A 57,671-nucleotide genomic window follows, 5' to 3' on the forward strand; every position below is an offset into this window, starting at 1 on the left:
GCGGCCGGTCGGTGGTGATTCCGTCCACCACGGCGGCCAGCGCCCCACGATCGGACACATCGCAGGCGACGACGCGCACATCGGCGCCCGCAGTGGTCAGCTCCGCCACGAGGTGCGAAGCGCCCGGGGCCTCCAGACCCCGGCGACTCGTCAGCGTCAGGTGCCGGATCCCGTGCTCGGCGACCAGGTAGCGGGCCACGACCGCGCCCAGGCCACCCGTACCACCGGTAATCAGCACTGCACCCTCGACATCGAGGGAGACTTCCGCTGCCTCAACCGCAGGGGTCATGCGCACCAAGCGCGGCACCAGCACCTCGCCACCGCGCACCGCCACCTCCGGCTCACCCGAGGCCAGCGCCACCATGGGCACTTCCTCAAGCCCGCCATCGGTGTCCACCAGGACGAACCGGCCCGGGTTCTCCGCCTGCGCCGAACGCACCAGACCCCACGCCGGAGCCTGCACCACGTCCAACGCCACACCATCAGCCACAGCCACCGCGTTGCGCGTGACCACGGCAAGACGCGACGTCGCATAGCGCTCGTCGGACAGCCACTCCTGCACGGCGTCCAACACGCGGCGCAGCACGGCCCGTACGTCGCCGGGCACATCGCCCTCCGACGGCACCGCACCACAGTCCAGCACCACCACATCCGGCACGGAACCGTCGAAGTCGGCGTCCGAGACCGTCTCCCACGGCGCCCACGACACCACCGCAGCACCATCCGCCACCGCCGCACCGGACCACTCGATCCCGTACAGCGACTCGCCCGTACGTCCGCCGGCGTCCAGTTGCCCGGCCGAGACCGGCCGGCCCGCCACGGAGCCCACCGTGAGCACCGGTCGGCCCGTCACGTCGGAGACCGTCAGGGAAAGCGCGCCGTCGCCCTTGCGGGCGAGGCGCACCCGGACCGCGGAGGCGCCCACAGCGTGGAGGGCCACATCGGTCCACGCGAAGGGGATCATCGTCCCGCCCTCGCCGTCACCGGCGAGGATCGCGGCGTGCATCGCCGCGTCCAGCAGCGCCGGGTGGAGACCGAACGCCCCACCATCGGTGCCTTCCGGCAGCGCCACCTCCGCGAACAGTTCGTCGCCGATGCGCCACGCGACCCGCAGGCCCTGGAACACCGGGCCGTACGCGTAGCCGTACTCGGCGAACGTCTCGTACGCGCCCTCGACCGGCAGCGGCTCGGCTCCCGGCGGGGGCCAGGCGGCATCCGAGGCGTCCGGGGTCTCGGCGCCCGAGGCGAGCACGCCGGTGGCGTGCTGGGTCCAGGGGTCGAGCGCCCGGCCCTCCGGACGGGAGTGGATGCCGAGACCGCGGCGCCCCGTCGCGTCCTCCGCTCCGACGCGCACCTGGATCTGGACCGCCCCGCCCTGCTCGGGCAGCAGCAGGGGCGCGGTGAGCGTGAGTTCCTCGACGAGGTCGCAGCCGACCTCGTCGCCGGCCCGGACGGCCAGTTCGAGCAGGCCGGTACCGGGGACGAGCACCGCGCCCTGGACGACGTGGTCCGCGAGCCACGGCTGCGCCTGCACGGACAGCCGGCCGGTGAGCAGGAAGCCGTCGGCGTCGGCGAGTTCGAGGGCGGCGCCCAGCATGGGGTGTCCCGCCGCTCCGAGGCCCGCGAAGCGCACGTCGCCGGCGCGGGCCGGCCCGCCCGTGGGCCAGAACCGCTCGCGCTGGAACGCGTACGTCGGCAGGTCGGCCCGGCGTGCCCCGGTACCGGCGAAGAGGGCGGACCAGTCGGCGTCCGCGCCGAGCACGTACAGACGGGCGACGGCGTCGAGGAGCGCCCGCTCCTCGTCCCGGCCCTTGCGCAGGGCGGGGACGAGAGCGCCCCCTTCGTCCGTCGACTCGGCCGCCAGGGCTGTGAGGGAGCCGTCCGGGCCGAGCTCCAGGAACGACCTGACGCCCGCCGTCCACAGCGTCCGCACGCCGTCGGCGAAGCGGACCGCCTCCCGGACGTGCCGCACCCAGTACTCCGGGGAGCGGAGCTCCTCGTCGGTGGCGGGTTCACCGGTCACGTTCGACACGAGGGGGATGGCGGGGGTGCCGTACGTCAGGCTCTCGGCGACGGCGCGGAAGTCCGCCAGCATCGGCTCCATGAGCGGCGAGTGGAAGGCGTGGGAGACCCGCAGCGGGGTGGTCTTGCGGCCCTGCTCCTCGAAGTGGGCACGGACCGCCTCGACGGCCTCGGCGGCTCCGGAGACCACCACCGACGACGGCCCGTTGACCGCCGCGATCGCGACCTCGTCCGTCAGCAGCGACCGGACCTCGTCCTCGCCGGCCCGTACGGCCAGCATCGCCCCGCCCGAGGGCAGGGCCTGCATCAGCCGCCCGCGAGCGGCGACGAGCCGGCAGGCGTCGTCCAGCGAGAAGACGCCGGCGACGTGCGCGGCCGCGATCTCACCGATGGAGTGACCGAGCAGCTGGTCCGGGCGCACGCCCCACGACTCCAGCAGCCGGAACAGCGCGACCTCGACGGCGAAGAGCCCCGTCTGGGTGTAGACGGTCTGGTTGATCAGGCCCTCGTCCTCGCCCCAGACGACCTCCCGCAGGGGGCGGTCCAGGTGCTCGTCCAGGCCCGCGCACACGGCGTCGAACGCGTCGGCGAAGACGGGGAAGCGGGCGTGCAACTCACGGCCCATACCGAGCCGCTGGGAGCCCTGGCCGGAAAAGAGGAAGGCGACCTTGCCGGGGCGCGCAGCGCCCTCCGGGTGCTCCTCCGACCGACCGGCCGCGAGCGCCGACAGGGAGCGCAGGACGTCGTCCCGGTCCGCGCTCAGCAGCACGGCCCGGTGGGGGAAGACGGCCCGGCTCGTCACCAGCGAGTACGCGACATCGGCGAGCCGCGGCTCCGGCCGGTCCTGGAGGTGAGCCAACAGGCGCGACGCCTGGGCCCGCAGGGCCGCCTCGGTCCTGCCGGACAGCACCACGGGCAGCAGCAACACGTCCGACGCGGGGGTGTCGTCGCCTTGCGGCTCCGGCTCCGGCTCCGGGTCGGCCTGCTCCAGGATCACGTGCGCGTTCGTCCCGCTGATGCCGAACGACGACACACCCGCCCTACGCGGCCCCTCACCCTCCGGCCAGACGGTCCGCTCCGTCAGCAGTTCCACAGCGCCGGCCGACCAGTCCACGTGAGAGGACGGCTGGTCGACGTGCAGCGTCCGCGGCAGGACGCCATGGCGCATCGCCATGACCATCTTGATGATCCCGGCCACACCAGCAGCCGCCTGCGTGTGCCCGAGGTTGGACTTCACCGAACCGAGCAGCAACGGCCGCTCCTCCGACCGCCCCTGACCATACGTCGCCAGCAGCGCCTGCGCCTCAATCGGGTCACCCAACGTCGTACCCGTACCATGCGCCTCGACGACATCCACATCACCGGCCGACAGCCCGCCACTCGCGAGCGCCTGACGGATCACCCGCTGCTGCGACGGACCATTCGGCGCCGTCAGACCATTCGACGCACCGTCCTGGTTGACCGCCGAACCCCGCACGGTCGCCAGGATCCGGTGGCCGTTACGACGGGCGTCCGACATCCGCTCCAGCACGAGGATGCCGGCGCCTTCACCCCAGCCGACGCCGTCGGCGCCGTCCGCGAAGGCCTTGCACCGGCCGTCGGCGGAGAGCCCGCCCTGGCGGGAGAACTCGACGAAGGTCAGCGGCGTCGACATGACCGTCACGCCACCGGCCAGCGCCAGCGAGCACTCCCCCGACCGCAGCGCCTGCGCCGCCAGATGCAGAGCGACGAGCGACGAAGAGCAGGCGGTGTCAACAGTGACCGCCGGACCCTCGAAGCCGAAGGTGTAGGACACCCGGCCCGACGCCACACTGCCCGCACTGCCACTGCCCTGATAGCCCTCGAACTCACGCCCGGAGAGGAGCTGGGCGTAGTCGTGGTACATGACGCCCGCGAAGACGCCCGTCTGGCTGCCGCGCAGCGTGGCCGGGTCCATGCCGGCCCGCTCCAGGGCCTCCCACGTCGTCTCCAGCAGCAGGCGCTGCTGGGCGTCGGTGGTCAGGGCCTCGCGGGGGCTCATGCCGAAGAACTCGGGGTCGAACTCGGCCGCGTCGTGGAGGAATCCACCGGACCGGGTGGCGATGGCGCTCTCACGGTCCGGGTCGTCGAGATCCCAGCCTCGGTCCGTCGGGAAGCCCGAGACCGCGTCCACACCGTCCGACACCAGCCGCCACAGGTCCTCGGGCGACGAGACCCCGCCCGGGAAGCGGCAGCTCATGCCCACGATCACCACCGGATCGTCGACGAGCGACGGCAGCGAGCCGACGGCCTGGAGCGCAGCCTCCGGCTCCGCGCCGAAGAGCTCGTCGTACAGATGGCCGACCAGGGCACGGGCGGTGGGGTAGTCGAACACCGCCGTCGCGGGCAGCCGCAGGCCCGTCGCCTTGCCGAGCCGGTTGCGGAGCTCGATGGCGGTCAGCGAGTCGAAGCCGAGGTCCTGGAAGGCCCGCGACGGGTCCACCGTGTCCGACCCCGCGTGGCCCAGCACGACGGCGATCTGCGTACGGACGAGGTCCAGCAGCGCGTCGCGCCGCTCGACCTCGGGGACCGCCGCCAGCCGCCGGACCAGCCCGGAGGCGGCAGCCACGCCCGCGCCGGCCGTCCGCCGGACGCGCGTGCGGACGAGGCCGCGCAGCAGCGCGGGCACCTCGCCCTGCGCGCGCAGGGCCGTGAGGTGCAGACGTACGGGCAGCAGCGCCGGCCGCGACGCGGCCACCGGGAGGGCGGCGTCGAACAGTGCGAGGCCCTGCTCCACGGACAGCACCGGCATACCGGAACGCGCGATCCGCTGGACGTCGGCGTCGGTCAGCGTGCCGGTCATGCCGCTGTCCTGGGCCCACGGGCCCCAGGCCAGCGACACACCCGGCAGCCCCTCGGCCCGGCGACGCACGACGAGCGCGTCGAGGAAGGCGTTACCCGCCGCGTAGTTCGCCTGCCCCGCGCTGCCGAAGGTACCGGCGACGGAAGAGAAGACGACGAACGCGTCGAGATCGAGGCCCTTGGTCGCCTCGTGGAGGTTCCAGACAGCGTCGACCTTCGGCCGCAGGACGGCGGAAACACGATCCGGGGTGAGGGAAGCGACGACTCCGTCGTCCAGCACACCGGCGGTGTGCACGACGGCCGTGATGCGACCGTGCCGGGAGAAGAGGTCGTCCACCGCCGCGCGGTCCGCGACGTCACACGCTTCCACCGCCACGTCGACACCCTCGGCCGCCAGCTCGGCCACCAGCGCCTCGGCGCCCTCGGCGGCCAGACCGCTACGGCTCACCAGGAGAAGGCTGCGCACGCCATACGCGCCCACCAAGTGCCGGGCGACGATACGGCCCAGGCCACCCGTACCACCCGTGATGAGGACCGTGCCGTCAGGACTCCACGAGACCTCCGCCGACGCCTGCTTCTCCACGCGCGCCAGCCGAGCGGCCAGCACCTCGCCATCCCGGATCAGCACCTGCGGCTCGTCCACGGCCAGCGCCCGGGACAGAACCGAGGCATCGGCATCACCATCGAGATCCACCAGACCGAACCGGCCCGGGCTCTCCAACTGCGCCGAGCGGACCAGACCCCACACGGCGGCACCCGCCAGGTCGTCGCCCGCAACGGCCCCATGAGTGGTGAACACCAGACGCGAGGAAGCGAATCGCTCCTCGCCCAGCCACGACTGGACGAGCTCGAGAGCTCGCGCGGTGGCGGCGTGGACCGAGCCCACCACGTCGTCCACATCGATCATCGGTACCGAGGCCACGACGACGGCCGGTACGGCATCGTCCTCGCTCAGCGACGCGAGGTCCGCGTACGCCACGCCTTCGGCGTCCGTGACCTGGGCCTGGACCGGGGTCCAGTCGAGGGCGAAGAGCGAGTCGCGGTCGGCGGTGCGGAGCTGGTCGGCCGCGATCGGACGGACCACCAGCGACTCCACGGACGCGACGGGCGCACCGGCCGTGTCCGTCACGGCGATGGACAGCCCGCCGTCGGCGGCGGTGCGGATCCGGGCCCGTACAGCGGAGGCACCCGTGGCGTGCAGCGAGACACCCGTCCACGAGAACGGGACGCCGCGGCGGTCGTCGGAGCCGGTGACCGCGGAGGCGTGCAGGACGGCGTCGAAGAGCGCCGGGTGCAGACCGTACGCGCCGCCGTCCACGTCCTCGGGCAGCGCGACCTCGGCGAACACGTCGTCGCCGAGCTTCCACGCCGCCCGCAGTCCCTGGAACACCGGGCCGTAGTCGAAGCCCGCCTCCGCGAACTCCTCGTAGCTGCTTGTGACGTCGACCGGCTCGGCACCCGCCGGCGGCCACGTCATGGCATCGAAAATCTGCGGTTCGGCGTCGTCAGAGGTGAGGAAACCGTCGGCATGCAGCGTCCACGGTTCGTCGGCCTCGCGCGAGTGGACGGTCACGGCGCGGCGGCCCGCCTCGTCGGGCTCGCCGACGCGCACCTGTACCTGCACCCCGCCCTGCTCGGGCAGGACGAGCGGCGCGGCCAGCGTCAGCTCTTCCAGCCCCGCGCAGCCGACCTCGTCGCCCGCTCGCAGCGCCAGCTCCACCAGCGCCGTTCCCGGCACCAGCACCGACCCCATGACAGCGTGATCCGCCAGCCAGGCGTGGGTCTGGAGCGACAGCCGCGCTGTGAAGAGGAAGCCGCCGGAGCCCGCCAGCTCCACCGTCGCACCCAGCAGCGGGTGATCGGCGGAGCCCAGACCCGCGAAGCGGACGTCTCCCGCACGGGCGATCGTGCCCGCCGGCCAGAACCGCTGGTGCTGGAACGCGTACGTCGGCAGGTCCACGCGCCGCGCGCCCGTCCCGGCGTACACAGCGGCCCAGTCCACGGTCGCACCGGAGACGTGCAGGTGTGCCAGGGCGGTGAGTGCCGTCAGCTCCTCGGGCCGGTCCTTGCGCAGGACGGGCACGAGCACGGCGGCCTCGTCGGTCACCGACTCGCGGGCCATGGCGGTCAGCACACCGTCCGGGCCCAGCTCCAGGAAGCGGGTCACGCCTGCGGCGTGAAGGGTGCGTATCCCGTCGGCGAAGCGCACGGCCTCACGGACGTGGCGGACCCAGTAGGCGGGAGAGGTCAGCTGTGCCTCGGTGGCGGTCTCGCCGGTGAGGTTGGAGACGACCGGGACGGCCGGGGTGCCGAAGGTCAGGCCCTCCACGACCTCGAGGAAGCGCGCGAGCATCGGTGCCATCAGGGGCGAGTGGAACGCGTGCGAGACGCGCAGACGGCTCGTCTTGCGCCCCTCCGCCTCGAAGCGGGAAGCGATCTCCAGGACGGCGTCTTCGCCGCCCGACACCACCACCGACGACGGGCCGTTGACCGCCGCGATGGTGACATCGTCCGTCAGCAGCGGCAGGACCTCGTCCTCCGTCGCCTGGACCGCCACCATCGCACCGCCAGCGGGCAACTCCTGCATCAGACGACCACGAGCCGCCACCAACGCACACGCGTCCGTCAGCGAGAAGACGCCAGCGACGTGTGCCGCCGCGACCTCGCCGATCGAGTGCCCGGCGACGAAGTCCGGACGCACGCCCCACGACTCCACCAGCCGGAACAGCGCCACCTCGACGGCGAACAGCCCGGCCTGGGTGTAGACGGTCTGGTTGATCAGCTCCTCGTCCTCACCCCAGACCACGTCCCGCAGGGGCCGGTCAAGATAAACATCCAACCCCGCGCACACGGCGTCGAACGCATCCGCGAACACCGGGAAGCGGGAGTACAACTCCCGGCCCATGCCCAGCCGCTGCGACCCCTGGCCCGAGAACAGCACCGCCGTCCTGCCCGAGCCGACCGAGCCCTCGACCACACCGGCAACGGGCAGCTCACCCGACGCCAGCGCCGCGAGCGCCCCTGTCAGCGACTCCGTGTCCGCGCCCAGCACCACCGCCCGGTGCGCGAAGCTCGAACGGCTCGACACCAGCGAGAAGCCCACGTCCACGGGACGCTGCCCGTCGATGTGCGTCAGCAGACGCGACGCCTGATCCCGCAGGGCCGCCTCCGCCTTGCCCGACAGCACCCAGGGCACGACGACCGCGCCCGGCTCCGGAGAGTCCATGGGATGAGCATCGGGCTCGGCCTGCTCCAGGATCACGTGCGCGTTCGTCCCGCTGACGCCGAACGACGACACGCCCGCCCGTCGTCGGCCGTCCTCCGCGGCCGTCCACTCGACGGGTGCGGTCAGAAGCTCCACCGCGCCCGCCGACCAGTCGACATGCGTGGACGGCTCGTCGATGTGCAGCGACTGCGGCAGGACGCCGTGCCGCATCGCCATGACCATTTTGATGATTCCGGCGACACCGGCGGCAGCCTGCGTGTGACCGATGTTCGACTTCACCGACCCCAGCCACAACGGACGCTCCGCGTCCCGCTCACGCCCGTACGTCGCCAGCAACGCCTGCGCCTCGATCGGGTCACCCAGAGTCGTACCCGTACCGTGCGCCTCCACCGCATCCACATCAGCGGCCGCCAGGCCCGCGCTCGCCAGCGCCTGACGGATCACCCGCTGCTGCGACGGGCCGTTCGGCGCCGTCAGGCCATTCGACGCACCATCCTGATTCACCGCCGAACCACGCACCACCGCCAACACCCGGTGGCCATTGCGCCGCGCGTCCGACAGCCGCTCCAGCACCAGCATGCCGACGCCTTCCGCCCAGCCGACGCCGTCGGCGGCGTCCGCGAAGGCCTTGGAGCGGCCGTCCGCCGCGAGGCCGCGCTGGCGGGAGAACTCCACGAACGTCGTCGGCGTCGACATGACGGTCACGCCGCCGGCCAGTGCCAGCGAGCACTCGCCCGAGCGCAGCGCCTGCGCCGCCCAGTGCAGGGCGACCAGCGAAGACGAGCATGCCGTGTCGACCGTGACGGCCGGGCCTTCCAGGCCGAAGGTGTACGACACCCGGCCGGAGGCGATGCTGGCGGCGCTGCCGTTGCCCCGGAAGCCCTCGAACTGGTCGCCGACCAGCATGTTCGCGTAGTCGTTGTACATGACGCCGGCGAAGACGCCGGTCCTGCTGCCGCGCAGTGACACCGGGTCGATGCCCGCGCGCTCGATCGCCTCCCACGTCGCCTCCAGCAGCAGCCGCTGCTGCGAGTCCGTGGCCAGGGCCTCACGCGGGCTCATCCCGAAGAATTCGGGGTCGAACTCGCCCGCGTCGTGGAGGAAGCCGCCGGAGCGGGTGTAGGAGGTGCCGGGGACGTCGGGGTCGGGGTTGTAGAGGGCCTCGACGTCCCAGCCGCGGTCGGCCGGGAAGCCGGAGACGGCGTCCACGCCGTCCGACACCAGCCGCCACAGGTCCTCGGGGCTGGTCACCCCGCCCGGGTAGCGGCAGCTCATGCCGACGATCACGATCGGGTCGTCGGCCACCGCCGGCAGCGTGCTCACAGCCAATGAGGGCGCGGCCTCCGGCTCCGTGCCGAACAGCTCGTCCAGCAGGAAGGCCACCAGGGCCTCCGTGGTCGGGTAGTCGAAGACCACCGTCGCCGAGAGGCGCAGGCCCGTGGCCGCGTTCAGGCGGTTGCGGAGTTCGACGGCCGTCAGGGAGTCGAAGCCGAGGTCCTGGAAGGCGCGTGACGGGTCCACGGTGTCCGCGTCCGCGTGGCCGAGGACGACGGCGATCTGGCCGCGGACCAGGTCCTGGAGCACCTCCCGGCGCTCGACCGGGCCCAGCCCGGTCAGGCGGCCCACGAGTCCGGCGGCCGCCGCCGAGGCCGCCGCCGAGCGGCGCGCGCGGCCCCGGACGAGGCCGCGCAGGAGCGCGGGGGCGTCGCCCTGGGCCCGCAGGGCGGGGAGGTCGAAGCGGACGGGCAGGACGACGGCGTCGTCCACCGTCAGCGCGGCGTCGAACAGGGCGACGCCTTCGGCGGGGGTGAGTTCGGGCATGCCCGAGCGGGCGATGCGCCGGATGTCGACGTCCGACAGGGTGCCGGTCATGCCGCCGTCCTGGGTCCAGGGACCCCACGGCATGGAGACGGCGGTGCGGCCGGTGGCGCGGCGGTGCTGGGCGAGCGCGTCGAGGAAGGCGTTGCCCGCCGCGTAGTTGGCCTGGCCCGGGCCGCCGAAGACCCCGGAGACGGAGGAGAAGGTGACGAAGGCGTCGAGGTCGAGGTCCCTGGTCGCCTCGTGGAGGTGCCAGGCGGCGTCGGCCTTCGGGCGGAGGACGGTGGCGAGCCGGTCGGGCGTCAGGGATTCCACCACGCCGTCGTCCAGCACTCCGGCCGTGTGGACGACGGCCGTGATGCGGCTGTGCCGGGAGACGAGGTCGTCCACCGCCGCCCGGTCCGTGACGTCGCACGCTTCGACCGTGACCTCGGCGCCCCGGTCGGTCAGTTCGCGGGCCAGTTCCTCGGCGCCTTCGGCGGCGGGGCCGCTGCGGCTGACGAGCAGCAGGCTCCGTACGCCGTGGGCGGTGACCAGGTGGCGGGCGACGGCGCGGCCGAGGCCGCCCGTGCCGCCGGTGACGAGGACGGTGCCGTCCGGGGTCCAGGGGGTGCCCGTGGTCTCCTGGGGCGTGGCCCGGGTCAGTCGCGCGGTGAGGAGCTCGCCGTCGCGGAGGAGCAGTTGCGGCTCGTCGGGGGTCAGGGCGAGGGCGTGCGGGAGTGCGGCGAGGCAGGCCGCCTCGTCGCCTTCCAGGTCCAGCAGGCCGAAGCGGTCCGGGTGCTCGGAGCGTGCCGAGCGCACCAGGCCCCACGCGGCCGCCGCGGCGAGGTCGTTCCCGCTCGTGGCGTCCCGGGTCACGAACACCAGCCGCGACCCGGCGAACCGCTCGTCCGCCAGCCATGCCTGTACGAGTTCCAGCACCCGGGCCGTCACCGTGTGGACGGAGTCCACCACGGCGTCCGGGTACCCGTCGCCCGCCACGGGGACGAGCACCGTGTCCGGTACGTCGCCGGCCTCGGCCAGCGCCGCCAGGTCCGCGCGGTGGACGAACCGCTCGGTGTCGGTGACAGCGAACGTCTCCGTGCCCACGACCGTGACGCTGCCAGGACGCGGCACACCCTGGGGCGCGGGTGCCCAGCGCAATTGGAACAAGGAATCCCGGCCAACCGTGCCCGCCGTACCCGCGCCCGTCAGCCGGTCGGCGCGGTCGGCGGAGACGGCCCGCAGGACGAGCGTCTCGACGGAGGCGACGGGCCCGCCCTCGGCGTCGGCGACGGTCACGGACACCGAGTCGTCGCCCGTGCGGACGACGCGGACGCGGATCGCCGAGGCGCCGGACGCGTGGAGGGTGACGCCCTCCCAGGAGAAGGGCAGGACGCCTCGCTCCATGCCGTTGAACGCGGTGACGTGGAGGGCCGCGTCCAGCAGCGCGGGGTGGATGCCGTAGGAGGCGGCGTCGCCCTCGCCGGTCTCGGGCAGGGAGACCTCGGCGTACATCTCGTCGCCGTGCCGCCAGGCGCGGCGCAGGCCCTGGAAGAGCGGGCCGTAGTCGAAGCCGCCGACGGCCATCCGGTCGTAGAGGCCGGTGAGTTCGACGGGCTCGGCGCCGGTGGGCGGCCACGCGATCATGTCGAGGGCGGCCGGGGGCCGCTCCTCCCCCGTGCCGCCGATCACGCCGGTGGCGTGGCGGGTCCAGGGGCGTTCGCCGTCGCCTTCGGGGCGGGAGCGGGCGGTGAGGGTGCGGCGGCCGGTGTCGTCGGCGGGGCCGATGTGGAGTTGCAGCTGGACGCCGGCGCCGTCCTCGGGGAGGACGAGGGGCGCGGCGAGGGTGAGGTCCTCGATGCGGTCGCAGCCGACCTCGTCGGCGGCGCGGATGGCGAGTTCGACGAAGGCGGTGCCGGGCAGGAGGACGGAGCCCAGGACCATGTGGTCGGCGAGCCAGGGGTGGGTGCGGACCGACAGGCGGGTGGTGAGCAGGAGGCCGTCGCCGCCATCGGGGAGCTCCACGGAGGCGGCGGCGCTCAGCAGCGGGTGGTCGGTCGCCTCGAGGCCGGCGGTGCCGACGTCGCCGGTGGCGGGGGCGGGTTCGGGCCAGTAGCGGCGGTGCTGGAAGGCGTACGTCGGGAGGTCTGTCTCGCGGGCCGCCGTGCCGGTGAAGAGGGCGTTCCAGTCGACGTCCGTGCCCTGGACCGACAGGTGGGCGAGGGCGGTGACGAGGGCGGTCTCCTCCGGCCGGTCCTTGCGGAGGGCGGGGACGGCGGGCGTCTCGTCGGGGAGGGTTTCCCGGGCCATGGCGGAGAGGGTGCCGTCGGGGCCGAGTTCCAGGAGGCGGGTGACGCCTTCGGCGTGGAGGGTGCGGATGCCGTCGGCGAAGCGGACGGCTTCGCGGACGTGGCGGACCCAGTAGTCCGGGGAGCGCAGTTGGTCGTCGGTGGCGAGGCCGCCGGTGACGTTGGAGACGACGGTCAGGTCCGGGCGGGCGAAGGTCAGCGCGGCGACGGTGGTGCGGAAGTCGTCCAGCATCGGTTCCATCAGCGGGGAGTGGAACGCGTGGGAGACCCGCAGCCGGCTGGTCTTGCGGCCGTCGTTCTCGAAGTGGGCGCGTACGCGTTCGACGGCGTCCTCGGCGCCGGAGATCACGACGGAGGACGGACCGTTGACGGCGGCGATGGCCACGTCGTCCGTCAGCAGTGGCAGGACTTCGTCCTCGGTGGCGCGGAGGGCGGCCATGGCGCCGCCCCGCGGCAGGGCCTGCATGAGCCGGCCCCGGGCGGCGACGAGGGCGCAGGCGTCGGCCAGGGAGAGGACACCCGCGACGTGGGCGGCCGTGATCTCGCCGAGCGAGTGCCCGGCGACGTACTCGGGGCGGACGCCCCAGGACTCCACGAGCCGGTACAGGGCGGCCTCGACGGCGAACAGCCCGGCCTGGGCGTACATCGTCTGGTTGAGGAGGTCCTGGTCCTCGCCCCAGACCACTTCCCGCAGGGGCCGGTCAAGATACGCGTCCAACCCGCGCACGCGGCGTCGAAGGCATCGGCGAACACGGGGAAGCGGGCGTGCAGTTCGCGGCCCATGCCCAGGCGCTGGGAGCCCTGGCCGGAGAAGAGGAAGGCCGTTCTGCCGGGGGTGGCCGCGCCCTGGACGAGGCCGGCGTCGGGTTCGCCGGAGGCGAGTGCCGTCAGGGCGCGGGTGAGGGTTTCGGTGCCGTCGCCGAGGACGACGGCGCGGTGCGGGAAGCCTGCCCGGGTCGTCGCCAGGGAGAAGCCGATGTCCAGGGGGTGCCCGCTGCCGATGTCCAGCAGGCGGGTGGCCTGGGCGCGCAGGGCGGCTTCCGTCTTGCCGGAGAGCACCCAGGGCACCACGCCCGGGGTCACGGCGGGTTCCCGCTCCTCGGCGGCGGGCTCGGGTTCGGGTTCGGCCTGCTCCAGGATCACGTGGGCGTTGGTGCCGCTGATGCCGAAGGCGGAGACGGCGGCGCGGCGCGGGCGGCCGGTGGCGGGCCAGTCGAGGCGCTCGGTGAGCAGTTCGACGGCGCCGGCCGTCCAGTCCACGTGCGAGGTGGGCTCGTCGACGTGGAGGGTGCGCGGCAGGACGCCGTTACGCATCGCCATGATCGTCTTGATCACGCCGGCGACGCCGGCCGCCGCCTGGGCGTGGCCGATGTTGGACTTGATGCCGCCGAGGCGCAGCGGCTGCCCGGCGGGCCGGTCCTGGCCGTAGGTGGCGAGGAGCGCCTGGGCCTCGATGGGGTCGCCCAGCGTCGTACCGGTGCCATGGGCCTCGACGGCGTCGACCTGGTCGGGGGTGAGCTGGGCGTTGGCGAGGGCGGCGCGGATGACGCGCTGCTGGGAGGGGCCGTTGGGGGCGGTGAGGCGGCTGCTGGCGCCGTCCTGGTTGACGGCGGTGCCTCGGACGACGGCGAGGACGCGGTGGCCGTTGCGGCGGGCGTCGGAAAGGCGTTCGACGAGGAGGACGCCGACGCCCTCGCTCCAGCCGGTGCCGTCGGCGGCTTCGGCGAAGGGCTTGCAGCGGCCGTCGGGGGCGAGGCCGCGCTGGCGGGAGAACTCGGTGAAGAGGCTGGTGGTGGGCATCACGGCGACGCCGCCCGCCAGGGCGAGGGAGCATTCGCCGGAGCGCAGGGCGCGGACGGCCAGGTGGAGGGCGACGAGGGAGGAGGAGCAGGCCGTGTCGACGGTGACGGCCGGGCCTTCGAGGCCGAGGGTGTAGGCGATGCGGCCGGACAGGACGCTGGTGGCGCCGCCGGTGAGCAGGTGGCCCTCGGTCTCGTCGGTGCGGGAGGCGAGCGAGCCGTAGTTGGTGTCGGCGCCGCCGACGAAGACGCCGGTGTCGCTGCCGCGCAGGGAGGCGGGGTTGACGCGGGCGCGTTCGACGGCCTCCCAGGCCGATTCGAGGAGCAGCCGCTGCTGCGGGTCCATGGCCAGCGCCTCGCGGGGGGCGATGCCGAAGAGTTCCGCGTCGAAGTCGGCCGCCCCGGTGAGGAAGCCGCCCTGGCGCACATAGCTCTTGCCGGGCTTGCCGGGCTCGGGGTCGTAGAGGGCGTCGAAGTCCCAGCCGCGGTCGGTGGGTACGTCGCCGACCGCGTCGACGCCGCCGTCGACGAGCCGCCACAGGTCCTCGGGGGAGGCGACGCCGCCGGGGAAGCGGCAGGCCATGCCGACGACGGCGATGGGCTCGCTGTCCCTGGCCTCGACGGTCTCCAGCCGCTGCTTGGCTCGCCGCAGGTCGGCGGTGACGCGCTTGAGATAGTCCCGGAGCTTGTCTTCGGTGCTGCTGGTCATGGTGCTTGCTTCCTCCCAGTCCGGAAAAAGGGTGTTTTTCGACTGACTGGGCTTGTCAGGCGAGGCCGAGTTCTTTGTCGATGAGGTCGAACATCTCGTCGTCGGTCTCGGCGGCTTCGAGGTCGGAGGCGGCGGGGTCGGCGGCCGTGGGGTCCTCGGCCGTCGTGCCGTCGCCGTCGGCGTCGAGCTTCCACTGGAGTGACTTCAGGCGCTGGAGCAGCCGGGTGCGGGCCTCGCCGTCGAGTTCGCTCGCGGCCACGGCTGCTTCCAGGAGGCCGAGTTCGGTGAAGACGGGCGCGGTATCGCCGGTGCCGTCGGCGCCGGGGGCGAGGTCGAGCCGTTCGCGGAGGTGGCGGACGAGGCCGAGCGGGGTCGGGTGGTCGAAGATCGCCGTGGTGGGCAGCCGCAGCCCGGTCTCGGCGTTGAGCCGGTTGCGCAGTTCGACGGCGGTGAGCGAGGTCATCCCCAGGTCGAGGAAGCCGCGTTCGGCGTCGACGGCGTCGGCGGAGCCGTGGCCGAGGACGGTGGCGACGTGCCCGGCGACGAGCCGCAGCAGCAGGGCTTCCTGCTTCGGCGCGCTCAGCCCGGCCAGCCGTTCGGCGATCCCCGTCTCGCGGGCGCCGTCGCCGCCGCTCGCGGCCCGCCGCACGGGGGTGCGGACGAGGGCGCGCAGCAGCGGGGGGACGCCGGCGGGGGCGGAGGCGGCCAGGGCGCGCGGGTCGAGCCGGACCGGTACGAGGAGGGCGCTGTCGACGCCGGAGGCGGCGTCGAGCAGGTCCAGTCCGTGGCCGGTCGGCATGGGGAGCATGCCGGAGCGGGCGAAGCGGTCGAGGTCCACGTCGTCCAGGGTGGCCGTCAATCCACTCGATTCTTCCCAGTATCCCCACGCGAGGGACACGGCGGGCAGGTCCTGGGCGCGGCGGTGGTGGGCGAGGGCGTCGAGGAAGGCGTTGGCGGCGGCGTAGTTGGCCTGGGCCATGCCGCCGGCGACGCCGGCGAAGGAGGAGAAGAGGACGAAGGCGGAGAGCCCGGCCTCGCGGGTGAGCTCGTGGAGGTGCCAGGCGGCGTTCACCTTGGGCCGCAGGACGCGCTCGGCCTGAGCGGGGGTCAGGTTCTCCAGGAGTCCGTCGTCGAGGACGCCCGCGGCGTGGACGACGGCGGTGAGCGGGTGCTCGGCCGGGATCGCGGCGAGCACGCGGGCGAGGTCGGTGCGGTCGGCGGCGTCGCAGGCGACGACGGTGGCCTCCGCGCCCAGGGCGGCCAGTTCCTCGCACAGCTCCCGGGCGCCGGGGGCGTCGGGGCCGCGGCGGCCGGTGAGGAGCAGGTGGCGGACGCCATGCCGGACGGCGAGGTGCCGGGCGACGTGGCCGCCGAGCGTTCCCGTGCCACCGGTGATCAGCACGGTGCCCTCGCCGGTGGGGTTCCACTCCCACACGGGGGTATCCGCGAGGTCGGCCGGGTCGGTGCGCACGAGGCGCGGGACGGTCACCGTGCCGCCGCGAACGGCCAGTTGGCTCTCCCCCGCCGCTTCGGCCGTGGCGAGGGCCGGGGCCAGGGCGGCGGTGGAGCGGTCGTCGCCGTCGAGGTCGGCGAGGACGAAGCGCCCGGGGTGCTCGGTCTGCGCGGAGCGCACCAGGCCCCACAGGGCGGCCCCGGCCGGGGCGGCCACCGCGTCGCCGGGCCCGGTGGCGACGGCGCCTTCGGTGACGAGGACGAGCCGGGAGCCGGCGAACCGCTCGTCGCCGAGCCAGGACTGGACGAGGGCGAGGCCGTCACGGACCACCCGCTGGGCGGCTTCGGGGACGTCCCCGGCACGGCCGGCGTCGACGCGCAGCAGGACGGTCCGGGGTGCCGGGCCCCCGGCGTCGACGGCCGCGCCGAGGGCGGCCCGGTCGGCGTACGCGCGGACGGGCGCACCGGACCGTTCCAGCGCCGCCGTCAGCTCCGCCGCCGACGGGGCCGCCGCGTCGCCGAGGACGGCGAAGTCCCCGGCCTCCGGCGCCGCTTCGAGGGCGAGCGGGGTCCAGCTCACGCGGTGAAGGGCGTCGTGCCGTGCCCGGCCCGTGGTGGTGAGCCGGTCGGCGGTGAGCTCACGCGTCGTCACGGCGTCGACGACGGCCACGGGCGCGCCCGTGGTGTCCCACGCGGTCAGCGACAGCGTGTCGTCGTCGCCCGCCGGGGCGAGCCGCACCCGGAGGCGGTCGGCGCCGGCGGCGAGGACCGTGGCGCCCCGCCAGGCGGACGGGAGCGCGGGGGCGCCCTCGGGGTCGTGGAGGGTGAGGAGCGCCTGGAGGAGGGCCGGGTGGAGGCGGAGGCCGGAGGCGCCCGCCCGGTCCTCGTCGGCCAGGGCGACCTCGGCGTACAGCTCGCCGTCGCCCTGCCAGAGCGCGCGGAGCGTGCGGAACGCCGGCCCGTGGTCGTGGCCGTGCGCGGCGAGCGTGTCGAGGAGGGCGTCGAGGTCGACCGGGCGGGCGGCCGTGGGCGGCCAGGTGACGGGCGCCGGGGCGGCGGGGGCGGCCGGTCCGGCGGTCAGGGTGCCGGTGGCGTTCCGCGTCCACGGGGCGTCCGTGCCGCCCGGGCGCGTGTGCACGGTGACCGGGCGCCGCCCGTCGCCGTCCGGCGCGCCGACGGCCACCTGGACGTCGGTCGTGCCCTGTTCGGGCAGGGCGACCGGCAGGTGTTCGGTGAGCTCGTGGACCGTCGCGGAGCCGGCCTCGTCGCCCGCGCGCACGGCCCATTCGAGCAGGAGCGTGCCGGGGACGACGGCGGAGCCGTGGACCGTGTGACCGGCGAGCCAGGGGTGGGAGGCGAGGCCGACGGTTCCGGTGAGGACGGTGCCGTCGTCGGCGAGGGCCACGGCCGTGCCCAGGCCCGCCGGGTCGGCGTGGCCGGTCGGCTCGAGCCAGAAGCGCTCGCGCTGGAAGGCGTAGGTGGGCAGCTCGACGGGGCGGCCGCCCTCGACGGCGCCGGTCCAGTCGACGGGCAGGCCGTGGACGTGCGCCTCGGCCAGGGAGGTCAGCAGGCGCTCGGCCCCGCCGTCGTCGCGGCGCAGCGAGCCGAGGGCGACGGCGTCGGCCTCCGCGTCGGCGACGGTGTCCTCGATGCCCATGGTCAGGACGGGGTGGGGGCTGCACTCGACGAACACGTCGTGGCCCTGGGCGAGGAGCGCGCGCAGCGCGTCCTCCAGCCGTACGGTGCGGCGCAGGTTCCGGTACCAGTAGGCGGCGTCCAGGCGGTCGGCGTCGCCGCCGCTGTCGCCGCCGCCGAGCCAGTCGCCGGTGACGGTCGAGAAGAACGGCACGTCGCCCGGGATGGGCGCGAGGCCGTCGAGGTCGGCGAGGAGGGTGTCGTGGATCCGTTCGACCTGGGCGGAGTGGGAGGCGTAGTCGACGGGGATCCGCTTGGCGCGGACGCCGTCGGCCGCGCACTCGGCGAGGAGTTCGTCGAGGGCCGTGTCGTCGCCGGAGACGACGACGCTGGAGGGGCCGTTGACGGCGGCGACGGACAGCTTGTCGCCCCAGCGCGCGAGGCGGTCGGTGACGTCGGCGTGCGCGGCGGTCACGGACACCATGCCGCCGTGGCCGGAGAGCTCCTTCGCGATGGCCTGGCTGCGCAGGGCGACGACCTTGGCCCCGTCCTCCAGGGACAGCGCCCCGGCGACGCAGGCGGCGGCGATCTCGCCCTGGGAGTGGCCGAGGACGGCGGCGGGGCGGACGCCGTGGGCGCGCCACACCTCCGCGAGGGAGACCATGACCGCCCACAGCGCGGGCTGGGCCACGTCCACGCGGTCGAGCCCCGGCGCGTCCGCGTCGCCGCGCAGGACGGCGGTCAGGGACCAGTCGGTGTACGGGGCGAGGGCGCGTTCGCACGCGGCGACGCGGTCCGCGAAGACGGTGGAGCCGGCGAGGAGTTCGGTGCCCATGCCGGCCCACTGGGAGCCCTGGCCGGGGAAGACGAAGACGGCCTTGCGCTCGCGGGAGCCGGTGAAGCCGCCGTGGACGGTCGCGGTGGCGGGCTCGCCCTCGGCGAGGGCGCGCAGCCGCTCGGTGAGCCGTTCGCGGCCGGCGCCGACGACCACGGCCCGGTGTTCGAGCGTGGAGCGCCGGGTGGCGAGGGAGAACGCGAGGTCGAGGGGGTTCGCGTCCGGGTGCTTCTCCAGGTGGGCGAGGAGGGCGCGGGCCTGGCCGCGCAGTCCGCGTTCGCTGCGGGCCGACAGCAGCCACGGGACCGTGGTCTCCGGGGGCTCCGGCGTGCTCTCCGCCGGTGCTTCCGCATCGGCGGGGGCCTGTTCGAGGATGACGTGGACGTTGGTGCCGCTGATGCCGAAGGAGGACACGCCGGCCCGGCGCGGCCGGTCGTTCCCGGGCCAGTCGACGGCCCGGTCCAGCAGGCTCACCGCGCCCGCGCTCCAGTCGACGTGCGGGGACGGCTCGTCGATGTGGAGGCTCCGGGGCAGGACGCCGTTGCGGATCGCGAGGACCATCTTCATCACGCCCGCGACGCCTGCGGCGGCCTGGGTGTGGCCGATGTTGGACTTCACCGAGCCCAGCCACAGCGGCCGGTCCTCCGGCCGGTCCTGGCCGTAGGTGGCCAGGAGCGCCTGGGCCTCGATCGGGTCGCCCAGGCTGGTGCCGGTGCCGTGGGCCTCCACGGCGTCGACGTCGGCGGACTTCAGGCCGGCGTTGGCGAGGGCCTGGCGGATGACGCGTTGCTGCGACGGGCCGTTCGGCGCGCTCAGGCCGTTCGACGCGCCGTCCTGGTTGACGGCGCTGCCGCGGAGGACGGCCAGCACGGGGTGGCCGTTGCGCCGCGCGTCCGAGAGTCGCTCGACGAGGAGCAGGCCGACGCCCTCGGAGAATCCGGTGCCGTCGGCGCCCGCGGCGAAGGGCTTGCAGCGGCCGTCGCCGGCGAGGCCGCGCTGGCGGGCGAAGTCGGTGAACAGGCGCGGCGAGGACATGACGGTCACACCGCCGGCGAGGGCGAGCGTGCACTCGCCCTGCCGCAGCGACTGGGCGGCCATGTGCAGGGCGACCAGCGACGACGAGCAGGCTGTATCGACGGTCACCGCCGGGCCCTCCAGGCCCAGGGCGTAGGCGACGCGGCCGGAGACGACGCTCATGGCGTTGCCGTTGTTCACGTACCCGGCGAGTTCCTCGGGGATCTCGGGGATCCGGGCGAGGTAGTCGCTGGAAGCCAGTCCGGCGAAGACGCCGGTGCGGCTGCCGCGTACGGACCTCGGGTCGATGCCGGCGCGTTCGAAGGTCTCCCACGCGGTCTCCAGCAACAGTCGCTGCTGCGGGTCCATGGCGAGGGCCTCGCGCGGCGAGATGCCGAAGAACGCGGCGTCGAACTCGGCGGCGTCGTGGAGGAAGCCGCCCTCGCGGGTGCGGGAGGAGCCGGTGCCCTCGGGCACGGAGGCGTAGACCGCGTCCGGGTCCCAGCCGCGGTCCTCGGGGAAGCCGGCGATGGCGTCGGTGCCGGAGGCCAGCAGCTCCCACAGGTCCTGGGGCGAGCGGACGCCGCCGGGCAGCCGGCAGGCCATGCCCACGACGGCGATCGGCTCGTCGGCGGCGGACGTGACAACCGTTTCCGCGCCCGGGGCGCTGTCGGAGAGTCCGTCGGAGAGCTCGCCGTCGAGGTAGGCGGCGAGGGCGGCCGGGGCCGGGTAGTCGAAGGCGAGGGTGGCCGGGAGGCGCAGGCCGGTGGCGGTGCCGAGCCGGTTGCGGAGCTCCACGGAGGTGAGCGAGTTGAAGCCCAGGTCGCGGAAGGCCCGTTCGGCGGGGACGAGGCTCGTGTCCGTGTGGCCGAGGACGGCCGCGACGCAGCCGCTGACCAGCTCCAGCAGGTGGGCGCGGCGGTCGGCGGCGGGCAGGCCCGCGAGCCGCTGCCGGAGCGCGTCGGTGCCGGAGGCGGGCCGTTCGGCGCCGGCCGCGCGCCGCGCGGTGGCGGCGCCGCCCCGGTACAGGCCGCGCATCAGGGCGGGGAGTTCGGCCGGGCGGCGGGCGCGCAGGACGGAACCGTCGAGGCGGACGGGGACGAGCAGGGGCCTGCGGGCGGCGAGGGCGGCGTCGAAGAGGGCGAGGCCGTCGGCCGTGGAGAGGGTGAGCGCCCCCGACTGACGTGCCCGCGCGCGGTCGCCGTCGTCGAGGTGGGCGGTCATCTCGCTGGCCTGTTCCCACAGGCCCCAGGCGAGGGAGGTGGCAGGCAGGCCCTGGACGCGGCGGTGCTGGGCGAGCGCGTCGAGGTAGGCGTTGGCGGCCGCGTAGTTGCCCTGGCCGGCCGAGCCGAAGACGCCGGCGGCCGAGGAGAACAGCACGAACCCGGCGGGGTCGTGGGGCGCGGTCAGCTCGTGGAGGTGACGGGCGGCGTCGGCCTTGGCCCGCAGGACGCCGGAGAGCCGGTCCGGGGTCAGGGAGGTGATCACGCCGTCGTCGAGGACGCCGGCGGCGTGGACGACGGCCGTCAGCGGGTGCCCGTCGGGGATGCCGGCCAGCAGCGCGGCGAGCGCGTCGCGGTCGGCGGTGTCGCAGGCGGCGACGGTGACGTGGGCGCCCAGGGCGGTCAGTTCGTCGCGGAGCTCGGGGGCGCCGGGGGCGGCCGTACCGCGCCGGCTGGTGAGCAGCAGGTTGCGGGTGCCGTGGTGGGCGACGAGGTGGCGGGCCAGCAGGCCGCCGAGTTCGCCGGTGCCGCCGGTGATCAGCACGGTGCCGTCGGGGTCCCAGGGGCGGGGCACGGTGAGGACGACCTTGCCGACGTGGCGGGCCTCGGACACGAAGCGGAAGGCCTCGCGGGCGTGCTGGACGTCCCAGGTGGTGACCGGCAGCGGCCGCAGCGTCCCGTCCTCGAACAGGGCGACGAGCTCGGCGAGCATCTCGTGGATGCGCTCGGGCCCGGCCTCGATCAGGTCGAACGCCCGGTAGGTGACGCCCTCGTGGTCCCGGGCCACGTCGGCGGCGTCGCGGATGTCGGTCTTGCCCATCTCGATCAGCCGGCCGCCGGGGGCAGCAGCCGCAGCGAGGCGTCGACGAAGTCGCCGGCGAGGGAGTTGAGGACGACGTCCACGCCCCGGCCGCCGGTGGTCCCCCGGAAGTGGTCCTCGAAGTCGAGGGTGCGGGAGGAGGCCAGCTTCTCGGCGGGCCAGCCGTCGGCGCGCAGCAGGTCCTGCTTGTGGGTGCTGGCGGTGCCGAGGACGTCGGCGCCCCAGTGGCGGGCCAGTTGCGCGGCGGCCATGCCGACGCCGCCGGCGGCGGCGTGGATGAGGACGGACTCCCCGGCGGTGAGGCCGGCGAGGTCGCGCAGGGCGTAGTAGGCGGTGAGGAACACCACGGGGACGGCGGCGGCCTGCTCGAAGGACATGCCGCGCGGTACGGGTGCGAGGACGCGGTGGTCGGCCACGGCCAGCGGGCCGAAGCCGCCGGGCACCATGCCCATGACGCGGTCGCCGACGGCGATCCCGTCGGCACCGGGGCCGGTCTCGACGACGACACCGGCCGCCTCGGAGCCCAGGTACTCGGCACCGCCGGGGTACATGCCGAGGGAGTTGAGGACGTCGCGGAAGTTCAGGCCGGCGGCCCGGACGGCGATGCGGACCTGGCCGGGCTCCAGGGGGCCGGCGGCCTCGGGGCAGGGCGTCAGCGCGAGGTTGTCGACGGTGCCCTTCTCGGGGATGTCCAGCCGCCACGGGTCCTGGCCGTCGGGGACGGGCAGGGGCGCGTGGGTGTGGGTACGGACGAGGCGGGGGGCGTGGGCGGTGCCCTGACGGAGCGCCAGCTGGGGTTCGTCGGCTTCGGCGACGAGGGCGGGCAGCGGCGGCCAGGAGCCGGTGTGCGCGTCGACGTCGGCGAGGACGATCCGGCCGGGGTGCTCGGACTGCGCCGAGCGCAGCAGGCCGCGCACGGCGGCGGCCGGCAGGTCCCGGACGTCCTCGCCGGTGTGGGTGGCGACGGCGTTCCGGGTGACGACGACGAGGCGGGTGTCGGCGAACCGTTCATCGGCGAGCCACGCCTGGACGAGCGCGAGCGCGCGTTCGAGCGCGGTGTCCGGCGCGTCGTCGGGGCGGCCGCCGCCGGTGGCGAGGACCGCGATCACGTCGGGTACGGGCTCGGTGGACGTGGCCAGGGCCGCGAGGCCGTCCCACGCGGTCACGGCCACGCCCGCGTCGGCGAGGGCGGTGGCGACCGCGCCGTCCGGGTCGGGCCCGATCAGGACCCACGCGGTCGTCCCGCCGTCGGCCTCCGTGGCCTGGGGGCGCGTCAGCGGGGTCCACTCCACGTGGAACAGCGCCTCGCGAGCCGCGTGGGCGGCCGGGTCGAGGAGCGCGGCCGGTACGGGGCGCACGGTCAGCCGCTCGACGGTGGCTACCGGGCGGCCCGTGCCGTCGGCCATGGTCACGGCGATGGCGTCCGGTCCGGCGGGCGCGATCCGTACGCGCAGCAGGGTGGCGCCGGTGGCGTGGAGGGTGACGCCGGTCCAGGAGAACGGCATGCCGGGGCGGCCGTCCCCGGCGTCGAGCGGGCCGAGCCCGGCCGGGTGGAGGGCGGCGTCCAGCAGGGCGGGGTGGAGGCCGAAGCGGGCGGCGTCGGTGCGGGCCCGTTCGGGCAGCTCCACCTCGGCGTACACGTCCGTGCCGTGCCGCCAGGCGGCCCGTACGCCCTGGAAGACCGGCCCGTAGCCGTAGCCGCGCTCGGCGAGCGTGGTGTAGAAGCCGTCCACGGCGAGCGCCTCGGCGCCCTGCGGCGGCCAGGAGGTGAGCTCCTGGGGTGCCGCCGGGGCGGCGGGGGCGAGGGTGCCGGTGGCGTGCTCGGTCCAGGTGTCCTCGGTGGTGCGGGCGGCCGGGTCGAGGGTGCGGGCGTGGAGGGTCACCGGGCGGTGCCCGGACTCCTCGGGGGCGCCGACGGCGATCTGCACCCGGATCTCGCCGCGCTCGGGCAGGACGACGGGGGCGTGGAGGGTGAGTTCGTCGACGTGGCCGCAGCCGAGCTCGTCGCCGGCACGGATCACGGCCTCGACGAGCGCGGCACCGGGGACGACGACGGTGCCGGACACGGCGTGGTCGGCGAGCCAGGGGTGGGTGCGCACGGACCAGCGCGCGGTGACCATCAGCCCGCCGCCGCCCGCGAGTTCCACGGACGCGCCCAGCATCGGGTGCTCGGGCGACTCCAGCCCGGCGGAGGCCACGTTGCCCGCGCCCTCGACGACGCGCGGCCAGTACCGCTGCCGTTGGAAGGCGTAGGTGGGCAGGTCGACACGTGCGGTGCCCGGGAACAGCGTGGACCAGTCCACGGGGACGCCGTGCGTCCAGGCGTCGGCGAGCGCGGCGCGGAAGCGGGCGGGACCGCCGTCGTCGCGGCGCAGGGTGCCCGTCGCGGCAGCGGTCACACCGGTGTCGGCGGCGGTCTCCTGCACTCCGGCGATGACCACCGGGTGGGGGCTGACCTCGATGAAGGACCGGTGCCCGGCGCGCAGCAGCGCCCGCGTGGTCTCCTCGAACTCGACGGTCTGCCGCAGGTTGCGGTACCAGTAGGCGGCGTCGAGCGTGGTCGTGTCGACGGGCTCGCCGGTGACCGTCGAGTAGAACGGGACCTCGGCGGGGCGCGGCGTGACCGGGGCCAGCAGGGTGAGCAGTTCGTCGTGGATCCGCTCGACCTGGGCGGAGTGGGAGGCGTAGTCGACGGGCACGCGCCGGGCGCGCACGCCGTCGCGCTCGCAGGCGGCGAGGAGTTCGTCGAGGGCGCCGGGCTCGCCGGAGACGACCACGGAGGCGGGGCCGTTGACGGCCGCGACGGAGACGCGCTCACCCCAGGCGCGGATGCGCTCGCGGACGGCGTCGGCGGGCTGGGCGACGGAGACCATGCCGCCGTCGCCGGACAGGGCGCGGGCGATGGCCTGGCTGCGCAGGGCGACGACGCGGGCCGCGTCGTCCAGGCCGAGGGCGCCCGCCACGCAGGCGGCGGCGATCTCGCCCTGCGAGTGGCCGAGGACGGCGGCGGGCTCGACGCCGTGCGCGCGCCACAGCGCGGCCAGCGACACCATCACGGCGAACAGCGCGGGCTGGACGACGTCCACCCGGTCGAGGGACGGCGCCCCGGGGGCGCCCCGGAGGACATCCGGCAGTGACCAGTCGACGTACTGGGACAGCGCGGCGCCGCATTCGGCGAGGCGTTCGGCGAAGGCCGGGGAGGTGTCGAGGAGTTCGAGGGCCATGCCGGCCCACTGGGAGCCCTGGCCGGGGAAGACGAACACCGGTCCCCTGTCGCCCTCGGCGGTGCCGTCGAGGACGTGCGGCGAGGGCAGCCCGGCGGCCAGCGCGTCGAGCGCGGCGAGGAGTTCGCCGGTGTCGGTGCCGCCGGTGACGACGGCCGCCCGGTGCTCCAGGGCGGCGCGGCCGGTCGCCAGCGCGTGCGCGATGCCGGCGGCGTCGGGCGCCTCGGCGGCGCGGACGTACTCGGCCAGCAGGCGGGCCTGGTCGCGGAGGGCGTCGCCGGTCTTCGCGGAGAGCAGCCACGGGCCCGGGGCGGCGGGGGCCTCGGTCACGGGCTCGTCCGCCGGGGCCTCCGCCGGGGCCTGTTCGAGGATGATGTGGGCGTTGGTGCCGCTGATGCCGAACGAGGACACGCCGGCCCGGCGGGGCCGGTCGTCGCCGGGCCACTCGGTGGGTTCGGCGAGCAGGGCGACGGCACCGGTGGCCCAGTCGACGTGCGGGGTGGGCTCGTCGATGTGGAGGCTGCGCGGCAGGACGCCGTGGCGCATGGCCAGGACCATCTTCATCACGCCCGCGACGCCTGCGGCGGCCTGCGTGTGGCCGATGTTGGACTTCACCGACCCCAGCCACAGCGGCCGGCCCTCCGGCCGGTCCTGACCGTAGGTCGCCAGCAGCGCCTGCGCCTCGATCGGGTCGCCCAGGGTCGTACCGGTGCCGTGGGCCTCCACGGCATCCACATCGGCAGCCGCCAGGCCCGCGTTGGCCAGCGCCTGGCGGATGACGCGCTGCTGCGACGGGCCGTTCGGGGCGCTCAGCCCGTTCGACGCGCCGTCCTGGTTGACGGCGCTGCCGCGGACGACCGCCAGCACCGGGTGGCCGTTGCGCCGCGCGTCCGACAGCCGCTCCACCAGCAGCAGGCCGACGCCCTCGCTCCAGCCGGTGCCGTCGGCGGCGGCCGCGAAGGGCTTGCACCGGCCGTCGGCGGCGAGCCCGCGCTGCCGGGAGAACTCCACGAAGGAGTACGGGGTCGACATGACGGTCACGCCGCCCGCGAGGGCGAGCGTGCACTCGCCCTGGCGCAGCGACTGGGCGGCCATGTGGAGGGCGACCAGCGACGACGAGCAGGCCGTGTCCACGGTGACGGCCGGGCCCTCGAAGCCGAAGGTGTAGGCGACGCGGCCGGAGACCACGCTCATGGCGTTGCCGGTCAGCAGGTGGCCCGCGACCTCGTCGCGGGTGCCGTCGAGGATGGTCTGGTAGTCGTTCGAGTTGGTGCCGGCGAACACGCCGGTGCGGCTGCCGCGCAGGGACGTCGGGTCGATGCCGGCCCGTTCGAGGACCTCCCAGGTGGTCTCCAGCAGGAGCCGCTGCTGGGGGTCCATGGCCAGGGCCTCGCGGGGCGATATGCCGAAGAACCCGGCGTCGAAGCCGGCCGCGTCCGTGAGGAAGCCGCCCTCGCGGACGTAGCTGGTGCCTTGGTGGTCGGGGTCGGGGTGGTGGAGGCCGGCGGTGTCCCAGCCCCGGTCCTCGGGGAAGGGGATGATGCCGTCGGCGCCCTCGGCGAGGAGTCGCCAGAAGTCCTCGGGGAGTTGGCGCCGCCGGGGAAGCGGCAGGCCATGCCGACGATCGCCACGGGCTCGTCGAGGAGGGCGGCCGCGTCGGCCTGCTCGAGTGCGGCGTCCGTCGCGCCCAGGACCTCGGTGCGCAGGAGCGCGGCCACGGCGGCGGCCGTGGGGTGGTCGAAGAGGAGGGTGGCGGGCAGCCGTACGCCTGTCGCGGCGGAGAGGCGGTTGCGCAGCTCGACGGCCGTGAGGGAGTCGAAACCGAGGTCGCGGAAGGCCCGGCCCGCGTCGATGCCGTCGGGTGAGGCGTGGCCGAGGACCTTGGCGATCTCCTCGCGGACCAGGTCGACGAGCAGCCGGTCCTGTTCGGCGGCCGGGCGACCGGTGAGCCGGTCGCGCAGCGGCGAGCCGCCGGGTGCGGCGCCCGGGGCGCCGGCGGCTTCGCGGGTACGGCGGGCCTCGGGCACGCCGTCGATCAGGGGGCAGGGGCGAGTGGCGGTGAGGGCGGCGGCGTAGGGGGCCCAGTCGATGTCGGCGACGGTGGTGTGGGCCGTGCCCCGGGCGACGGCCTGCCGCAGGGCGGCGAGGGCGGGGGCGGGGGCCATGGGCCGCAGTCCGTCGCGGCTCATACGGCCGGCGAGGGCGTCGTCGGTGGCCATGCCGTCGCCCGCCCACGGGCCCCAGGCCACGGAGGTGGCGGCCAGGCCCTGGTGGCGGCGCTGTTCGGCGAGGGCGTCGAGGCAGGCGTTGGCGGCGGCGTAGTTGGCCTGGCCGGCGTTGCCGATGACGCCGGTGATCGAGGAGAACAGGACGAACATGTCCAGGTCCTGGCCCTGGGTCAGCTCGTGGAGGTGGCGGGCGGCGTCGGCCTTGGGCCGCAGGACGGTCGCGAAGCGTTCGGGGGTGAGGGTGGTGAGGACGCCGTCGTCCAGGACGCCGGCGGCGTGGACGACGCCCGTGAGGGGGGTGTCGTCCGGGATGTCCGCGAGGAGGGCGGCGAGGGCGTCGCGGTCGGCGGCGTCGCAGGCGGCGAGGGTGACGCGGGTGCCGTGCGCGGTGAGTTCGGCGGCCAGTTCGCGGGCGCCGGGGGCGTCCGCGCCGCGCCGGCCGGTGAGCAGCAGGTGTTCGGCGCCGGCCTCGGCGAGGGTACGGGCCACCCGGGCGCCCAGCGCGCCCGTGCCGCCGGTGATCAGGACCGTGCCGCGGACGGGCCAGGCGGTGTCCGTGTCGTCGGCGGCGGCCGGGACGCGCTCCAGGCGGCGGGCGAGGGTTCCGGCGGGGCGGAGGGCGACCTGGTCCTCGCGGCCGTCGGCGAGCACGCCGAGGAGGGCGGAGAGGGCTCGCGCGTCGGCGTGCTCCGGGAGGTCGATCAGTCCGCCCCAGTTGCCGGGGTGTTCGAGGGCGGCCACGCGGCCGAGTCCCCACAGCTGTGCCTGGGTGAGGCTCGTCGGTGCCTCGGTGGCGTCGGCGGCCACGGCGCCCCGGGTGGCGCACCACAGGGTGGCGGTGGTGTCGGCGGCTTCCAGGGCGGTCAGGAGCGCTGTGGTCGTGGTGAGGGCGAGCGGTACGGAGGGGTGCTCGGGGTGGGGTCGTTCGTCGAGGGCGAGCAGGGACAGCACGCCGGCCACGGGCCCGTCGGCGAGGGCGGCGGTGAGCGCGTCGCGGTCGGCGGCCTCGTCGCCGGTCAGGGTCAGCTTGTCGGCGCGCGGGCCGCCCGGGCCGGTGAGCGCGTCGATCCAGCCGTCCGCCTCCTCGCCGGTGGTGGCGGGGACGGCGAGGAGCCAGCGGCCGGCGGGGGCGCGGTCGGTGCCGGTGGTGACCGGGGTCCAGGTGGTGCGGTAGCTCCATCCGTCGACGGTGGCGCGGGTGGTGCGGCGGCGGCGCCAGGACGCGAGGGCGGGCAGGATGCCGCCGAGAGTGGTGGCGTCGTCCCCGTCGAGCGCGAGGACGTCGGAGAGGGTGCGGGTGTCCTCGCGTTCGACGGCCGCCCAGAAGTCGTCGTCGACGGCGTCGGCCGGGGCGGGGGCCGTGTCGGTGCCGGCGGGGGCGTCGGTGGTGTTCAGCCAGTACCACTGCCGCTGGAAGGCGTAGGTGGGCAGGTCGACGCGCGTGGCGTCGACGCCGGCGAAGGCGGCGGCCCAGTCGACGCGGACGCCGCGTGCCGAGGCCGCCGCGAGGCCCTCGGCGAGGGCGCGGGCCTCGGGGCGGTCGCCGCGCAGCAGGGGCACGGCCACGGCCGCGCCGGCGGTGGTCAGGCAGCCCTCGACCAGCGGGGTGAGCACCCCGCCCGGGCCGACCTCGACGAAGGCCGTCACGCCCGCGTCCTCCAGGGCCCGTACGGCGTCGGCGAAGCAGACGGTCGCGCGGACCTGGCGCACCCAGTACTCGGGGGAGGTCAGCTCGTCCGCGCCGGCGAGCGCGCCCGTGACGGTGGAGACGACGGGAACGCGCGGGGCCTGGTAGGCGAGGCTCTCGGCGACGCGCCGGAAGTCGTCCAGCATGGCGTCCATGCGCGGCGAGTGGAAGGCGTGGCTGACCCGCAGCCGCTTGGTGCGGCGGCCCTCGGCCCCCCACTGGGCGGCAAGGCGGGTGACGGTGTCCTCGTCGCCGGAGACGACGACGGAGCGCGGCCCGTTGACCGCCGCGACGGACACCTGCTCGTCGAGTCCGGTGAGGGAGGCACGGATCTCGTCCTCGCCGGCCTCGACGGCCAGCATCGCCCCGCCCTCGGGCAGCGCCTCCATGAGGCGGGCGCGGGCGGCCACGAGGCGGGCGGCGTCGGGGAGGGAGAGGACGCCCGCGACGTGGGCGGCGGACAGCTCGCCGATGGAGTGGCCGCCGACGAACTGCGGGGTGACACCCCAGGATTCGACAAGCCGGTGGAGGGCGACCTCGACGGCGAACAGGGCGGTCTGCGTCCAGCCGGTCCGGTCCAGCAGCGCGGCCTCGGCCGTGCCCTCTTCGGCGAGGACGATCTCGCGCAGCGGGCGGTCCAGCAGCGGGTCGAGTTCCGCGCACACCGCGTCGAAGGCCTCGGCGAACACCGGGTAGGTGCGGTGGAGTTCGCGACCCATGCCGGGGCGCTGGGAGCCCTGTCCGGCGAAGAGGAACGCCGTGGGGGTCTTCTTGGCGGCCGTGCCGGTGACGAGGCCGTTCGCGGTCCGGCCCGCGGCGAGGCCGTCGAGCCCGGCCAGGGCCTCCTCGCGGCCATCGGCCACGACGAACGCCCGGTGTTCCATCAGGGGCCGGCCGGCCGCGAGGGAGAAGGCCGCGTCGGCGGGGGCGAGCCCGGGGTGGGCGCGCAGATGCCGGGCGAGGCGCACGGCCTGGGCCCGCAGGGCCTCCTCGGAGCGGGCCGACAGGGCCCACGGCAGCGCGGCGGGCCGCACGGCGGGGACGGGCGCCGGCTCTTCCGGCTGCTCCACGGGCTCCGGTTCCGGGGCCTGTTCGATGATGACGTGGGCGTTGGTGCCGCTGACACCGAACGAGGAGACGGCGGCCCGGCGCGGCCGGCCGGTCTCCGGCCAGGCCTCCTGGCCGGTCAGCAGCCGGGCGTGGCCGGACGTCCAGTCGACGTGCGGGGTGGGCTCGTCGAGGTGGAGGGTCTTCGGCAGGAGGCCGTGGCGCATGGCCAGGACCATCTTCATCACGCCCGCGACACCGGCGGCGGCCTGCGTGTGACCGATGTTGGACTTCAGCGAGCCGAGGAGGACGGGCTGGTCTGCGGGGCGCTGCCGGCCGTAGGTGGCGAGGAGGGCGTGGGCCTCGATGGGGTCGCCCAGGGTGGTGCCCGTGCCGTGGGCCTCGACGGCGTCGATCTCGTGGGCGGTGAGCTCGGCGTTGGCGAGGGCCTGGCGGATGACGCGCTGCTGGGAGGGCCCGTTGGGGGCGGTCAGGCCGTTGGACGCGCCGTCCTGGTTGACGGCCGAGCCACGGATGACCGCCAGCACGGGGTGGCCGTTGCGCCGCGCGTCGGACAGCCGCTCCACGAGCAGCAGGCCGACGCCCTCGCTCCAGCCGGTGCCGTCGGCGGCGGCGGAGAAGGGCTTGCACCGGCCGTCGGGGGCGAGCCCGCGCTGCCGGGAGAACTCGACGAACATCTGCGGGGTGGACATCACGGTCGCCCCGCCCACCAGCGCCATCGCGCACTCGCCCTGGCGCAGCGAGTGCACCGCGAGGTGGAGGGCGACCAGGGAGGAGGAGCAGGCGGTGTCGACGGTGAGGGCGGGACCTTCGAGGCCGAGGACGTAGGAGATGCGGCCGGAGGCGACGCTGATGGCGTTGCCGGTCAGCAGGTGACCGCCCACCTCGTCGGTACGCTGGACGGCGCCGAGGGAGACGGCGCCCGGGTCGTAGCCGCCGGGGCCGGTGCCGACGAAGACGCCGGTGCGGGTGCCGGCCAGGGACGCCGGGTCGATGCCGGCGCGTTCGACGACCTCCCACGCGGTCTCCAGGAGGAGTCGCTGCTGCGGGTCCATGGCCGTCGCCTCGCGGGGCGATATGCCGAAGAACGCGGGGTCGAACTCGCCCGCGTCGTGGAGGAAGCCGCCCTCGCGGGCGTAGCTGGTGCCCTGGTGGGCGGGGTCGGGGTCGTAGAGGCCGTCGAGGTCCCAGCCGCGGTTGGCGGGGAAGGCGGTGACGGCGTCGACGCCGCCCTCGACCAGCTCCCACAGCTCCTCGGGGGTGCGCACGCCGCCGGGGTAGCGGCAGCCCATGGCGACGATGGCGATGGGCTCGCGCTGCCGCCGCCGGGTCTCGCCGAGTTCCTCGCGGGTCTCGTGAAGGTCGGCGATGGCACGCTTGAGGTACTCGCGGAGCTTGCCCTCATTCGACATCAGGATGTCAACCCCTCGCTGATCTGCCGGTCTCGGGGAGCGGACTGCCGACTGCCGACACTCACGTCTGACCCGTTGCAAGGCCATCCTGATCGAGGTCGACTGCGGGTTTCCCTAGATGAGGGCGCGAGGAGGTGTGAGAGGTCCTGGGGAACACGCCGCGGCGGGCGGCCCGGAGGCCGCCCGCCGAGGTCGTGCGTCAGGCGCCGGTGACCGCCCCCAGCCAGTCCTCCATGATCGCGGCCGTGGCGGCGGAGTCCTCCCGGACCATCGAGAGGTGGTCGGCGTCGACCATGCGGACGTGCGCCGACGGGATCAGCGGCTCCTGCGCCGCGCCGGCCGCCCCGCCCGTGCCGAGCGCCTCGGACTCCGTGCCCAGCAGCTGCCGGTCGCACTGGATCATCAGGACGGGCGCGGTGGTCGGCCGCACCTCCAGCCGGTTGAGCAGGACCATCCAGCGGCCCATCGCCGAAAGCCGGGAGTTCGTCATCCGCACCGGGGACGCGTCGCGGCCCGCGAAGTTGAGCCGCATCATGCCCGCGTAGTCGACGCCCTCGTCGCTGTTGTGCTGGATGCTGAGGGTGTCCAGCAGGACCACGGCCTCCGGCCGGATGCCCCAGGTGCTCTCCAGCAGCCCGGCGGCCGCGTAGGCGAACGAGCCACCGGAGGAGTGGCCGACGAGGACGAACGGGGCGCCGTCGCTCGCGCGCAGCGCGCTCTCCGCGATCACCCGCGTGGCACTCTCGGGCGTCGCGGGCAGCCGCTCACCGGTGGCGAAACCGATCAGCGGCAGCGCCGACACGTCCCGCCGGCCCCGGAAGTGCGCGGCGAGCCGCGCGTACTGGTGGACGCCGCCGTTGGCGGTGGGCGCGCTCACACAGATCAGCTTCGGCCCGTCCGGGCCCTCGGCGAGGGTCGCCGGCAGCGGCAGGTCCTCCAGCTCGGCCGTCGCCTCGAACGTCGGGCGCAGCGCCGCGACGGTGGCCAGCATCTTCTGCGCCTCCGGCATCTTGCCGTTGGTCATCGCGTCGAGGAACAGCCGCTCCAGCGAGTCGATCTCCGGCTCGCCGGACGGGATCCGCAGCCCCTCCCCCTCCGGGGTGCCGTCCGGGCCGGGCTGCGAGGCGAGCTCGCTGCGCAGCCAGGCGGCCAGGTCGGCGGGCGTCTTGCTGTCGAAGACGAGCGTCGCGGGCAGCCGCAGCCCGGTGGCGGAGCTGAGCCGGTTGCGGAGCTCGACGGAGGTCAGGGAGTCGAAGCCCAGCTCGTAGAAGTCGCGCCGCTCGCCGATCTCCTCGACGGAGGCGTGGCCGAGGACGGCCGCCGCCTCGGTGCGGACGAGGTCGACGACGTGCCGCACGCGGTCGGCCTCCGCCATCTCCAGCAGCCGCCGGGTGAACGAGGCGGGCGTGCCGGAGCCGCCCGAGGCGGTCGCGGCGGCCCGCCGGCCGCCCTTGACCAGGCCCCGGAACAGCGGCGGGACGTCGCCCACGGGCCGCATGCTCCCGGCGGCCAGCCCCAGCGGCACCACGAGCGGCTCGTCGGAACCGAGGGACGAGAAGAACAGGTGGAGGCCCTGTTCGACCGTCAGGGGCGGCATGCCGCCGCTCTGCATCCGCTGGACGTCGGCCTCGCTGAGCTTGCTGGTCATACCGGCGTCCTGGGCCCACGGGCCCCACGCCAGCGACATCCCGGCGAGGCCCTGGTCCCGGCGGTGCCGGGCGAGCAGGTCCAGGAAGACGTTGGCGGCGGCGTAGTTGCCCTGGCCGGGGCTGCCCATGGTGCCCGCGACGGACGAGAACGTGATGAACGCGGCGAGGTCGAGGCCCTTGGTGAGCTCGTGGAGGTGCCACGCGGCGTCGACCTTCGGGCGCAGGACGCCCGAGAGCCGGTCCGGGGTCAGCGAGGTGATCACACCGTCGTCGAGGACACCGGCCGTGTGGATCACGGCGGCCAGCGGCCGGGCGGCCGGGACCGCCGCGAGCAGCTCGCGGGCCGCGTCACGGTCCGCCGTGTCGCAGGCCACGACGGTGGGCTCCGCGCCCAGCGCCCGCAGCTCCTCGGCCAGTTCCGCCGCGCCGGGCGCGGCCGGGCCGCGCCGGCTGGTCAGCAGCAGGTGCCGGACGCCCGAGGCGGCGAGCCGCCGGGCGAGGTGCCCGCCCAGGGCGCCCGTACCACCGGTGATCAGCACGGTCCCGTCGGCGGGCCAGGGCACCTGGGCGGAGGCCGGGGTCGTGTCCACAGTGGCAGCGGTGGCGGGCAGCTGGGCCAGGCGGCCCACCCTCACCTCGCCGCCGCGCACGACGAACTGGGCGTCCCCGCTGGCCAGCAGGCCCGGCAGGACCGGGAGCAGCGAGGCCGGGTCGGCGCCGGCGTCCAGGTCGAGAAGGACGAACCGGTCGGGGTGCTCCGCGTGCGCCGAGCGCACCAGGCCCCAGACCGTACCGGCGGCCAGGTCCGTGACGCCGTCGTCCGCACCGGCGGAAACGGCACCACGGGTGACGAAGACGAGCCGGGAGGCGGCGTACCGGTCGTCGGCCAGCCACTGCTGGAGGAGCTGGAGGACACGGCCGGTCAGGGCGTGGACGGTGGTGGGGACATCAGTGGCGCCATCGGTGGTGCCCGAGAGGTGGACGAGGACCAGGTCCTCGCCGCCCTCGACGCCCGCCAGGGACACGGTCCCGTCGGCGCCCGTGCCGAGCGTCACCGACCGCACGCTGCGGTCGGCGCGCACCTCGGGCGCCGGGACCCAGTCCACCCGGAACAGCGGATCGCGTCCCCGGGCAGCGGAAACCTCCGCCGAAGGAGCGCTCAGCGTCAGGGATTCCGCTGACAGAACGGGCGCGCCATCGGCGTCGACCGCCGCGAGGGACACGGTGTCCTCACCGGTGCGGGCGATCCGGGCGCGCAGCACGGAGGCGCCGGCGGCGTGCAGGGACACCCCGCTCCAGGCGGCGGCCTGCGGGATGACGTCCTCGTCGCCGGTGCCCGCGAACCCGGCGGCGTGGGTGACCGCGTCGAGCAGCGCCGGGTGCAGCCCGAAGTACCGGGCGTCGTCGGCGGCGTCACCGGGCAGCCCGGCCTCGGCGAACACCTCGTCACCGCGGACCCAGACCGCCCGCAGGCCCTGGAAGGCCGGGCCGTAGTGCGTGGCGTCGTAGAAGCCGTCCAGGTCGACGGCGGTGGCGCCGGTGGGCGGCCAGGTGGAGGCGTCGAAGTGCGCGACCCGCTCGCCGGCGGCGAGGACACCGGTGGCGTGCTCGGTCCACGGCTGGTCGAGCGCGTCCTCGGGCCGGGAGTGGACCCGCACCGGGCGGGCCCCCACGGCGTCCGGCGCGCCGATCCACACCTGGAGCGCCAGCGCGGAGGCGTCGGTGAGCGCGAGCGGCGCGGTCACGGTCAGCGTCTCGACCCGGTCGCAGCCGACCTGGTCGCCCGCGCGCACCGCGATCTCCACGAACCCGGCGGCGGGCATGACGGCCGCCCCGCCCACCGTGTGGTCGGTGAGCCAGCCGTGCACCAGCAGCGAGAGCCGGCTCGTGAACAGCACTCCACCGGCTTCCGCGAGCGACACGGCGGCACCGAGGAGGGGGTGGTCCGCAGGGACCAGACCCGCCGACGTCACATCACCGCTGAGCGCGGCGGGGCGAGGCCAGAAACGCTCGTGCTGGAAGGCGTAGGTGGGCACGTCGACCTGACGGGCGGACGTACCGGCGAACCAGGCCGTCCAGTCGACCTCGACGCCCGACACGTGGAGCTGGGCGAGGGCGGTGAGGAGAGCGGCCTCCTCGGGGCGGTCCTTGCGGAGGGCCGGGACGGAGAGCAGGTCCTGGTCGGGGTCGAGGGTGTGCTGGGCGAGGGCGGTCAGGACACCGTCGGGGCCGAGCTCGAGGAAGGCGGTAGCACCTGCCTCGGCCAACGCTCGGACGCCGTCGGCGAAACGGACGGCGTCGCGGACGTGGCGCACCCAGTACTCGGGGGTGGTGACGGCTTCGGCCTCAGCAAGCTCACCTGTCACGTTCGAGACCAGCGGGATCGCAGGCGCCTGGAAGGACAGGCCCTCGATGGCCCGACGGAAGTCGTCCAGCATCGGGTCCATGAGCGGCGAGTGGAACGCATGGCTCACCGACAACCGCTGAGTCTTACGACCCTCAGCAGCCAGGCCCTCGGCGATCCGCAGAACCGCCGGCTCCTCACCCGCGATGACGACGGCGTCGGGGCCATTGACAGCGGCGATCGAGACACCAGCGACGAGACGAGGCACCACCTCGTCCTCGGACGCCTGCACAGCCACCATCGCACCACCGGAAGGCAGCGCGTTCATCAACCGAGCACGCGCCGCGACGAGGGAACACGCATCCTCAAGCGAGAACACACCCGCCACATGCGCGGCAGCGATCTCACCGATCGAATGCCCCGCGACGAAATCCGGACGCACTCCCCACGACTCGACCAGCCTGTACAGCGCCACCTCAAGCGCGAAGAGCGCAGGCTGAGCAAAACCCGTACCGTTCAACGCCTCCGCGTCATCGCCGAACATCACCTCCCGCAGCGGACGCTCCAGCTCCGCGTCCAGCAGGGCCGCCGCCGCGTCGAAGGACTCCGCGAACACCGGGAAGCGGGCGTACAACTCCCGGCCCATCCCGAGCCGCTGCGAGCCCTGGCCCGAGAACAGCACGGCCAGCGACCGGTCCACGGCGACCCCACGAGCCACCTCGGCCCCTGCCAGCAGCACCGCACGGTGGTCGAAGACCGACCGCCCCGTCGCCAGCGAGAAGCCCACATCAACAGGCTCAGCCGTCACAGAGGCCAGACGCTCCTCCTGCTCCGCCAGCGCGCTCTCGGACTTCGCCGACACCACCCACGGCACCAGCCCACCCGACGACGAAGACGAGGAAACACCGGCCTCAGCGCCAACAGCCTCAGGCGCCTGCTCCACGATCACATGCGCGTTCGTGCCGCTGATGCCGAACGACGACACACCCGCACGCCACGCACGCCCCACCTCCGGCCACGACCGCGACTCCGTCAACAACTCCACCGCACCCGCCGACCAGTCGACGTGCGACGACGGCTCGTCGAGGTGGAGGGTCCTGGGCAGGACGCCGTGGCGCAGTGCCAGCACGGTCTTGATGACGCCGGCGACGCCCGACGCCGCCTGGGCGTGGCCGATGTTGGACTTGAGCGAGCCGAGCAGCAGCGGCCGTTCGGCCGGGCGGTCCTGGCCGTAGGTGGCGAGGAGGGCCTGGGCCTCGATGGGGTCGCCGAGCGGGGTGCCCGTGCCGTGGCCCTCGACCGCGTCGACGTCCGCCGCCTTCAGCCCGGCGTTGGCCAGGGCCTGGCGGATGACGCGCTGCTGGGACGGCCCGTTGGGGGCGGTGATGCCGTTGGACGCGCCGTCCTGGTTGACGGCCGAGCCCCGGACGACCGCCAGCACCGGGTGGCCGTTGCGGCGCGCGTCGCTCAGCCGCTCCAGGACGAGCATGCCGACGCCCTCGGACCAGGCGGTGCCGTCGGCGGCGTCGGAGTAGGCCTTGCAACGGCCGTCGGGGGCCAGGCCGCCCTGGACGGTGAAGCCGGCGAAGCTCGCCGGGGTCGTCATCACGGTGACACCGCCGGCCAGGGCCAGCGAGCACTCGCCGTCGCGCAGGGCCTGCGCGGCCCAGTGGAGGGCCACCAGCGAGGACGAGCACGCGGTGTCGAGCGTGGCGGCCGGGCCCTCCAGGCCGAAGGTGTAGGAGATCCGGCCGGAGATGACGCTGCTGGCGAGGCCGGTGCCGGTGTGGCCGGCGACGTCCTCGCGGGAGTTGAGCACCAGTTGGGCGTAGTCCAGGCCGTTCGTGCCGACGTAGACGCCGGTCCGGCTGCCCTGCAGGCTCTCGGGGGCGATGCCGGCCCGTTCGAACGCCTCCCAGGACGTCTCCAGCAGCAGCCGCTGCTGCGGGTCCATCGCCAGGGCCTCGCGCGGCGAGATCCCGAAGAACCCGGCGTCGAAGCCGGCGACGCCGTCGAGGAAGCCGCCTTCCAGCGTGGCGCTGCGGCCGCGGCCGCCGGGGCCGCCGGTGCGGAGGGTCTCCAGGTCCCAGCCGCGGTCGGCGGGGAAGGGGCTGATGCCGTCGCGTCCTTCGGAGACCAGGCTCCACAGGTCTTCGGGCGAGGTCACGCCGCCGGGCAGGCGGCAGGCCATGCCCACGATCGCGATCGGATCGTCGGCGAGCGAGTACGTCTCCGGCAGGCCGCCGTCGGCGGTACCGGGCTCGTCCCCGGTTCCGTCGGACAGCTCGGCAAGCTCGGACAGCTCGGCGAGGAGGTGCTCGGCGAGTGCCGTGGACGTGGGGTAGTCGAAGACGGTGGTGGCCGACAGGTGGAGGCCCGTGGCCAGGTTGAGCCGGTTGGGCAGCTCGATCGCGGTCAGCGAGTCGAAGCCGAGGTCGCGGAACTTCCGGTCGGGTTCGACGGCCGCCGCGTCGGCGTGGCCGAGGACGGCCGCCACGTGCGTACGGACCATGGCGACCAGCGGTGCGAGCCGCTCGTTCGCGGCCAGTCGCCGCAGCCGCTGCCGCAGGGCGGAGCCGGCCGTCTCGCTGTCCTCACGGGAGACGGTGGTCTCCGTACGGGCGGTGCGGATGCCCGGCAGGTCCCTGAGCAGGGCGCTGTCCCGTACGCCGAGAAGGGTGTCCAGGACGCGCGGCTGCTGGAGGTCGAGGAGGACGAGGCCGGGCTCGGGACGGGTGACGGCCTGCCGTACGGCGGCGATCGCCAGGTCCGGGTGGACAGCGGGGTACGGCTGCTGGGGGTTCGCGAGCGGCTGTCCGTCGTCCGACGGTTCGTCACCGATCCAGGCGCCCCACGCCAGGGACGTCGCGGCGAGGCCCTCGGCGCGGCGCCGGACGGCCAAGGCGTCGAGGACCGCGTTGGCGGCGGCCAGGGTGGCGCGGCCCGCGCTGCCGACGGCGCCCGCGACGGACGAGAACAGCACGAATGCCGCGAGGTCGTGGTCGCGCGTCAGCTCGTCCAGGTGGAGAGCGGCGGTGACCTTCGCGCGGTGCACGGCGGCGAACCGTTCGGGGGTGAGGTCGGCCAGCACGCCGTCGTCGACGACACCGGCCGCGTGCACCACGGCGGTCAGCGGCGCGTCCTCGGGGACGGCGGCGAGCACGGCCGCGAGCGCGTCGCGGTCGGCCGCGTCGCAGGCGGCGACGGTGACCCTCGCCCCCAGCTCGCGCAGCTCCGCCGCGAGTCCGGCGGCGCCGGGCGCCTCCTCGCCCCGGCGGCTGACGAGCAGGAGGTGGTGGGCGCCCGCCTCGGCGAGCCGACGGGCGATCCGCCCGCCCCGGCCACCGGTACCGCCGGTGATCAGCACGGTGCCCTTGGGCTCCCAGCCGTCGTTCGGCGCGCCCTCGGGGGCCTGCGCGAGCCGGCGGCCGTACACGGCGGAGGAGCGCACCGCGACCTGGTCCTCGCCGTCGGAGCCGGCCAGGACGCCCGCGAGGCGCTGGGCGGTCCGGGTGTCGAGGTCCTCCGGCAGGTCGACGAGGCCGCCCCACTCCGCCGGGTACTCCAGCGCCGCCACTCGGCCCAGGCCCCAGACGCCCGCCTGCTGCGGGGCAGTGAGCCTGTCCGAGCGGCCGATGGAGACGGCGCCGCGCGTCACGCACCACAGCGGTGCCGTGACGTCCGCGTCGCGCAGGGCCTGGAGGAGGACGGCGGTCGAGGCGACCGCGCCTCCGCTCTCACCGACGGCCTCCGTGAACGGCGCGAGCAGGGAGACCACGCCCGCGAAGGCCGTACCGGCGGCGGCCAGTTCACGCAGCCGTTCCGCCAGGGCCTCGCGGTCGGGGGCGCCGGCGGTGAGGTCGACGTCGAGGCGGATCGTGTCGGTTCCGACGGCCTCGGTCACGGTCGTCGTCCACGCGTCGTCGGCGGGGGCGAGGGCCGTGCGGGCCGGGGCGACGACGAGCCAGGTGCCCGCCGGGCGACGGCCGGGCGCGCCGCCGGACAGCGGCTTCCACGCCTCACGGAAGCGCACGGCGTCCAGCATGGCCTGGCCGCGCCGGTTGCGGCGCCAGGTGGACAGGGCGGGCAGGACGGCGCCGAGGGCCTCGGCGCTGACGTCGAGGTCGGCGGCGAGGCCGTCGACGTCGAGGTCCTCGCCCTCGACGACGGCCCAGAACCGCTGGTCGACCGGGTCACCGGCGGCGGCCGCCGGGCCGGCCGCCCCCGGCCGGGGCCAGAAGCGCCGGCCCTGGAAGGCGTACGTGGGCAGTTCGGCCCGCCGGGTGGCCGTGCCGTCGAACAGCGCGGCCCACTCGACGCCGACGCCCGCCGCGTACAGTTCGGCCAGCGCGGTGACGAGCGTGGTCTCCTCGGGGCGGCCCTTGCGCAAAGCGGGCACCGCCACGGGGGTCTGTGCCCCGGCCCGCTCCGGCAGGCTGCGGTGGGTCAGGGCGGCGAGGACGCCGTCCGGGCCGAGCTCCAGGAACGCGGTGGCGCCCTCGTCGGCCAGCGCCCGTACGCCGTCGGCGAAGCGGACGGTCTCGCGGACGTGACTCACCCAGTAGTCCGCCGAGCGCGGCAGGCCGGGCGCGGCCACGGCGCCCGTGACGTTGGAGATCAGGGGGATGCGGGGTTCGCTGAACGTCAGGCCGTCGATGGCCTGGTGGAAGTCCTCCAGCATCGGGTCCATGAGCGGCGAGTGGAAGGCGTGGCTGACGGAGAGCCGCTGGGTCTTGCGGCCCTCGGCGGCCAGGCCCTCGGCGATCCGCAGGACGGCCGCTTCCTCACCCGCGATGACGACGGCGTCGGGACCGTTGACGGCGGCGATGGACACACCGGCGGTCAGCAGGGCCTCGACCTCGTCCTCGGACGCCTGGACGGCGACCATCGCACCACCGGAAGGCAGCGCGTTCATCAACCGAGCACGAGCCGCGACAAGGGAACACGCATCCTCAAGGGAGAGGACACCGGCGACGTGCGCCGCCGTGATCTCACCGATCGAATGCCCCGCGACGAAGTCCGGTCGCACTCCCCACGACTCGATCAGCCGGAACAGGGCCACTTCGAGGGCGAAAAGCGCGGGCTGAGTGAAGCCCGTCGAGTTCAGCGTGTCGGCGTCGTCGCCGAACATGACATCCCGCAGCCCGTCGAAGCGGGCCGTCACCGCGTCCAGCGCCTCCGCGAAGACCGGGAAACGGGCGTACAGCTCGCGACCCATCCCCAGACGCTGCGAGCCCTGGCCGGAGAAGACCACGGCCAGCGACCCGCCCGAGGCGGTGGTGCCGCGCGCGATCTCACGAGCCTCGTCACCGTCCGCCAGCAGCACCGCGCGGTGGTCGAAGGACGACCGCCCGGCCGCCAGCGTGAAGCCGACCTCGGCGGGCGTCAGCTCCGGTCGCTCGGCCACCCAGGCGCGCAGCCGCTCCAGCTGGGCGTCCAGCGCGTCGGCCGACTTGGCCGAGACGGGCCACGGAACGGCCGTCATCGCGACGGGCCGGGCCTCCCCCTCGCCCGCATCAGGCTCCGGCTCCGGCTCGGGGGCCTGCTCCAGGATCGTGTGCGCGTTGGTGCCACTGATGCCGAACGCCGACACGGCCGCCCGGCGGGGCCGGCCCGTCTCGGGCCAGGCCCGCTCCTCCGTGAGCAGCCGGACGTCACCGGCCGTCCAGTCGACGTGCGAGGAGGGCGTGCCGATGTGGAGGGACTTCGGGAGGGTCCCGTGGCGCATGGCCATGACCATCTTGATGACGCCCGCGACACCGGCGGCCGACTGGGTGTGGCCGATGTTGGACTTCACCGAGCCCAGCAGCAGCGGCTGGCCTTCGGCGCGGCCCTGGCCGTAGGTGGCCAGCACGGCCTGGGCCTCGATCGGGTCGCCCAGCGTGGTGCCCGTGCCGTGCGCCTCGACGGCGTCGACGTCGGCCGTCGAGAGTCCGGCGCTCGCGAGGGCCTGGCGGATGACGCGCTGCTGGGAGGGGCCGTTGGGGGCGGTCAGGCCGTTGGAGGCGCCGTCCTGGTTGATGGCGGAGCCGCGCAGGACGGCCAGCACCTCGTGGCCGTTGCGGCGGGCGTCGGAGAGCCGCTCGACGACGAGCATGCCGACGCCCTCGGACCAGCCGGTGCCGTCGGCCTCGTCCGAGAAGGCCTTGCAGCGGCCGTCCGCGGCGAGGCCGCCCTGGCGGGTGAAGCCCGGGAAGCCGACGGAGGTGGACATGATGGTGACACCGCCGGCCAGCGCCAGCGTGCACTCGCCCGAGCGCAGCGCCTGCGCGGCCCAGTGCAGGGCCACCAGCGAGGACGAGCACGCGGTGTCGAGGGTGACGGCCGGGCCCTCGAGGCCGAAGGTGTACGAGACGCGCCCGGAGACGACGCTCGCGGCGAGGCCGGTGCTGGTGTGGCCCTCGACGTCCTCGTCGGAGTTCATCACGAGCATCGTGTAGTCCTGGCCGCCGGTGCCGACGAAGACGCCGGTCCGGCTGCCGCGCAGCGAGGTGGGGTCGATCCCGGCGCGTTCGATGGCCTCCCAGGAGGTCTGGAGGAGGAGCCGCTGCTGCGGGTCCATGGCGAGGGCCTCGCGCGGGGAGATCCCGAAGAAGTCGGCGTCGAAGTCGGCGATGCCGTGGAGGAAGCCGCCGCGCGAGGTGGCACTGCGGCCCCGGCCGCCGTCCCGGTCGTCGCCGCCCAGCAGGGTGTCGAGGTCCCAGTCGCGGTCGGTGGGGAAGTCGGAGATGCCCTCGCGGCCCTCGGCGACGAGCCGCCAGAGGTCCTCCGGCGAGTTCACGCCGCCCGGCAGCCGGCAGGCCATGCCGACGATGACGATCGGGTCGTCGGCGGCGTCGACGGCCGCCGCGCCGGTGCGCGCGGGCGTGTCGGCGTTGTCGTGCTCGTCCAGCAGCAGGGCCAGCAGGTGTTCGCCGAGCGCGGTGGGGGTGGGGTAGTCGAAGACCAGGGTCGCGGAGAGGCGCAGGCCGGTGGCGGTGCTGAGCCGGTTGCGGAGCTCGACGGCGGTCAGCGAGTCGAAGCCCAGGTCGTGGAACTCGCGCCGGTCGTCGACGGCCTTGGCGGAGGCGTGGCCGAGGACGGCGGCCGCCTCGGCCCGGACGAGGTCCACGACGAAGCGAAGGCGCTCGTCCTCGCGCAGCTCCCCCAGCCGTCGGGTGAGCACGGCGGCCGTGCCCGCACCGGCGGCGGTGGTCGCGGCGGCGCGCCGGGTGGTCTTGACGAGGCCGCGCAGGACGGGCGGGACCGGTCCGGCCACCCGGACGGGGCCGGAGACGGCGCCGATGGCGACGAGGTGGGCGGCGTCGCAGATCCCGGCGGCGTCGAACAGCGCCAGGCCCTGCTCGACGGTCAGGGGCGGCACGCCGGACGAGGCGATGCGCTGCATGTCGGCCTCGGACAGGGTGCCCGTCATGCCGGTCGACTGCGTCCACGCGCCCCACGACAGGGACTGGGCGGCGAGGCCCAGGGCCGTACGGTGCCGGGCGAGGGTGTCGAGGAAGACGTTGCCGGCGGCGTAGTTGCCCTGGCCGGCGGCGCCGGTGACACCGGCGATCGACGAGAAGAGGACGAAGGCGGCGAGGTCGAGGTCCTTGGTGAGCTCGTGCAGGTGCCAGGCCGCGTCGACCTTCGGGGTCATGACGGAGGCGAGCCGCTCCGGGGTCAGCCAGGCGACGACGCCGTCGTCGAGGAGGCCCGCCGTGTGGATCACCGCGGTCAGCGGACGCTCGGCGGGGATCGCGGTCAGCACGGCGGCGAGCGCGTCGCGGTCGGCCACGTCGCAGGCGGCGACGGTGACGTGGGCGCCCCCGGCGGTCAGCTCGTCGCGGAGCTCCGCCGCGCCCGGGGCCTCCGGGCCGCTCCGGCTGACCAGCAGCAGGTGTTTCACACCGCGTTCGGCGACGAGGTGGCGGGCCAGTTCACCGCCGAGACCGCCGGTGCCGCCGGTGATGAGGACGGTGCCGTCGGGGTTCCAGGCGCGGGGCATGGTGAGGACGATCTTGCCGATGTGGCGGGCCTGGCTCATGTGGCGGAAAGCCTCGCGCGCCCGGCGGACGTCCCAGGTGGCGACGGGCAGCGGCCGCAGCGCGCCCCCGGCGAACAGCCCGAGCAGCTCGGTCAGCATCTCCCGGATCCGGTCCGGGCCGGCCTCGGCGAGGTCGAAGGCCCGGTACCGTGCTTCGGCTCCGTCGATCCCGGTCACGGAGCGGGGGTCGCGGATGTCGGTCTTGCCCATCTCCAGGAAGTGGCCGCCGGGGGCCACGAGGCGGAGGGAGGCGTCCACGAACTCGCCGGCCAGCGCGTTGAGGACGACGTCGACGCCGCGTCCGCCCGTGGTCTCCAGGAAACGCCGCTCGAAGTCGGTGGTCCGGGAGGAGGCGATGTGGTCGTCGGGGACGCCCAGTTCGCGGAGGGTGTCCCACTTGCCCTCACTGGCGGTGGCGAACACCTCGGCGCCCAGGTGCCGGGCCAGCTGGATCGCTGCCATGCCGACGCCGCCGGCGCCCGCGTGGATCAGGATCGACTGCCCGGCCCGCAGCCCGGCCAGGTCCTTCAGGGCGTAGAGGGCGGTGAGGAACACCAGCGGCACCGACGCCGCCTCCGCCGCCGTCCACTCCTCCGGCACCCGCGCCAGGAACCGCTCGTCGACGACGGCCAGGGTGCCGAAGCCGCCGGGCACCATGCCCATGACCCGGTCGCCGACGCGCACGCCGGTCACCTCGGGCCCGGCCTCGACGACAACACCGGCCGCCTCTGCGCCCAGCAGCCCGGCCTCACCGGGGTACATGCCCAGGGCGTTCAGCACGTCGCGGAAGTTCACACCGGCGGCCTGGACCTCGACCCGGACCTGTCCGGGCGCGAGGGGTGCCAGCGTCTCGGGGCACGGAATGAGGAGCAGCCCGTCCAGGCTGCCCTTGGCGGCCGTGTCCAGCCGCCACGGCACCCCGGCGGGCGGCAGCAGCCCGGCGGCCGCGCTCAGGTGGGCGAGCCGTCCCACGCGGACGAGGCCGTCGCGTACGAGGAACTGGGCGTCGTCCGTGGCGAGCAGGGCCGGCAGGGTGGGCAGGAGCAAGGCGAGGTCGGCGGACTCGTCGAGGTCGAGGAGGACGAGCCGCCCGGGGTGCTCCGACTGCGCCGAGCGCACCAGACCCCACACGGCACTCGCGGCGACATCCGCCACGGCCTCGCCCTCGTCGGCCGACATGGCGTTGCGGGTGACGAAGACGAGACGGGAGCGCTCGGAATGGCGCTGGGTGAGCCAGTCGTGGAGCAGGTGGAGGGTATGGGTCGTCAGGGCGTGGGCGGCGGCGGGGACGTCGTCGTCGCCATCGGTGCCGGAAAGGTGGACGAGGACCAGGTCCTCGTCGCCCTCGAGGTCCGCCAGGGTGGCGACGGTCGCGCCGACGCCCAGGGCGTCGGTGCCCAGCGACACGGCCTTGACCTGCCCGGTCGCGTCCACGTCCGGGGCGGGGATCCAGTCGAGCGACAGGAGCGCGTCGTGCTCGGCGCTGCGCGCGGCGGCGGCAGGGGACACGGCGGACGACCGGGCGCGGAAGGCCAGCGTCTCCACCGACAGCACCGGGGCGCCCTCGACGTCGACGGCCGCGATGGACACCGACTCGTCACCGGTCTTCGCCACCCGGGCCCGCACCACGGACGCCCCGCCGGCGTGCAGGGACACACCGCTCCAGCCGAAGGGCATCAGCAGGTGGTGCTCGTCACCCACCCCGGCGAAGCCGTGGGCGTGCAGCACCGCGTCCAGCAGGGCCGGGTGAAGCCCGAAGGCACCGGCGTCCCCGGCGGCGTCGGCGGGCAACGCGGCCTCGACGAACACCTCGCCCTCGCGCAGCCACACCGACCGCAGCCCCTGGAAGACGGGCCCGTACTCGGTCCGCCCGTAGAACTCCTCGAGGTCGACGACCACCGCGTTCTGCGGCGGCCAGACCGTCGCGTCGAAGGCGGCGACCCGCTCGCCCGTCGTCAGCGCGCCCGTGGCGTGCTCGGTCCACGGCAGGCCGGGGGCGTCGTCCGGACGGGAGTGGACGGTCACGGTACGGTCGCCGGCCTCGTCGGGCGCGCCGACCAGCACCTGGATCAGGACCGCGCCCTCCTCGGGCAGCACCAGCGGCGCGAGGAGCGTGAACTCCTCCACCCGGTCGCACCCCACCTGGTCCCCGGCGCGCAGGGCCAGCTCCAGGAACCCGGTGCCGGGGAACAAGGCGTTGTCACCCAGCACGTGATCTGACAGCCACGGGTGCGTGCGCAGCGACAGCTTGCCGGTGAACAGCACCTCCTCGGAGTCCGCGAGGGCGAGCGTGGCGCCAAGCAGGGGGTGCCCGGCGGGCATCAGCCCGGCACCGCTGACATCACCGGTGAGGGCGGCGGGGCGGGGCCAGAAACGCTCGTGCTGGAAGGCGTAGGTGGGCACGTCGACCTGACGGGCGGACGTACCGGCGAACCAGGCCGCCCAGTCGACCTCGACGCCCGACACGTGGAGCTGGGCGAGGGCGGTGAGGAGAGCGGTCTCTTCCGGGCGGTCCTTGCGGAGGGCCGGGACGGAGAGCAGGTCCTGGTCGGGGTCGAGGGTGTGCTGGGCGAGGGCGGTCAGGACACCCTCGGGACCGAGCTCGAGGAAGGCGGTAGCACCTGCGGCGGCAAGGGAACGGACGCCGTCGGCGAAGCGGACGGCCTCACGGACATGCCGCACCCAGTACTCGGGGGTGGTGACGAGCTCGGCCGAGGCGAGCTCACCCGTCACATTCGAGATCAGGGGAATGGCCGGGGCCTGGTAGGACAGGCCCTCGATGGCCCGACGGAAATCGTCCAGCATCGGATCCATCAACGGCGAGTGGAAGGCGTGACTCACCGACAACCGCTGGGTCTTGCGGCCTTCGGCAGCGAAACCCGATGCGGTGGCCAGAGCCGCGTCCTCGTCACCGGCGATGACGACAGCCGTCGGGCCGTTGACGGCCGCGATGGACACGCCCTCGACCAGCCGCCCCACGACCTCGTCCTCGGATGCCTGGACGGCGACCATCGCACCACCGGAAGGCAGCGCGTTCATCAACCGAGCACGGGCTGCGACGAGGGAACACGCATCCTCAAGGGAGAACACACCCGCGACATGCGCGGCAGCGATCTCACCGATCGAATGCCCGGCCACGAAGTCCGGCCGCACTCCCCACGACTCGACCAGCCTGTACAGCGCCACCTCGATCGCGAAAAGCGCGGGCTGAGCGAAACCCGTACCGTTCAGCGCATCAGCATCGTCACCGAACATGACGTCCCGCAGCCCGTCGAAACGAGCCGCGATCCCGTCCAGCGCCTCCGCGAACACCGGGAACCGGGCATACAACTCCCGCCCCATCCCCAGCCGCTGCGACCCCTGCCCCGAGAACAGGAACGCCGGCTTTCTCTCGACATCCCCGGTCACACCGCGCGCGATCTCAAGGGCCTCGCCGGCGCCCGCCAGGAGCACGGCGCGGTGGGCGAGGTGGGAACGGCCGGTGGCCAGCGAGTAGCCGATGTCCGCCGGGGAGTCCGTGCCCACCAGGGCCATGATCCGCTCCAGTTGCGCCGCCAGGGCGGCCTCGGTCTTCCCGGACGCCGGCCAGGGCACGACGGCCGGCGACGGTACCTCGGGGGCCGGGGCCGGCTCTTCGGCGGGCTCGTCCGCCGGGGCCTGCTCGACGATGACGTGCGCGTTCGTGCCGCTGATGCCGAACGACGACACGCCCGCGCGCCACGGCCGGTCCACCTCCGGCCACGCCCGGGCGTCCGTCAGCAGTTCCACCGCGCCCGCCGACCAGTCGACGTGGGTGGAGGGCTGGTCGACGTGCAGCGTCTTCGGCAGGACGCCGTGCCGCATCGCCATGACCATCTTGATGATCCCGGCGACACCGGCGGCGGCCTGCGTGTGACCGATATTGGACTTCACCGACCCCAGCCACAACGGCCGGTCCGCGTCCCGCTCGCGCCCGTACGTGGCCAGGAGCGCCTGCGCCTCGATCGGGTCGCCCAGCGTCGTACCCGTACCGTGCGCCTCCACCGCGTCCACGTCGGCGGCGCTCAGACCCGCGCTCGCCAGCGCCTGGCGGATCACCCGCTGCTGCGACGGGCCGTTCGGCGCCGTCAGGCCGCTCGACGCGCCGTCCTGGTTCACCGCGGACCCGCGTATCACGCCCAGGATCCGGTGCCCGTTGCGCCGGGCGTCCGACAGCCGCTCCAGGACGAGCACGCCGACGCCCTCCGACCAGCCCGTGCCGTCGGCGCCGTCCGCGAACGCCTTGCAGCGGCCGTCCGCCGCCAGACCGCCCTGGCGGCTGAAGCCCGCGAAGCCCATCGGCGTCGACAGGACCGTCACACCACCGGCGAGCGCCAGCGAGCACTCCTCGTTGCGCAGCGCGTGGCTGGCTAGGTGGAGGGCGACGAGCGACGACGAGCACGCCGTGTCGACCGTCACCGCCGGGCCCTCAAGCCCGAAGGTGTACGAGACGCGCCCGGAGAGGACGCTGCCGGCGAGGCTGGTGCCGCCGTGGCCCTCCACGTCCTCCTGGGAGTTCATCACGACGCCCGCGTAGTCGACGCCGTTGGTGCCGACGAAGACGCCCGTCTTGCTGCCCTGGAGGGAGGCCGGGGCGATGCCCGCGCGCTCGATCGCCTCCCAGGACGCCTCCAGCAACAGCCGCTGCTGCGGGTCCATCGTCACGGCCTCGCGCGGCGATATGCCGAAGAAGTCGGCGTCGAAGCCGGCCGCGTCGACGAAGCCGCCCTCGGTGGTGACGCTGCTGCCGTCACCGCCGTTACCGCCGTCGCCCGTCAGGGCCTCGAGGTTCCACCCACGGTCGGTCGGGAAGGGCGTGATGCCGTCACGTCCCTCGTGCAGCATCCGCCAGAGATCCTCCGGGGACCGCACCCCGCCCGGCAGCCGGCAGGACATGCCCACGATGGCGATGGGCTCCTGCTTTCCGGCCTCGACTTCCAGCAGCCGTTGGCGGGTCTGGTGCAGATCCGCCGTGACCCACTTGAGGTAGTCAACGAGCTTGCTGTCGTTCGACATTGCGTGGAACCTTCCGTGTGAAGAATGAGGCCGGGTCAGCGATCGCCCAGACGGCCGAGCTCGTTGTCGATGAAGGCGAAGATCTCGTCCTCGCTGGCGGAGCCGATCCGCTCGGCGACCTCGGTGCCGGCGGTCTCGGCCGCGCCGCCCCGCCACTTCTCCAGCATCTGGAGCAGCCGGTTGGAGACGGCCGCCCGGGTGAGGGCGTCGGGTTCCGTGGTCGTGAGGGCGGAGTCGAGGCGGTCGAGCTCCGCGAGGAGGGTGGAGGAGGTGTCGGGGCCGTCCTCGCCCACGAGCTGAGAGACGAGGTGTTCGGCCAGGGAGACGGGGGTGGGGTGGTCGAAGGTCAGGGTGGCGGGCAGCCGCAGCCCCGTCGAGGCCGTCAGCCGGTTGCGGAGCTCGACGGCGGTCAGGGAGTCGAAGCCCAGGTCCTGGAACCCCTTCTTCGCCCCGATCGCCTCGGGCGAGGCGTGCCCGAGCACACGTGCCGCCTCCGCCCTGACGAGCTCCACGGCGAAACGTACGCGCTCTTCTTCCCGTATTTCCCTCAACTGTCGTGCGAGTCCGGCGGCCGTCGCGGCACTGTCCCCGGCGGCCGCGGCAACCCGCCGGCCGCCCTTCACCAGGCCGCGCAGCAGCGGCGGCACCTCCCCCTGGGCGCGCCGGGCGCCGGAGGCCGGGCCGATCGGGACGACGTAGGGCTCGTCGAGCCCGACGGCCGCGTCGAACAGCGCCAGCCCCTGCGCGACCGTCAGCGGCGGAACCCCGGACGCCGCGATCCGCTGCATGTCGGCCTGCGACAGCGCGCCCGTCATGCCGCTCCCCTGCGCCCAGGCCCCCCACGCCAGGGACTGGGCGGGCAGGCCGAGAAGGCGGCGGTGGCAGGCGAGGGCGTCGAGGAAGACGTTGCCGGCGGCGTAGTTGGCCTGACCGGCGCTGCCCATCACGCCGGAGATGGAGGAATAGACGATGAAGGCGTCGAGGCCGAGGTCCTTGGTGAGCTCGTGGAGGTGCCAGGCGGCGTCGGCCTTCGGGCGCAGGACGGTCGCGAGGCGGTTCGGGGTGAGGGAGGTGATCACGCCGTCGTCGAGGACACCGGCCGTGTGGATCACGGCGGTCAGCGGACGGGCGGACGGGATCCCGGCCAGCAGGCCCTTGACCTCGCTGCGGTCGGACGTGTCGCAGGCGACGACCGTCACCTCGGCGCCCAGGGCGGCGAGTTCGTCGGCCAGCTCCGCCGCGCCGGGGGTCTCCGGGCCACGGCGGCTCGCCAGCAGCAGGTGCTTCATACCGTGCTCGGCCACGAGGTGCCGGGCCAGTAGGCCGCCGAGGCCGCCTGTGCCACCGGTAATCAGCACTGTGCCGGTCGGATTCCATGTGCGTACCGCTGCCGGAGTGTCGGCCTCCGGCGCGACCCGCGCCAGCCGCCCCACGCGCACCGCGCCGTCGCGTACGACGAACTGGGCGTCGCCGCCTGCGAGCAGGCCGGGGAGCAAGGCGCTCGGGTCGGCGTCGGCGACGTTATCGACGTCGAGGAGGACGAACCGTCCGGGGTGCTCCGACTGCGCCGAGCGCACCAGACCCCAGACCGCGGCGGCCGCCGGGTCATGGACGGCGTCCGCCGCGTCGGCGGGGATGGCGTTACGGGTGAGGAAGAGGAGACGGGAGGCTGCGTGGCGGTTGTCGGCGAGCCACTCCTGAACGAGCTGGAGGGCGTGGGCGGTCAGCCGGTGTGCGGCGGCGGGTACGTCCTCGCCGTCGGTGGTGGCGACCGGGACCACGACGAGATCGGTGCCGGCCGGTACGTCGGACAGGGACGCGATCCCGTCGTCGCCGAGCGTCACGGACCGAAGCGTCTCCTGGGCGGTGGCTGCGGGGCTGGGCGCCGGGACCCACTCCAGGCGCAGCAAGGCGCCCTGCTCCGCACCGGCCCCGGTGGGGGCGTCGTCGGCGACCGGCCGGGGGTGGAGGACCAGCGTCTCCACCGACAGCACGGGAGCGCCGGCGGCGTCCACCGCCGCGACCGAGACCGAGTCCCCCGCGGTCCGGGTGAGGCGTGCCCGCACGGCCGAGGCGCCGCCTGCGTGGAGGGAGACCCCCGACCACGACAGCGGGGACAGCTCTTCCTCACCGTCCAGGCCCGCGAATTCCGCTGCCTGAGCGAGGGATTCCAGCAGGGCGGGGTGGATGCCGTAGTAGGGAGCGTCGGACGCGGCCTCGCCGGTCAGCTTCGCCTCGACGTACACCTCGTCGTCGCGGACCCAGAGGGTGGTGGATTCGTCGCCCGCGTCGACGGCGGTGGCGCCGGTGGGCGGCCAGGTGGACGCGTCGAAATCCGCGACCCGCTCGCCGGCGGCGAGGACGCCGGTGGCGTGCTCGGTCCACGGCTCGTCGAGGGCGTCCTCGGGGCGTGAGTAGACGCGTACGGCACGGGCCCCTGTCGCGTCCGGCGCGCCCGTCCACACCTGGAGCGCGAGCGCGGACTCGCCGGTGAGGGCCAGGGGCGTGTGGACGGTCAGAGCGGTGACGCGGTCGCAGTCCACCTCGTCACCGGCGCGAATGGCCAGCTCGAGGAAGGCCGATACGGGGAATTCGGTGTTCTGCGGGGAGATCCGGCTCGTGAACAGCACCCCGTCGGAGTCGGCCAGCGGCACTGCGGCACCCAGGAGCGGATGCCGGGCGGGCACGAGGCCGACGGACGAGACATCACCGGTGAGGGCGGCGGGGCGGGGCCAGAAACGCTCGTGCTGGAACGCGTACGTGGGCAGCTCGACGCGCCGGGCACCGGTACCCGCGAACAGCTCGGCCCACGCGACGTCGACCCCGGACACGTGGAGCTGGGCGAGGGCGGTGAGGAGAGCGGTCTCCTCGGGGCGGTCCTTGCGGAGAGCGGGGACGGAGAGCAGGTCCTGGTCGGGGTCGAGGGTGTGCTGGGCGAGGGCGGTGAGGACACCGTCGGGACCGAGCTCCAGGAAGGCGGTAGCGCCTGCCTTCGCCAGCGCTTGGATGCCGTCGGCGAAACGGACGGCCTCGCGGACGTGCCGCACCCAGTACTCGGGGGTGGCGACGATCTCGGCCGAGGCGAGCTCACCCGTCACATTCGAGATCAGGGGAATGGTCGGGGCCTGGTAGGACAGGCCCTCGATGGCCCGACGGAAATCGTCCAGCATCGGGTCCATGAGCGGCGAGTGGAACGCGTGGCTCACGGAGAGCCGCTGGAACTTACGTCCCTCGGCGATCCGCAGAACAGCCGCTTCCTCGCCGGCGATGACGACGGCGTCGGGGCCGTTGACAGCGGCGATCGAGACACCGGCGGTGAGACGAGGCACGATCTCGGCCTCGGATGCCTGCACCGCCACCATCGCACCACCAGCAGGCAGCGCGTTCATCAACCGAGCACGCGCCGCGACGAGGGAACACGCATCCTCAAGCGAGAGGACACCGGCGACATGCGCCGCCGTGATCTCACCGATCGAATGCCCCGCGACGAAGTCCGGACGCACTCCCCACGACTCGACCAGCCGGAACAAGGCCACCTCAAGCGCGAAAAGCGCGGGCTGAGTGAAGCCCGTCGAGTTCAGCGCCTCCGCATCGTCGCCGAACATGACATCCCGCAACCCGTCAAAACGACCAGCGACGTCCTCAAACGCATCGGCGAACACCGGGAACCGGGCGTACAACTCACGCCCCATCCCCAGCCGCTGCGAGCCCTGACCGGAGAACAGCACCGCCAGCGGCCGATCCACGGCAGCCCCACGAGCCACCTCGTCCCCTGCCAGCAGCACCGCGCGGTGGTCGAGAACAGCCCTTCCCGCCGCCAGCGAGAAGCCGACATCAACAGGCTCACCCGTCACAGAAGCCAGACGCTCCACCTGTTCCGCGAGCGCCGCCTCCGACTTCGCCGACACCGCCCACGGCACCAGCCCACCCGACGACGAAACACCAGCCTCAGCACCAGCGGCCTCAGGCGCCTGCTCAACAATCACATGCGCGTTCGTCCCGCTGAGGCCGAACGACGACACACCCGCGCGCCACGGACGATCGACCTCCGGCCACGCCCGCGCCTCCGCGAGCAGTTCCACTGCTCCCGCCGTCCAGTCCACATGAGACGACGGCTCATCGATGTGCAGGCTCTTCGGCAGGACGCCGTGCCGCATCGCCATGACCATCTTGATGATCCCGGCGACACCGGCGGCAGCCTGCGTGTGACCGATGTTCGACTTCACCGACCCCAGCCACAACGGACGCTCCGCGTCCCGCTCACGCCCGTACGTCGCCAGCAACGCCTGCGCCTCGATCGGGTCACCCAACGTCGTACCCGTACCATGCGCCTCCACCGCATCCACATCAGCGGCGCTCAGACCCGCACTCGCCAACGCCTGCCGGATCACCCGCTGCTGCGACGGACCATTCGGCGCCGTCAGACCATTCGACGCACCATCCTGATTCACCGCCGAACCACGCACCACCGCCAACACCCGGTGACCATTACGCCGCGCATCCGACAACCGCTCCAGCACCAGCACGCCGGCGCCCTCCGACCAGCCCGTGCCGTCGGCGGCGTCCGCGAACGCCTTGCAGTAGCCGTCCGTCGCGAGGCCGCCCTGGCGGCTGAAGCCCGCGAAGGTCATCGGCGTCGACAGGACCGTCACGCCGCCGGCGAGGGCGAGCGAGCTCTCGCCGCTGCGGAGGGACTGGGCGGCGAGGTGGAGGGCGACGAGCGACGACGAGCACGCCGTGTCGATCGTCACCGCCGGGCCCTCCAGCCCGAAGGTGTAGGAGACCCGGCCGGAGATGACGCTGGTGGCGAGGCCGGTGCTGGCGTGGCCCTCGACGTCCTCGCGGGAGTTCATCACGAGCGTGGCGTAGTCCTGGCCCGTCGTGCCGACGAAGACACCCGTCTTCGTACCGCGCAGGGCCGTCGCGTCGATCCCGGCGCGCTCGAACGCCTCCCAGGACGTCTCCAGCAACAGCCGCTGCTGCGGGTCCATCGCCAGGGCCTCGCGCGGCGAGATGCCGAAGAAGCCGGCGTCGAAGTCGGCGACGTCCTGGAGGAAGCCGCCGCGCCGGGTCGCGCTGCCGCCCCGGTTCTCCGGGTCCGTGCCGAAGAGCGCCTTGAGGTCCCAGCCCCGGTCGGTGGGGAAGCCGGTGATGCCGTCGCGGCCTTCGGCGAGCATCCGCCACAGGTCGTCCGGCGACCGTACGCCGCCGGGCATCCGGCAGGCCATGCCGACAATGGCGATGGGGTCGTCGGCGACGGCCGCGGTTGCGGCGGGGGCGCTGGCGCCGCCGTCCTCGTGCTGGTCGAGCAGCTCGGCCATGAGGTGGCTCGCGAGGGCGGCCGGGGTGGGGTAGTCGAAGATCAGGGTCGCGGTGAGCCGCAGGCCGGTGGCGGTGGTGAGCCGGTTGCGGAGTTCCACCGCCGTCAGGGAGTCGAAGCCGAGTTCGCGGAACTCCCGGCCCGCCTCGACCTGTCGTGCCGAGGCGTGCCCGAGGACGGCGGCCGCCTCGGTCCGGACGAGGTCGGTCACGGACCGGAGCGCGTCCTCCTCCCCCAGCGCGGACAGCCGGAGGCTGAGCGCGGCCGCCGTGCCGGCGCCGCCCGCCGCCGTGGCGGCCGTTCGCCGGCCGCCACGGATCAGACCGCGCAGCAGCGGGGGTACGACGCCCGGGGCGCGTCCGCCGCGCGCGGCGGGGCCGATCGGGACGACGTAGGGCTCGTCGAGGCCGACGGCCGCGTCGAAGAGCGCCAGGCCCTGTTCGGCCGTCAGCGGGGGCACTCCGGAGGCCGCGATCCGCTGCATGTCGGCCTGCGACAGCGTGCCCGTCATGCCGCTCGACCGCGCCCACGCGCCCCACGCCAGGGACTGGGCGGGGAGGCCGAGAAGGCGGCGGTGGTGGGCGAGGGCGTCGAGAAAGACGTTGCCGGCGGCGTAGTTGGCCTGGCCCGCGCCGCCCATCACGCCGGAGACCGACGAGAAGAGGACGAATGCGGCCAGATCCAGTTCCCTGGTCAGCTCGTGGAGGTGCCAGGCCGCGTCGGCCTTCGGGCGCAGGACGCCCGAGAGGCGGTCCAGGGTCAGGGAGGTGATCACACCGTCGTCGAGGACACCGGCCGTGTGAACCACAGCGGTCAGCGGACGGGCGGACGGGACCCCGGCCAGCAGCCGCTCCACCGCGCCACGGTCCGCCATGTCGCACGCCTCGACGGTCACTTCCGCGCCGAGGGCGGTCAGTTCGTCGACCAGCTCCGCCGCCCCCGGCGCCGCCGGGCCACGGCGGCTCGCCAGCAGCAGGTGCGTCACACCGTGCTCGGCCACCAGATGCCGGGCCAGCAGGCCGCCCAGGCCACCCGTACCACCGGTAATCAGCACCGTGCCAGCCGGATTCCATGAGGATTCCGCTGCCGGAGCATCCGGCTCCGCCGCGACCCGCGCCAGCCGCCCCACGCGCACCACACCGTCACGTACGACGAACTGGTCGTCGCCCGCCGCCAGCAGCCCCGGCAACTCGGGCACCACCGCATCAAGCTCAGCCCCGGCGGCCAGGTCGATCAGAGCGAACCGGTCCGGGTGTTCGGTCTGCGCCGAGCGCACCAGGCCCCACGCGGCGGCGGCCGCGAGGTCGTCCCCGTCCGTCGCGCCCCGCGTCACGAACACCAGTCGTGAGCCCGCGAACCGCTCCTCCGCCAGCCACTCCCCCACCAGGCCGAGCGCCCGGGCCGTCAGCTCGTGCGCCGCGCCGGGCACGTCGGTCCCGTCGCCGCCCGCTTCCAGCGGGGCCAGCACCAGCTCCGTGCCGTCCGGTACGTCGGCCAGGGCCGGCGTGGCCGTCCCGGTGGCCAGGGTCACCTGGCTGATCTCGCGGTCCTCCGACCGCGCCTCCGATGCCGGGGCCGGGACCCAGTCCAGCCGCAGCAGGGATCCATGCTCCTGGCCGCCGGCCCGGCGGTCGGCCTCGGTCTCCGCCCGTTCGCGGAGCACCAGCGTGCTTACCGAGAGCACCGGTGCGCCCTCGGTGTCGACGACGGCCACGGAGACGGTGTCCTCGGTGGTCCGGGTGACCCGGATCCGTACGGCCGACGCGCCCCCGGCGTGGAGGGAGAGCCCGGACCACGACACCGGAACGAGCTCGTCGGCTCCCCCGCCCGGCGCCGTGATGGCCAGCGCCTGGGTGACGGCCGTCAGCAGTGCGGGGTGGAGGCCGAACGCTCCGGCATCGTCCGCGGCCTCGGTGGGAAGGGCGGCTTCCACGAAGGTGTCGGCGAAGGTGTCGGCGGCCCGCGTCCAGATCGCGCGGACGGTCCGGGAGGCGGGGCCGTGTCCGGCCTTGTCGTAAAACTCCTCGACGGCATCGGCGTCGACGGCGGTGGCGTCGCGCGGCGGCCACTCGTCGGTGCCGAAGTCCGCGACGCGCTCGCCGGGGCTCAGCATGCCGTGCGCGTGTTCCGTCCAGGTCTGGTCGGGGGCGTCGGCGAGCTGGGAATAGACGGTCACCTTCCGGGCGCCCGCCGGGTCGGGGGCGCCCACCCAGACCTGGAGGAGGACGGCGAGGTCGCCGTCCAGGGCGAGCGGCGACGTCAGGGTGAGTTCGTCGACGCGGCCGTAGCCGACCTGGTCGCCCGCGCGGATGGCGAGCTCCACGTACGCGGCGGCCGGGAACGTGGTGCCCTCGGCGAGCCAGGGGTGGGTGCGGGTGGAGAGCCTGCTGGTGAACAGCACGCCGTCGAGGCCGGCCAGGGACACCGCCGCGCCGAGCAGCGGGTGGCCGGCGGGGGTGAGGCCGGCGGCGGACACGTCGCCCGCGACGGCGGCGGGCTTGGGCCAGAACCGTTGGTGCCGGAAGGCGTACGTGGGAACGTCCACGCGGCGGGCGCCCGTGCCGTCGAACCACGCCGCCCAGTCCACCGCGACGCCCGCCACGTGCAGCCGGGCGAGCGCGGTGAGCAGGGAGCGCTCCTCGGCCCGGTTCCGGCGCAGGGCGGTGAGGGCGAGCGTGGTCCCGGTGTCGTCGAGGGTGTGCTGGGCCATGGCCGTCAGCACACCGTCGGGGCCGAGTTCCAGGAACGCGGTGGCACCCTCGACCGCCAGCGTCCGGACGCCGTCGGCGAAGCGGACGGTCTCCCGGACGTGCCGCACCCAGTACTCGGGTGTGGACAGCAGTTCCGCCGTCGCGATCCGGCCGGTCACGTTGGAGACGACCGGGATGCGCGGCGCCTGGAAGGACAGCCCGGCCAGGGCCTGCCGGAAGTCCTCCAGCATGGGGTCCATCAGCGGCGAGTGGAAGGCGTGGCTCACCGCCAGCCGCTGGGTCTTGCGGCCCTCGGAGGCGAACTTCTCGGCGATGCGGGGCACCGCTGTCTCGTCGCCCGCGATGACGACGGCGTCCGGGCCGTTGACGGCCGCGATGGACACGCCCTCGACCAGGCGCGCCGCGACCTCCTCCTCGGACGCCTGGACGGCCACCATCGCGCCACCAAAAGGCAGCGCGTTCATCAACCGAGCACGAGCCGCGACGAGGGAACACGCATCCTCAAGCGAGAACACACCCGCCACATGCGCCGCCGCGACCTCACCGATCGAATGCCCCGCCACGAAATCCGGCCGCACTCCCCACGACTCGACCAGCCGGAACAAGGCCACTTCGAGGGCGAAAAGCGCGGGCTGGGCGAAACCGGTGCGGTCCAGTACGGCCGCGTCGCCCTCGAACATGACCTCGCGCAGCGGACGTTCCAGTGCGCTGTCGAGGCGGGCCGCCACCGCGTCCAGGGCCTCGGCGAAGACGGGGAACCGGGTGTACAGTTCCCGGCCCATGCCCACCCGTTGGGATCCCTGGCCCGTGAAGAGCACCGCCAGGGAGCGGCCTGCGGCCGCGCGGCCGCGCGCTGCCTCGGACAGGGAGCCGTCGGGGCCGGCCAGGAGGACCGCGCGGTGGTCGAAGGACGAGCGGCCCGTGGCCAGCGAGTGGCCGACGTCCACGGGGGCGGCGGTCCCGGCGAGGGCGGTCGCGCGCTCGACCTGGGCGGCCAGCGCCTCCTCGGACTTGGCGGACACCGGCCACGGCACCACACCGGGCCGGACCACGGGCGCCTCCGGCTCCCCCACCGGCTCGGGCTCGACGGCCTGTTCCAGGATGACGTGCGCGTTCGTTCCGCTGATGCCGAAGGAGGAGACGCCCGCACGCCACGGCCGGTCCACCTCCGGCCACGCCCGGGCGTCCGTCAGCAGTTCCACCGCGCCCCCGGCCCAATCCACGTGTGCCGAGGGCCGTTCCGCGTGGAGGGTGCGCGGCAGCACGCCCCGGCGCATGGCCATGACCATCTTGATGACTCCGGC

At 74.6% G+C, this 57,671-nt stretch carries 3 protein-coding genes and 2 pseudogenes (2 of these 5 cut by a window edge); all 5 read right to left on the reverse strand.

The genetic code is table 11. The features are described from left to right. Positions 1-14,685: pseudogene (locus tag EKH77_RS02240) on the reverse strand (SDR family NAD(P)-dependent oxidoreductase) (its annotated part extends 755 nt beyond the left edge of the window); the annotation flags it as partial. Positions 14,686-14,740: 55 nt separating this feature from the next. After that, on the reverse strand, positions 14,741-21,664 hold the full coding sequence (locus EKH77_RS34530) for a type I polyketide synthase (protein ID WP_126912755.1): 6,924 nt from the start codon (positions 21,662-21,664) through the stop codon (positions 14,741-14,743). Positions 21,665-21,669: 5 nt separating this feature from the next. After that, positions 21,670-31,286: pseudogene (locus EKH77_RS34710) on the reverse strand (type I polyketide synthase). Positions 31,287-31,482: 196 nt separating this feature from the next. After that, a complete protein-coding gene (locus EKH77_RS02255; protein ID WP_126912756.1) occupies positions 31,483-48,336 on the reverse strand; it encodes a type I polyketide synthase in 16,854 nt (5,617 codons plus the stop codon). A gap of 35 nt (positions 48,337-48,371) precedes the next feature. Continuing rightward, positions 48,372-57,671, reverse strand: the 3' portion of a protein-coding gene (locus EKH77_RS02260) for an SDR family NAD(P)-dependent oxidoreductase (RefSeq protein ID WP_430981022.1). The gene runs 1,182 nt beyond the window's last position; only the last 9,300 of its 10,482 coding nucleotides appear in the window; its start codon lies off the right edge, out of view; it ends in the stop codon at positions 48,372-48,374.

The sequence above is a fragment of the Streptomyces luteoverticillatus genome, from assembly GCF_003970715.1.
Lineage (GTDB): Bacteria > Actinomycetota > Actinomycetes > Streptomycetales > Streptomycetaceae > Streptomyces > Streptomyces abikoensis.

Coding starts and splice junctions, on each gene's coding strand:
- EKH77_RS34530 (WP_126912755.1), bottom strand. CDS start 21,664: ATGGGCAAGACCGACATCCGCGACGCCGCCGACGTGGCCCGGGACCAC.
- EKH77_RS02255 (WP_126912756.1), bottom strand. CDS start 48,336: ATGTCGAACGACAGCAAGCTCGTTGACTACCTCAAGTGGGTCACGGCG.